This is a genomic window from Micromonospora sp. NPDC047762 (genome assembly GCF_043204655.1).
Classification (GTDB): domain Bacteria; phylum Actinomycetota; class Actinomycetes; order Mycobacteriales; family Micromonosporaceae; genus Micromonospora.
In genome coordinates this window covers 285,820-343,490 of sequence record NZ_JBIDCQ010000009.1, presented here as the reverse complement: position 1 = coordinate 343,490, position 57,671 = coordinate 285,820, and the positions used below count along the sequence as shown (strand labels likewise).

Sequence of the window (57,671 nt, the reverse complement as noted above, 5' to 3'; positions counted from 1 at the left end):
CCCCTCGTCGCAGGTGGTGCTGGAGGCCAACCCGAAGTACTGGGGCACGAAGCCGCAGTTCTCCCGGGTGGTGCTGCGCAACATGGATGTGCAGACCCAGAAGCTGACCATGCAACGCGCCGAGGCCGCCGAGATATCACTGGATATCTCCGGCAAGCTCCTCGACGGCCTGCCGGGCAGCCTGCAGACCTCCGGCGTGCAGGACACCGTCTACTTCCTCTTCCTCAACGCCGACCCGGCCGTCTCGGCGGTCACCTCGAACCCGAAGTTCAACCAGGCCCTGCGCGCCGCCATCGACTACCAGGGGATCGCCGCCCTGTACGGCAAGGGCGCCGCCCCCGGCGCCGGGCTGGTCGCGCCCGCCTTCCCGGGCGCGCTGCCGGCCGGCGAGGAGTCCAAGCGGGACGTGGCCAAGGCCAAGGCCCTGCTCACCGAGGCCGGCCTGACGAATCCGACGGTCAAGTTCACCTACCCGGCCATCACCTACAAGGGCGTGGACCTCGGCACGGTGGCCACAAAGGTGCAGGGCGACGCCGCCGAGGCCGGCATCAAGCTGGAGCTGAACCCGCAGCCGCTGACCACGTTCCTCGACGAGATGCGCGGCGGGAAGTCTCCGCTCGGGTTCACCCCGCAGAGCCTGAACTACCCGGTCGCCGACTCACTGATCAACAACATGGCACCGGGTCAGGCGACCGCGCTGCGCTCCGGCTGGACGGTCGAGCGGGCCGACCCGGCCGTGGTGGCCGCCGGCAGGAAGGTCACCGAGACCCTCGACCTGGCCGGCCGGGCCACCGCCATGCAGGAGTGGCAGCGGCTGATGAACGCGTCCTCGCCGTACCTCGTACTGGCCAGCAACTCCTCCATCGTCGTGGCGACCACGGATCTGACCGGGGCGGACTACACCGCCGCCGGTTGGCAGGTGGACGTCGCCGCGGTCGGGCGCAAGTAGTCCCGACGACATGACGACAGTCCACGACGGTGAGCCGGGCGCGGTCGCCACGACCGCGTCCCGGCCCCGGGGTGCCCACCCGCTGCTGACCTTCCTGGCCAAGCGGGTGGCGGTCACCGCCGGCCTGCTGCTCGGCGTCACCGTGGTGACGTTCGGTCTGGTCAACGTGGTCCCCGGTGACCCGGTCACCGCCAACCTCTCCGACCAGGCCCTCAACGACCCCGCCGCGGTGGCCGCCTTCCGCGAGAAGTGGGGTCTGGACCAGCCGCTCTGGGCCCAGTACCTGCACTACCTGGGCAACCTGCTGCACGGCGACCTGGGCCACTCCCAGCAGACCGGGCGGGCCGTCCTGGACGACCTGCTGCACTACGTGCCGGCGACCCTGGAGCTGGCCCTCCCGAGCATGGTGCTGGCGCTGCTCATCGGCACCGGGGTCGGCATGCTCGCGGCGGTCCGCAACGGCCGGCTCACCGACCAGCTCGTTCGGGTCGGCGCCCTGCTCGGGCTCTCCACCCCGCCGTTCTGGCTGTCCCTGGTCGTGCTGTACGTCTTCTTCTACCAACTCGGCCTGGCCCCCAGCGGCGGGCGACTGTCCACCGACTTCAGCCCACCTCCCACGGTCACCGGCATGTACACGGTCGACGGGGCGCTCGCCGGGCAGTGGGACGTCGCCTGGGACGCCGCCCAGCACCTGTCCCTGCCGGTGCTCGTGCTGACCTCGCTGACGGTGGCGATGCTGGTCCGCTTCGTCCGCTCGGCGATGCTGGAGGTGCTCCAGCAGGACTACATCCGGGCCGCGTACGCCAAGGGCCTGCCGACCCGGGTGGTGCTGCGCCGGCATCTGCTGCGCGCCGGCCTCGTCCCGGTGGTCACCGTCTCCGGCCTCGCGTTCGCCTCGCTGCTCTCCGGGACGGTGCTTGTCGAGAGCATCTTCGGCTGGCCCGGCGTCGGCCAGTACGCGTACCGCAGCGCCACGGCGCTGGACCTGCCCGCGATCCTCGGCGTCAGCCTCTTCGTGGCGCTGGTCTACACGCTTGTCAACCTGACCGTCGACCTGCTGTACGGGCTCATCGATCCGAGGATCCGGTTGTCATGACGACACTTGCAGACCCGAAGGCGGAGCGGGCCCTGGGCCGACGCCGCTGGCTCGGCCGACTGCGGGGCGGCTCGACCAGCCGACCGGTCTGGCGTCAACCGATCACCGTGGCGGCGTTGACCATCCTCGGCGGATGGTTGCTGCTGGCGTTGCTCGCCGACGTCCTCGCACCGTACGACCCGCTGGCACAGAGCCCCGACACGTACGCGTCGCCGTCCGGGGCGCACTGGTTCGGCACCGACTCGCTCGGCCGCGACATCCTCAGCCGGGTCATCCACGGCGCCCGCCTGTCCATCCCGCTGGCCCTGGCCATCGTCTCGCTGGCCCTGCTGGTCGGCGGGCTGCTCGGGCTGGTCGCCGGATACGTCGGCCGGTTCGTCGACGAGGCGCTGATGCGCCTGACCGACCTGGTGTTCGCGTTCCCGCAGATCATCCTGGCCATGGCGGTGACGGCGGCGTTCGGCCCGAACACCCGCAACGCCGTACTGGCCCTGGTCATCGTCTCCTGGCCGGTCTACGCCCGGGTCATCCGCAGCGCCGTGCTGAGCATGCGCGGCGACGACTATCTCAACGCCGCCCGCCTGCTCGGCGTCGGGCCGATCCGGGCGTTGCGCCGCGACGTGCTGCCCAACAGCATCGGCCCGGCGATCGTGCTGGCCACCCTGGAGCTGGGCAACGCGGTGCTGCTGCTCGCCGCCCTGTCGTTCCTCGGTCTGGGCCCGCGCCCACCGGCCGCCGAGTGGGGCTCGATGGTGGCCCTCGGCGCGCAGGACCTGTCGATGTGGTGGGTCAGCGTGTTTCCCGGCCTCGCCATCCTCACCGTGGTGATGGCCTTCAACGTGCTCGGCGACGCGCTGCGCGACCGGCTGGACCCCCGCTACACGAAGGGACGCTGAGGTGGCACCGCTGCTCGACGTCGACTCCCTGGCCGTCACCCTGCCCTCACCGCGTGGCCCGCTGCCGATCCTGCACGACGTGTCGTTGACCGTCGACGAGGGTGAGCTGGTGGGCATCGCGGGGGAGAGCGGCTGCGGCAAGAGCCTCACCGCGCAGACCCTGCTCGGGCTGCTGCCCCCGGGGGCGGCGGTCACCGGCTCGGCCCGGTACGCCGGAACCGAACTGCTCGGCCTGGACACCCGGGGCTGGCAGCGGGTCCGTGGCGCGGGCATCGCCATGGTGTTCCAGGACCCGAGCGCGGCCCTGCACCCGATGCTCACGGTCGGCCGGCAGCTCACCGAGCACATGCGGGTGCACCTGCGAATGGACCGTCGAGCTGCCGGTCGCCGCGCGGTGGAGCTGCTCGACCAGGTCCGCATCCCGGACCCGGAGCGGGCGCTGCGCGCGTACCCGCACCAGTTCTCCGGCGGCATGCGTCAGCGGGTGGCCATCGCCATCGCGCTGGCCGCCCGGCCCCGACTGCTGATCGCCGACGAACCGACGACCGCCCTCGACGTCACGGTGCAGGCCGGCATCCTCGCCCTGCTGGAACGGCTGCGCGCCGAGACCGGGCTGGCCGTCGCGTTCATCACCCACGACCTCGGGGTGCTCAGCGCCCTCACCACCCGTGGCTACATCTTCTACGCCGGGCGGGTCGTCGAGACCGGCCCGACGGGCAGCCTGCTCACCGCCCCCACCCACCCGTACACTGCCGCGCTGCTCGGCGCCCGACCGCACGGCACCCAGAACGGCGGGACGTTGCGGCCCATCCCGGGTGCCCCGCCGGCACCCGGCGAGGCGCCGCCGGGGTGCCCGTTCCAACCCCGCTGCGGGTACGCCGAACCGTCCTGCGGTGAGGTCCCGCCTCCGCTCACCCCCGCCGGAGTCGACCGGTCGGTGGCCTGCGTGGTCCGTCCGCACCTGGAGGTGGCCGCGTGAACACCACAGGGCCCGCGCGACTGTCCTTCACCGACCTGGAGGTCGAGTACCGCTCCCGAGGGCGGGGCCGTGTGCGTGCCGTCGCCGGGGTCAGCCTGGAGGTGTCGCCCGGCCAGATCGTCGGCCTGGTCGGCGAGTCCGGGTGCGGAAAGTCCACACTCGCCCGCGTCGCGGTCGGGCTCAGCGCGCCGAGCGCCGGCACCGTCGAGTACGCCGGCCGACCGGTCACCCCGCTGGGCTGGCGGCCCCGCTCCGGTGCCGAGGTCGGCCTGCAGATGGTCTTCCAGAACCCGTACGCCTCGCTGAACCCCCGGCGCACCATCGGCTCTCAACTCCTCGACGGCGTGCCGGCCACGGTCACCGGGTCGGCCCGCCGAGCCCGGGTGCACGAGCTGCTCCAACGGGTGGCCATGCCGACCAGCGCCGCCCAGCGGTATCCGCACCAGTTCTCCGGCGGTCAACGGCAGCGCCTGGCGATCGCCCGCGCGCTCGCCCCGGAACCTCGCATGATCATCGCGGACGAGCCGGTCACCGCGTTGGACGCCTCGTCCCAGGCGCAGGTGGTCAACCTGCTCGTCAGGCTGGTCCGCGACCTCGACATGGGCATGCTCTTCATCTCCCACGACCTGGCACTGGTGCACGAGATCGCCGACGTGACCGCCGTGATGTACCTGGGCCGGATCGTCGAGGCCGCACCCACCCGTGAGCTGTGGCGCGAGCCCCGACACCCGTACACCCGGGCGTTGATCGACGCGGTGCCGCAGATCGGGCCTACCCCGCGCCTGCCCGCCATCCTCGCCGGGGAGGTGCCCGACCCGGCCAACGCGCCCACCGGGTGCCGTTTCCGGCCACGCTGCCCGCACGCGTTCGCTCCCTGCGGCGAGCAGCCGCCCACCGTCGACCTGGGCGGCCGCAGCGTCGCCTGCTGGCTCACCGACCCTGCCACGGCCCCGACCGTCGCGCGCTCACTCTGAGGACGCCCCATGCGCATGCCCACCGAACAGGTACTGGTCAACCTCGCCCTCTACGACGGTGTCCAGGACGCCCTCCAACCGGATCGCGGCATCTGGATCGACGCCGACGGCGTGATCCGTGCCGTCGGTCAGGTCGACGACGTCCTCGCCGAGGCCGGCGCGGCCCGGGTGATCGACCTGGGCGGCGAGCACGTCATGCCGGGTCTGACCAACATGCACGTCCACCTCTCGCTGGGGTTGCCCGGCCACCTCGCCGACACGGTGCACGGCGCGAACCTGGCCGAGCTGGTGCTGCTGATGGCCGACTCGGCCCGGCGCACCCTGCACTCCGGTGTCACCACCGCCCGCCTGGTCGGGGAGAGCCGGTACGCCGACTTCGCCCTGCGCAGGGGGATCGAGGCCGGCGCGGTCGACGGCCCGCGCATCTTCACCGCGGGGCACGCGCTCTGCTGCACGGGCGGGCACGGCTGGGACGCCGACGCCCTGGAGGCCGACGGCGCGGACGGGTTCCGGCGGGCCACCCGCGAACAGCTCCGCGCCGGCGCCGATCTGATCAAGGTCTGCATCTCCGGCGGGATCGCCGGGCAGCACGAGGCGATCGACACCCCGCAGCTGCTCGACGACGAGATGGCCGCGGTCATCCGCGTCGCACACGACTGGGGGCGCAAGGTCACCGCGCACGCCGGCCCGGCAGACTCGGTCCGCCGCGCCGTCGAGCTGGGCCTCGACTGCGTCGAGCACGGGTACGAGCTGACCGACGACGTCACCCGGCTGATGGCCGAGCGGGGTGTCTGGTACGTGCCGACGATCGTGGTGAGCCGCTGCGAGCAGTTCTTCCGCGACTCGGGGGTGCCCGGCTGGCTGATGGACCGTGCCCTCGCGGCCGGCCCACGACACTGGGAGAGCCTCCAGCACGCCATCCGCAACGGTGTGCCGATCGCGCTGGGCAGCGACATGCCCCCGCACGCCGGCTACGACGAGACCACCGCGACCGTCCGTGAACTGGAGTTCATGGTGGACGCGGGGATGCCGGTCGCGGACGCGCTCAAGGCCGCCACCACCCGCCCCGCGCAGTGGCTGGGTCGTGCCGACACCCTCGGCACCGTCGAGGCGGGCAGGCACGCCGACCTGCTGGTGCTGCGCGACGACCCGACCCGCTCGGTCTCCGCGTTGCGCACCCTGCACGCGGTGATGAAGGGCGGGGTGGCGTACCGCGACGACAACGGCCGGTTCGGCGTGCCGCGATGAGCAGCATCACCCAGGTCGCCGACGGGTACCTCGACGCGCTCGCCGAGCTGGACCCGCAGGCGGCCGAGGCGGTGGGGCGTACCCCCGGGTCGCATGTCCCGGATCTCTCCCCGGAGGGGTTCGACGCCCGCGCCGAGCTGGCCCGACGTACCGCGACGGCCGCCGCCGCGGCGACCACGCACGACCCCGGTGAGCGGTCCCTGGCCGACGCTCTGCTGGACCGGCTGGCCAGTGAGGTCGACCTGTACGACGCGGGCTTCACCACCCGACTGCTCGCCCCACTGGCCACGCCGGTGCACCTGCTCCGGCAGCTCTTCGACAATCTGCCCCGGCACACCGAGGACGACTGGGCGGTGGTCGCCGACCACCTGCACCAGGTGCCCGACGCCCTCGACCGGTACGCCGCGACGCTGCGCCGGTCGGCGCGGCAGGGGCAACTGGTCGCCCGCCGCCAGGTGCTCGTGGTCGCCGACCAGTGCGCCTCCTGGGCCACCGCCGACTTCTACGGGCGGTTGGTCGACGGCTGCCCCGACGGCCCGGTCGCCGCTCGGCTGCACCGGGGCGCGCGGCTGGCGACCGCCGCCACCGCCGGTTTCGCCGCATTCCTCCGTGCCGAGCTGGCACCCGCCGCGTCCGAGGTGGACGGTGTGGGCGGCGACCTGTACCGGGTCACCGCCCGCAGTTTCCTCGGCGCGACTGTCGACCTCGACGAGGTGTACGAGTACGGCTGGGCGGAGTTGGCAGGCACCGCCGCCGAGCTGCGGACCGTCGCGGGCGAGCTGGGCCATTCGCGGGTGGCTGCCGCGCGGGCGGCCCTGGACGCCGACCCGTCCGGTCGGGTGGCGGCCGGGCCAGCCCTGGAGGAGTGGTTGCGCCAGCGCACCGAGCAGCTGACCGACGCGCTCGACGGCACCCACTTCGACATCCCGTCCGCCACCCGCCGGGTGGTGTGCCGGATCAGCCCCGCCACCTCCGGGGTCATGTACTACACGCCCCCCGATCCGGCGTTGACGCGTCCCGGCGCGATCTGGTGGTCGGTGCCCACCGGCGAGTCGACGGTGCCGGTGTGGCGGCACGTCGGGACGCTCTGCCACGAGGGGCTGCCCGGCCACCACCTCCAGCACGCCGTCACCCTCACCACCGGCGCCCTGCACCCGTGGCAGCGCACCCTCTGCCAGGTGCACGGGTACGCCGAGGGGTGGGCGCACTACGCCGAGCGTCTCGCCGACGAGATCGGCCTGTACGCCGACCCGGCCGAGCGGCTCGGCATGCTCGACGGTCAGCTGTGGCGGGCCGCCCGCGTGGTCATCGACCTGGGTCTGCACCTCGGGCTGCCGATCCCGGCCGGCAACGGGTTCACCGAGGAACGCCGTTGGACGCCTTCTCTCGCGGTGGACGTCCTCACCCGTGTCGTCGGTCTGGACGCCGAGACCGCGCGCTTCGAGGTCGACAGGTATCTCGGCTGGCCGGCGCAGGCCCTGGCCTTCAAGGTCGGCGCGCGGCTGTGGCAGCAGGCCCGCCGGGACGCCGAGCGGCGCGAGGGTACGGCCTTCGACCGGAAACGCTTCCACCACACCGCGTTGGCGCTCGGACCCATGGGACTGGACCCGCTCCGCGCCCGCCTGGCCGACCTGCCCTGACCCCCCCGCAGCGCCGTACCCGATCGGAAGTGACAGCCGATGAGCGATGAGCTCACCACCACCATCACCGACCTGTACCGGTCCCTCGGCGACCGGCCGGCCTTCGACGCGCACCTGCATCCCGACCTGACGTTCTGGGAGTCCGACGCCGACGGCCTGCTGTCCGGCCTGCCCGCGCTGGACGACCTGCGGGACCGGCGGGCGACCCGGGCGACGGGGTCGGCGCCGGTCTCGGTCGCGCCGGAACACCTGCGTGCCGACGCCTGGGGCGACACCGGTCTGGTCCGGTACGTGCTGCGGGCCCGCTTCGCCGACAGCCGGCCGGACGAGTGTTTCCGGGTCACCGACGTCCTGCGCCGCGAGGACGGCTGCTGGCGCATCGTGCACCACCACGCGGAGGCCGTCCGATGAGCGCCGAGGAACCCACCACCGACCTGTACGACCTGCGGGTCGTGGTGGAGCGGATCGAGGGCCGCTCGGTGTGCGGCCTCAAGCCGGGCGACCATTTCGACGTGACGGAGTCGAATCGGGTGACCATCCCGGCCGGGGGGCACTTCTGCCTCTACGCCCTGGCGGCGTGTCTGCCGTTGCTGCCGGCGAAGCAGCGGGCGCTGGCCGAGGGCGACTGGATGGCCCGGGACAGCCACGTCGCCTGTCCGGACCCGGACGAGCGGCTCATCATGCGCATCGAACGGACCGGCCTTCAGCGCATCCCCACCGAGGAGCTGACGTGAGCGCTGGGCTGGTCGGCATCGGCCTTCAGTCCGACAAGTCCGCCGACGAGTACGCGGAGCTTGCCGAGTTGACCGAGCGGCACGGCTTCGACGTGCTGTCGGTCTTCGGTGACCTGATGTACCAACCGCCGATCTTCCCGTTGCTGGTGGCGGCCCGGCACACCCGGCGGATCCGCCTGGGCGCGGCGTGCCTCAACCCGTTCACCATGCACCCGGTCGAGGTCGCCGGTCAGGTGGCCGCGCTGGACCTGGCCTCGCGGGGTCGGGCCTACCTGGGCCTGGCCCGGGGCACCTGGCTCAACGAGATCGGTGTGCCGCAGGTCCGTCCGATCCGGCGCATCGTCGAGACGGTCGCCGTCGTGCGGCTGCTGCTCGCCGGCGACGACAGCGGTTTCCAGGGTGGGGAGTTCACCGTCGCGGCGGGCACGTCGCTGCGGTACACGCCGGCCCGTGCCGACGTACCGGTCCTCGTCGGCACCTGGGGGCGGCAGACCGCGCGGGCGGCGGCCGGGTTCGCCGGCGAGGTCAAGGTCGGCGGGTCGGCCAACCCGGCGATGGCCCGGATGATGCGCGCCTGGCTGGATGACGCGGCGGTCGCGGACCGGGACGGCACGGGTGTCGTGCTCGGCGCGGTCACCGTCGTCGACGAGGACGGTGCGCTGGCACGGCGGGTTGCCCGCCGGGAGGTGGCCATGTACCTGGCGGTGGTCGCCGCCCTCGACCCGACGATCGAGGTGGACCCGGAGCTGCTGGCCCGGATCCAGCAGCACGTCGGCCGTCGGGAGGACGACCTCGCCGGCGCGCTGATCGGCGACGACCTGCTCGATCTGTTCGCTTTCTCCGGCACGCCCGAGCACGTCGCGGGGCAGGCGGCGGCGGTGTTCGACGCCGGGGCGGGTCGGGTGGAGTTCGGCACCCCGCACGGGTTGACGCCGCACGGCGGCATCGACCTGCTCGGCCGGCGGGTGCTCCCACTGTTAAGAGCGTGAAAACCTCCTCGTCGAGGGCTCCCCGAAGATCGTTGACCTGCATATGATCTTGCGGGAAGTTGCCCGAAGAGGCACTTTCGTCCACATTAGACGAGGAGCACCATGCTCAGGAAAACGCGGTGGCTGTTGGCGGTTGCCGTCACGGCCACGACGCTGACCGCCCTACCGGGCGGCGCAGCCACAGCCGGCGGCATCGACCGACCCGGCGCACCCGCCGCCTCGGTCGACGGCAGGACCCACACCGTCACCCTGCTGACCGGCGACGTGGTGACCGTCCGCAGCAACGGCCCGGGATGCCCGCAGGCCACGATCCGGCCGGTCGACGAGAACGCGGTGATCCACCAGAGCTGCGGCCCCGACGGTCACCTGCACGTCATCCCCGCCCGCGTCGCGTCCCAGGTCGGCCCGGTCCTCGACCCCGACCTGTTCGACGTCACCACCCTGATCACCGACGGCTACGACGACGACAACTCCGCCGAGCTGCCGCTGATCGTGCAGCCCGCCACCGCGTCCGCCCGGGTGGCCGCGCTCGGTGACGTGCTCCCGCTGCCCAGCATCGGCGCGGTAGCCGGCCGCGTACCCAAGAAGAGCCCCGCCACCGCGAAGCTCGCCACCAACTCGCTGCTCGCCGGCGCGAAGAAGGTCTGGCTCGACCGCAAGGTGCACGCCACCGCCCTGACCGGCGGTGGGCGACCCGCCGGCCTGGACCGCAACCTCGGCCAGATCGCCGCGCCGGACGCCTGGAAGGCCGGCTACACCGGCAAGGGCGTCCGGGTCGCGGTGCTCGACACCGGCGCCGACTTCACCCACCCGGACCTGGTCGGCCGGGTCGCCGAGCGGGCCGACTTCACCGCCGAGGGTGGTGACGCCGTCGACCACAACGGGCACGGTACGCACGTCGCCTCGACAATCGCCGGCACCGGCGCTGCCGCACACGGTCAGCGTCGCGGCGTGGCACCGGACGCCAAGCTGGTGATCGGCAAGGTTCTCGACGACCACGGCTCCGGCGAGGACTCCGGCATCATCGCCGGCATGGAGTGGGCCGCCACCCGGGCCGACGTCATCAACATGAGCCTCGGTGGCAGCGCAGCGGACGACGGCACCGACCCGCTCTCGCTCGCCGTCGACGGTCTGAGCAGGTCCACCGGCGCCCTGTTCGTCATCGCCGCGGGCAACAGCGGCGCGCAGATCTCCTCGCCCGGGTCGGCCGCCACCGCGCTCACCGTCGGGGCCGTCGACCGCGACGACAAGCTCGCCGACTTCTCCAGCCGGGGACCGCTCGTCACCAGCAATGTGGCCAAGCCGGAGCTCGTCGCACCCGGTGTCGACATCGTCGCCGCCCGGGCCGCCGGCACCAACCTCCAGGACCCGATCGACAGGTACTACGAGGCGATCAGCGGCACCTCGATGGCGAGCCCGCACGTGGCGGGCGCCGCCGCGCTGCTCGCCCAGCGCCACCCGGACTGGACCGGAGAACGGCTCAAGGCCGCCCTCGTCGGTGCCGCCGACCCGCTCACCGGCATCGACCCGTACGCCGTCGGCGCCGGCCGGCTCAACGCGGCCCGGGCCCTCGGCGGCCCGACCAGCGACCAGCCGGTGGTCAACCTCGGCACGTTCGCGTACCCGCAGTCCGGGACCAACGAGACGAAGCTGAGCTGGACCGGCGAGTCGACTGCCGTTCTCGACCTCGACGTGTCGATCATCAACCACGACGGTCAGCCGGTGCCGCGCGGCGCGGCGTCGCTGTCGACGAGCCGGGTGACCCTCAAGCGCGGCGTCACCGCCGCGGCGACTCTGCGGATCAACCGCGCGGCGCTGGGCAGCCGGCCGGGCTTCTACCTGGCCACCGTCACCGCCCGCACCGGCCGCAAGCTGGTCGCGACGACCCCGGTGAGTTTCTACGTCGAGCCGCCCAGCTACGACCTGACGATCCACACCAAGCCGATGCCCGGTCTGCGGGACGGCGCGGACACCTGGATCAACCTCATGGTCGCCAACCTCACCGACCCCCTGCTGTTCTACGGCGGGGGCGGCGGCACGCCCGGGGAGACCTTCACCCTGCGGGTGCCGGCAGGCCGGTACTCGGTGCTCGGCGCGTCGATCGCCTACTACGTCGACAGCGACGTGCAGGAGAGCACCCTCACCGCGGCGGGTGACCTGGACGTGCACGCCGCTCGGAGCGTGACCCTCGACCCGGCGCAGGCCCGGCCGGTCACGGCGACCGTCGACGGGGCGGCCACCACGACCACCCGGACCGACGTCACCACCTTCCAGACCGCGGTGAACGGCCTGCCGTGGTGGCACCAGATCAGCGGTTTCGGCGTGGCCACGGCGGTCCGCAGCGTGGCGATCCCGAAGCCCACCATCGGATCGCGGCGCACCTGGGCGGCCGTCAACATGGACTCGCCGGCCGGCACCGCGCAGCCGTACCGCTACAACATCGTGCACGAGTACGCCAACGGCGTGCCGGCCGACCCGTCGTTCCGGGTGACCAGGGCCGAACAGGCCCGACTGGCCCGCATCGACGAGCGGTTCCACCAGACCGACTCACCGGAGATGTACACCACGTTTGTCCGCACGGGCTCCACTCCTGACGGGGTGGCGGTGACCCAGACCTACGAGGGCATCATGCCGCCGAGCCGGACGTCGTACCTCTCGCCGGAGATCGTCTGGGCCGACGAGGGCGTCTACGGCGGGCTGGCGGCCCTGGAAGCGCCGCGCCGGTACCTGCCGGGCAGCCGGCAGTCCAAGGTCTGGGCGCGGCAGCCGCTGCACTCCGACTGGTACGACGACCCGGCCGGCGCCGACTGGAGTTGCGCCACCCCGCCGTCGCGGTCCCGGGGCAACCTGCACCTGGACATGGTGACGCTGACCGACCAGCACCAGCGGGCCGACTGCCTCCAGGGCGAGGCGGTCGGTGTGAAGCGCAAGCTGTCGCTGTACCGCGACGGCAAGCTGGTCGACCAGCGGTCCGGCCCGTACGGCGACTTCAGCGTTCCGCAGTCGATGGCCGACTACCGGGTGACCCTCGACGTCGACACGAGCCTGATCCTGCCGATCTCCACCAAGGTCAACACGTCGTGGACGTTCCGGTCGGCCGGACCGGACGGCACCGGGAGCGTGCCGTTGCCGCTGCTCGCGGTCGACTACGCCCTGCCGATGGACCACAACAACCACCCGGTCGACGGAACGGCCGAGCTGGCCGTCCGGCAGGCGCACGGTGTGAAGACGCAGAAGGTGACGTCGTTCCAGGTCTGGACGTCGACCGACGACGGGGCCACCTGGAAGTCGGCCCGGGTCACCGGCAGCGGTGACAGTTACCGGGTCGAGCTGCCGAAGGCCACCTCCGGGCAGGCGGTCTCGCTGCGGGTGAAGGCCGCCGCCAACGGCGGTAGCGGAATCGACCAGACCATCATCCGGGCGTACCACGCCGGCTGATGGTCACCCCGCTGGTGCGGCCCGGGCCCCCAACCGGGCCGCACCAGCACCCCGCCGGTCTGTGCGACAACGAGAGGCACACCCATGACACGCGACGAGGTCGCCTGACCGTCACTGGCCCTCCCAGACCGCCTTCGCCCCGGAGTCGCCGGTGCGAACCACGTAATACACGGTGACGGCGGCGGCCACCAGCGACAACACCTGCAACGCCAGGGTCAGCGGTCGAGCGGGTCGCCCGTCCGCGCTGGCGTCGGTGGCCCTCGGCGGGACGAGCCGGACCAGCGCCAGGGCCACCACCCCCAACCCGATGCTGGCGTAGAGCGTGATGTCACCGAACTCCTGGTGCGCCTCCAGCTTCGGGAGGAACTCAGGCGTGACCCGGTTGGCGGCGCGCATCCGCTCGAGGAAGGCGTCGCCGGAGAGCTTGGTCAGCAGGGCGGCGACCGGCGCACCCACCGCCAGCAGACCCAGCACCCACCGGGTGTGCGGCCGGATCGGCGGGACGAACGCGTAACCGACAGTCAGCAGGGCCAGCAGCGGCACGAACACGACAGCGGCGTGCAGCAGCAGAGGGTGGGCCGGGATGCCCATGATCTCCTCGAACATCGGCGTCTCCTCCGGTGGCATCGGCCTGGACGGTGATCGTCCACACCGGGACGCTATCGGTACCGAGCGGGCGTGTCATCCTCGCCGATCGATCACCTGTCGCGACGTGACTCAGGTCGTCGCCGCGCGGACGCCGAGGCCGACCAGGATCACGCCGGTCAGCCGATCGAGCATTCGTCGCACCGATGCCGTGCGGAGCAACCGGGCGGCGGCACCGGAGACGACGGTCCACCCGGCGAGCCAACAGGTGTGCAGCGCGGCGTGCGCCGTGGCGAGCAGCACCATCGGCAGCAGCACCGGTCGGCCCGGTTCGAGGAACTGCGGCGCCAAGGTGAGGTAGATGGCGGCGGCCTTGGGGTTCAGCACGTTGCCGAGCAACCCTTGCAGGTACGGGTGGTCCACGCGCCAGGGCAACCTCCGGGCGGAAACCGTGGGTCGCCGTCCCGCCTCCGGGCGACGGCGCGACGCGGACCAGAGCATCCAGAGCCCGAGCCCGACCAGATAACCGGCCCCGACCAGCTTGACCACCCAGAACGCCTGCGACGAGCGGAGCACCAGCGCGGCCAGGCCGACAGCGGCCAGCGTGGCGTGCACGTAGAGCCCGGTCACCGTACCCAGGATCACCCACCAGCCCTGCCGCCGCCCGCCGGTGGCGACCCGCGAGACGACCAGGGTCAGGCTCGCGCCCGGCGTGGCGGTGATCGGCGCGACGGCGACCAGGAAGCCGAGCACCGCGACCCCGTGCATCCTCAGACCACCACCCGGTAGTGGGTGGTGAGCAGGCCCGCGTCGTCGTAGACGTGGAACGCGACGCCGGGCGGCTGGGTCTGGGTGGTCAACGGGCCGTCGCCCTCCCAGGGCATCCGCAGCGTGGAGACCACACCCGGGGCGATCCGCAGTGGACGGCCCGCGAAGGTGCTCGCGGCAGCGGTGTGGAAATGCCCGGTCAGTACGGCGACGACCTGCGGGTGGGCGGCGACGAGCTCGGCCAGGGGGTCGGCCGGCAGCAGCCGCATCGGGTCGATGACCGGGTGGTGCAACACGACCGGCGGGTGATGCAGGGCGATGAACGTGGGTGTCCCGGCCGGCACCGAACCCAACTCGTCGGCGAGCCAGGCCATCGTCTCCTCGTCCAGGTGGCCGTCGTCGGCACCGGGCACGGAGGAGTCGGCCAGGAGGAAGACCGCCCCGGCCACGTCGTGACGGGCGTTGATCGGGCCGGTGCCGCCGTCGTCGTCACCGAGCAGACCCTTGCGGTACGCGTCGCGTACATCGTGGTTGCCGGGGCAGACCATGACCGGCAGCGGGGATTCGAAGAGCTTCGCGGCGGTCTCGTACTCGGCCACCTCGCCGTGGTCGGCGATGTCCCCGGTGATCAGGATCGCGTCGACCTGTCGCGGCAGGCCGTGCAGGTAGTCCATGACCCGGGCGGTCCGCTCGGCCGACCGGGGATGGCTGTCGAGGTGGGTGTCACTGAGGTGCGCGATGACCAGCACGAGGCTCTCCTAACGGCTATCAACGTGAAAGCCGTCAGTGACGCTACTCCGGGCCAGGTCGGCCAGGGCAGCGCGATGACCGCCGCGGTCAGCTCCGCGAGCGCGGGAGGCAGTCCTTCTTGTACTTGAGGCCCGACCCGCACCAGCAGGCGTCGTTGCGCTCCGGCGGCCAGGCGATCCGCGCGCTGGGCCGCGCCGACACCTCGGCCGCGTAGCCCGCGCGGACCGCCGCGTCGGCCGGATCGCCGTCACGTCGACCGGCGAACGCGGTCAACCCGGCCACTGTCGCGCCGAACACGCCCAAACCGGCCTGACCGGCGCTCCTAAGCCGAACCAGCTCCGTTTCCAGCCGGCCCCGGTGCGCGTCCCAGTCCGGCCCGTAGACCTCGGCGAGGGCGGGATGCTCGGCGAGCAGGCGATCGAACTCGGCCCGCGGCCAGAAGAGCAGATCCGACTCGGCGTCCCTGCGCTCACCGGCCCGACGGACGAGCTGGGTCTCCAGCCGGTCCGCCAGGTCGTCCTGCCGGTCGTGCGGCAGGTTCAGGTTGCGTCGTACCCGATGGCGCTGTTGCAACAGGAAGAAGGCGACACCTGGCGCGTCCGGCGGACCGAGATCGACCACCGGGTCGATGGCGGTGCTGGCCGGCCCGGACGCGGCTGTCGCATGCTCCTTGAGGAGCGTGTCGACCGCCTCGCTCAGCCACGTCTCGGCGGTCGCCGAACGCCCACCGGCGTCCAGCGCGGCACTGACGTAGGCGGGGGCGTCGGGCTGCACGAGCAGCAACGGGCGCAACGCGGTCAACTCCGCCATCGCCTCGTCGTCGTGACCGCCGGCCCGGAACAGCGCGCGGGCCCGCAGCGCGCGGGCGAACCCGGCCCGAGGATCATCGCCGGACGGGTACGCCGCCAGGGCCTGCTCCGCGTACCGCAGCGCGGCCTCGGGCCTGGCCCGGATCTCCGCGATCTCGGCGGCCAGTGTCAGCGCGTCCCCGGCGTCGTCCGGGTCCTCCAACCGGCCCTGCTCGACGGCCTCCGCGAGGTCGGCGGCGACACCGAGCGGATTCGCCGTCCCGAGCGCCGAGCGGCGAAGTTCGGCGAGGTCAGCCTTGGTGAGTGTCTCTCTCGTCGGCACGATCTCACGGTACTTCGGGGTGCTCGCGGTACGCGGGCAGATCACCTGTTACCCCGCTCTCATGCCGCCCGCCGGGCGGACTACGACCACGCGCCGGCCGCAGCGGCCCGCGTGGCGTAGGTGTCGAAGTCGAGCGGGTCCCGTCCGAGAACCCGACGTACCCCGTCGGTCGGTTCGGCGAGGTGGCCCGCCCGCATCCCGGCGAACAGGGCGTTCAGCGCCGTGGCCGCCTCCGCCGGAAAGCCCTCGGCGAGCAGTTCGGCGTGGTACTGCTCCGGGCTGAGCTCCACATAGCGGATCGAGCGGCCGGTCACCCGCGCGATCGTCGCCACCGCTGCGGCGAAGGTGAGCGCACGGGGGCCGGACAGGTCGTACACCTGTTCGTGGTGACCTGGCGAGGTGAGCAGCGTCGCCGCCACGTCGGCGACGTCCTGGGCGTCGACGAACGGCTCGGGCGTGGCGCCCATCGGCAGAGCCAGCCGACCGTCGAGCAGTGGCTGGCGAAACAGGTCCTCGCTGAAGTTCTGACTGAAGTTGTTCGCCCGGATGATCGTCCACTCGATGCCGGACTTCCGCACTGCCTCTTCCGCGGCGAGCATGCCGGGGGAGAAGTCACTGACCCGGTCGATCCCACGCCCGGAGAGCGCCACGATCCGGCCGACGCCGGAGTCGACTGCCTGCGTCACGAAGTCGCTGGCCAGCGCCGGGTCCTCCGGAGCGAGCAGATAGACAGCAGAGGCGCCCGCCACGGCCGGCCGCCAGGTGTCCCGCCGCGACCAGTCGAAGCGCACCTCACCGGAGCGAGAGGCGGCCCGGGCGTGGTGACCCGCCGCCCGCAACGTCTGGACCAGCCGGCGACCGGTCTTGCCGGTGCCGGCCATCACGAGTGTCGAAGGTGCGTTCGTCGTCATGACCACGAGTCAACGCGCCCGGTCGTGGGCGGGACATGTCCTGTCGTACGCCGGGCATGTCCGATCGTCCGCGGTTCATCCTCCGCGATCTATCGTCGGTGACATGGACCCGTTCGACAATCTGCTGCGCGGTCTGCACGCCGACGGCGCGGCCTTCGGCCGGTCGGTGCTGACCCCGCCGTGGGCGCTGCGGTTCACCGACGGTGCCCCGCTGACGCTCTGCGTCCCGATGCGGGGCGAGGGCTGGATCTCGCATCCGGACAGCGACAAGCCACGTCTGGTCCGGGTCGGCGAGGCGGCCATCGTGCGCGGACCGGCGCCGTTCGTCTTCTCCGCCGAGCCCCGGTCGAGCTTCGAGCCCGGGGAACTGCGCGACGTCCGGCGCGGCCAGACCGGGGTCCTCGACCCGGCGGGCGCGGATCACACCGACCGACCCGTGCTGCTGGTCGGGGTGTACCACGTCCGGGGTCGGGTGCCTCAGCGGTTGCTGGGCGCGCTGCCGCCGGTCCTCGTCGTGCCGGAAGACCAGGACTGCGCCGCGCTGCGCGACTACCTGGACGCCCAGCTCGACGCGGGTCGGCCCGGACGGCAGGTCGTGCTGGACCGCCTGCTGGACTGGCTGTTGGTGTGCACGGTTCGGGACTGGTTCGACCAGCCGGAGGCCGAGGCGCCCGGCTGGTACCGCGCGCTGAGCGACGACACTGTCGGTCCGGTGCTGCGCGCCATGCACGACGCCCCGGGCCGGCCGTGGACCCTGGCCAGCCTGGCCGCCCATGCCGGGGTCTCCCGGTCCACACTGGCGAAACGGTTCACCGCGTTGGTGGGTGAACCGCCGCTCACCTACCTGACCGACTGGCGCATGGCGGTGGCCGCCGACCTGCTCTCCGAATCGACAGCGACGGTCGCCGCCGTGGCGCGTCGCCTCGGGTACGCGGACGCGTTCGGCTTCAGCGCGGCCTTCAAACGCGTGCACGGCCTGAGCCCGAGCGGGCATCGACGGCTCACCCGGGTCGACGCCACGGCGGCGTGAGCAGCACTCACCGAGGCCCAGAGCCGGTCGACGAGTGCTCGCAGAACCCAACGAACTACGGTCATCTGCCGTCAGCCCGTCGCCGGCGGACCAGTGGCTGCCCAAGCAGGAGCACGGCGCACGCCCGGCGCGGCCGATCCCGTACACCCTGAGCGACACCTGGTCGGTCCCACCTCGACGTCACCCCCGCCTACGACGAGCACGGCTATAAACTCGCCCTCACGCTCACCAACCGCAGGTCGAAGCGGGTCGAGGTACCGTCCGCGACGGGTACCACGCCCGACCGGTCACGCTGTCGCGTACCGCTGCGCGGGTCATGTCGAGAACGGCAAGGACAGCATCAGCGACCCGGCCCTCGGCGGGCTCGTCTGAGCGACACCGCGTCACCCGGGCCGCCGCCGGCCCGGGTGACGCGGCTCGGCACCGCGATCGGCGGCGGATTTGCGGATGAGCGTGATGACTCACAGGCATATTGATGCCGCACAGTCATCACGCTCGTCACGGCGCTCGCACGTCGGCTCGGTCAGAACTCCTCGTACACCGCCGGGTCCTGGTCCGAGAGCCGCCCGTCCGGGCGGCCCAGCGCGGTGATGGCCTCGACCTGCGCGTCGGTGAGCGTGATACCGAAGACGTCCAGGTTCTCGGCCTGCCGCTGCGGGGACGCGGCCTTGGGCAGCGGAATTACCTGACGGGCCACGTGCCAGGCGAGGATCGTCTGCGCCGGGCTGACGCCGTGCGCGGTCGCGATCTCCACGACGACGGGGTGCTGCTGAAGGTCGTTGCCGTGGCCGAGCGGGCTCCACCCCTGCACCAGGATGCCGTGCTCCCGGTGGTAGTCGAGCGCCTCCTGCTGCGGAAAGTACGGGTGCACCTCGATCTGGTTGACGACCGGGGCGACCCCGGTCTCGGCCACCAGCCGCTCGATGTGCTCGGGCAGGAAGTTGGAGAGCCCGATGTGCCGCACCAGGCCACGCTCACGCGCCTCGATCAGCGCCCGCCACGCCTGCACGTACAGGTTTTCCTTGGGGTTCGGCCAGTGGATCAGGTACAGGTCGACCCGGTCGAGGCCGGTGCGGAACACACTCTCCTCGATGGTGGTCAGCGCCTCGTCGTAGCGGTGGTGCCGACCCGGCAGCTTCGAGGTGACGACCAGCTCGTCCCGCACGTCACCGGCCGACCGGGCGGCCCGGCCGACAGCGCCCTCGTTCTCGTAGTTCACCGCCGAGTCGATCAACCGGTAGCCCGTCCGGATCGCCTGACCGATCGCGTCGACACCCGCCGAGCCGTTCAGCTTGTACGTACCCAGCCCGATCGCCGGCAGAGTCGTGCCGTCAGCGGCCGTCAGGTGCGGAATCGTCATGATCGGAACCCTACCCGCGTGGGGGCGTCCCGGATGGCGAGTGCGGCCTGGATGAGCGCGGCGTGGGTCAGCGTCTGGGGATAGTTGCCGAGGTGGGCATCCGTCGCCGGGTCCACCTCTTCCGGGTAGAGGCCGAGTGGGCTGGCGTGAGCGAGCATGGCCTCGAACAGCTCGACGGCCTCGCGGCGACGCCCGGTGCGGGCGAGGGCCTGAACGAGCCAGAACGAGCAGGGCAGGAACGCGCCCTCGGTGCCGGGCAGGCCGTCCCGCCCGGGCGGGTAGCGGTAGAGCAGCGGACCGCCGGCGGAGAGCCTGTTCCGGATGGCGTCGATGGTGCCCTGGACCCGAGGTGACCCGGTCCGGTCCATGTCGAGCAGCGGCAGGACGAGCAGGGCCGCGTCGAGATCCCGGGAGTCGTAATTGCGGACGTAGCTGCCCGCTGTCGGGTCGAAGCCGCGCGTGCGGACTTCGGCGGCGATGGCGTCCCGGGCCTCCTGCCAGCGTCGACGTTGCCGCTCCGGCAGGGGATGTGTGCCGGCGATGGCCAGGGCACGGTCCAGCGCGAGCCAGCCCATGAGCTTGGAATGGACATGGTGGGCCGCCTCCCGTACCTCCCAGATACCGGCATCGGGCTCCCGCCAGCGACCGGCGACCACGTCGGCGAAACCGCGAACCGCCCGCCACGTCTCGGCGGGGAGGCGGTGCCCGGCCTGAGCGAACACCCAGGCGGCGTCGATCACCCACCCGTAGCCGTCGAGCTGGTGTTGACCTGCGGCGCCGTTGCCCATCCGTACCGGAACGCTGTTGAGGTAGCCGGGCCAACCGGCCAGTTCACGTTCCGCGGGAACGCGCCGGCCGTGCAGGGTGAGCAGCGCCGGCAGGCGTGGCCGTTGCAACCGGGTGGCGTGCAACAGCCAGGCGAGGAAACCGCGCGCCTCGTCGGTCTTGCCGACGCTGAGGAAGGCGCCGACACCGATGCTCGCGTCACGGGGCCAGACATAGCGGTAGTCCCAGTTCCGTACACCGCCGGGATCCTCGGGCAGTGACGTGGTGGGTGCGGCCACCGGCGCTCCCGAGGGCGAGTAGGTCAGCAGCCGCAAGGTGAGCAGACTGCGTACGACGTGTTCCCGGAACGGCAACCGCTCATCGATCTCCGCGGTCCAGGCCCGCCATCGGCCCTCGTCCTCGACAAGCAGCTCCCAGGCGGCCGTCGGATCGACGTGGATCATCGGTTCGCGGTGGGCCACGGCCAGCACGACTGTGACCGGATGTCCCGGCGTGACCGTGATCAAGGTGGGCCGACCCGGTTCGATTCTGAACGTGGGTGTGCTGTCCAGCGCGACCGCCAACGACCCCCACTCACAGACGAGCCCTTGGCGCCGGTGCTGTGCTCGGGGCCGGTGGTGCCGCGCGCCAAGGCGGGGGTCGAACTCCACCACCGCCTCGACCGCCGCCTGCTCGGCCGACAGCCGTCGCACGATCAGTGTCGTGGGCAGCAGGCGACCGCTGACCTCGGCCACCATCGCCTCCGTGAGGCGGAGCCGCCCGCTGCCCGCCGCCCAGGTTGTCTCCAGGGTGGCGGTGTGCTGCCGGTAACGGCGTTCAACGACGGTGGCCGGCCGGGCCGGGCCCACCCGGAACGTTCCGGCGTCCGGGCCCCCGACCAGTCGGCCGAACAGGGGATCACCGTCGAAGCGTGGAACGCAGAACCAGTCCATCGCGCCGTCACTCGCGACCAGGGCGGCGGCGCGCGTGTCGCCCAGCAGACCGTAGTCGCTGATCGGTGGCCCACCGGTCATGGAGATCGCTCCTCGATGCGCCACGCCGGGGAGCAGCCCGTGTCAAGCTGGCACGGCAGTCGGGCGCCGGTCACCTGGCCTGCAGGAGCAGCCCGAGACAAACCCCGTAGACGACGTGGACGACAGCCGTGACCAGCGGGGTCTGGATGCCGTAGTTGAGGGCGAACAGTCCGGGCGGCTCCAACACCGCCGTGCTGGCCGGCCCCGCCCGTTGCGAGGCCATGCGCGGATGGACACCAGGAAGCAGCGGCAGGATCACCGTCAGCGCGATCCCGACGTGCACAATCCCCAGCAGCGCCCCGATCCACCAGTCCGCCCGGTGCAACAGCGCGAACGTGGCCGCATAACCCAGGGCGAAACCCTGACCGGTGCAGAGATGAAGGAAGAACCCGACGACCCGGGCCCGGTCGGGGTCCTCGGTGACGAAGGCCCCGAGCACCAGGGGGATGTCGAGCCGGGTGAGACCGGCCAGTTGAGCGGTGATCATCGCCGCGGTGAGCGCCGCGGTGGCGACCAACCCGAACAACGCCCATCCGGCCCAGTCCATCTCAGCAGTCGTCGACGTCGCGGGCGTTCGCGGTCATCGGTCACCCTCCGGCTGAACAGCGTGAATCCCACGGCCCGGACCGGACGCCCGCCCACCGGGTGTCCGGTTTCTCACCATAAGCCACCGGAGCTGTCGCGCTGACCTGCTCGCCCAGACGTCCCGCGACGAGTTGGCAGCAGGTGGCGAGCGGTAGCCGGCCGCCGAGCTCAACCCGTCGTCAGCCGAGGTGGCCTGAGATGGCCCTCTCGTAGACCGTCTCGACCGGCCGGATCACCTTGACCATCGAGGCGAGGTACTCCCGCGTCTCAGCATCAGTCGAGTAGGCGATCGTGCCCTTCATCCCGCGGGTCAGCAGGACCTTGTAGGTGTTACGAATCAGCAGATCCGCTTCCGCGTCGCTGACCGACTTGCGACTGCGGAACGCCGGATCCTTCGACTCCTCGCGCCGCGTCACCAGCCGGCCGTCCCGGGCGACCAGGTCTGGCCCGACGATGACGCCCGACCAGTCGTACTCGAAGCCCTGTGCCGTGTAGACGCAGCCCACCTGGCCGAAACCGTTCGGGTCAGTGGCCCAGAACGCGCTGCCTGGTGCGTCTCCGACGCTGCGGTCGCTCTTGACGTTCCAGGGTCGCGACCACCCGCCGACCTGCACGTCCGACACCAGACTGTCATCCGGACGCGGATCGCTCCACGGCCAGCAGTACCCGGCGGACATTCTGGCGTTCACGTCAGGCGCCTGCTTGTTGGCGAGGAACGCTTCCATCTCCTCTGGCGACTCCGCGAGACGTAGGTCGACCCTGCCGTCGCCGGTCCAGACCGACGGCTCACCCCCGTCGAGATTGAGCAGTTCCACGACCCATTGCTCGTACGTCTCACTGCCTCCGCAGCGGAACTGGCTGTGCAGTGAGACGACCTCGATCTCCAGGTTGAGCTGCCTCGCGTGAGACGAGATGACCTCGACATTGCCCAACTCTCCCGGCTTGACCACCTGGTGCTCGTCGAGCAGGAAAACCGGCACCCGGGCCGCGGCGATAAGTTCGTCGATCTGGCGACGAGACTTCTCCCGCTTGGCTTTCGGCGTGAACCGGTTGACGGAGGTCTCCCGGATGCGGTGGGCCTCGTCGCAGATCAGGACGTCTAGCCCGTTGCGTTCGGCGGACATGAAGCTGTTGAAGTAACCAAAGAGATTCTTCAGCCGGGTCGACCCCTTGCCGGCGTACCGACGCAACGTCTGGGTGAACGACCGCGAGCCCGTCGCGTGCATGACGGAGCGGTTCTGGCGCGCCAACTCACCGAGCACCGACAGCGCGATCACGCTCTTGCCACTGCCAGGTCCACCGGAAACGACCACGACAGACTTACGATCGGCCAATCGCGCCCGCTCGACGGCGTGTAGCACCAACTCGTACGCCACACGCTGCTGGTCCAGCAGCGTGAAGTGCGAACGGTCCTTCAGTTCCTGTGCGGCGTACCTGAGTAGATGGCGGCTGGGCCGGACAGAGCTGGTCAGGAAACGGTCGGCGGCGCCTGCTCCTGAGGCCGGGGCTAGGTGGCTGCGAAGGTAGTCGAGGAACTGGCCACGCCGCTGCTTCGTGAAGATCCGGCTCTGCTCGGTTGCCGGGCGCTCGAACAGGTCACTGATGTCGCGGTCGACCGCGTTGTGCAGGTACGCGACCCCACGCACAGGGTGCTGATGCCCGGCGAGGACGCCGAGGAAGTCTGTCATGTACTCGCAGTACTGCTCGACCTGGACGCCGGGATGCAGCCGCGGGCCACTCGTGTGCTCGATCGCCACGAGCGTGTCAGAGCCCTCGTAGGACTCGGCGTAGGACCACTGCTTCAGCTCTACGACCACGTAGGAGTCGTCAAACGTCCTCGGGTGCAGACCGGCTAGCACCACGTCGACCCGCTTGCTGGTCAGCGGTAGCTGGTACTCGACAAGCATCTCGATTTGGTCCAGCCCTGCGTCGGCGAGATCCTGCCCCAGCACCTCAAGGCTCCGCGACCAGGCACGGCGTTCGGCCGGGCTCACGTTGCGGCCAATTTGCTCCACGATCCGGTCTGCGAGCGTGCCGCTGGCAACCAGACGCAGCAGACCGTTGGCGGACGTACGGAACGCTGACAACACTTGCCCCCGGGCAGCACGAAGTGATCGTGCGCATGGGGGGCGTGTCCGGCAGCCGCCGGAAGCCCGTCGTGACGCGCTCCTACGTGATGGACTGTAGCGAAGAGATCAACTCAGCGCCATGTTGACGCTGCCACCGGCTATCGCTTGGCCGCCGACCCGCGAGCCTGGTCGACCGGGTAGCGACGAGCCACCTCCTCGAGTTTGGTCGATGCTGCTTCGGCCAAATCGATGCCGAGGACATCAGCGAGCCGGGTGAGATAGATCATCACGTCGCCGATCTCGGCCTTGACCCGGTCGCCGGCCTCTCGGTCGGACATGACGGCTGTGGCCTGCTCAGGTGTGAGCCACTGGAATTCGGCGATCAGCTCGCCGACCTCACCGGCGAGAGCCATGGCCAGGTTTTTTGGCGTGTGGAACTGCTGCCAGTCCCGCTCCTCGGCAAACGCCCGTACGCGGCCCGTCAGGTCATCCATGGGTGGGAGCATCCCAGATCTCAGTTAGCAACCTGCGCTGCTCTTACTTGTCGGAGAGGTCGACCGAGTTCACGGCGGCTATGAACGTGAGCCAGGCACGGTGCTCGAAGCAAAGAGTTGGCCCGTCAATATGCTTGGAATCGCGTACGGCGACAACGCCGGGGACGTTGGTGGCGACCTCGACGCAGTTGCCGCCGTTGTCGCCGCTGCGGGTGCTTTTGCGCCAGACGGCGCCGGTCAGGTCAGTCATGCCGCATCTCCCCGGCGATTCGCTTGATCATGTCTCTTGAGTCTGCCTGATCGAGTGCGAGGGCATCCAGACCCTTCCAGACGTCTTCATAGGCCCGAATCTCGTCCGGCTTGTCGAGGTAGAGCGCCCCGGTCAGCGACTCGCTGTAGACGACCGACGGTTCCGGGACGGCCCGGCCGCCCTTCGTGGCCGGGAAGTCCAGAAGAACAAAGGAGCCTGCGACCGCACCGGGATGTGGCCCTGCCGCGAGTGGCGCAATGCGAACCGAGACGTTCGGCAGCTCCGATGCTTTGAGCAGACGAGCAAGCTGCCCAGTCATCACCGTAGGGCCGGCCACAACACGGCGCAGCACCGCTTCGGAGAGGATGGCGTCCAGGTGCGGCGGCTGTGGAAGCCGACGAGTGAGCAGACTCTGACGCTTCAGCCGCACCTCGACAGCCCGCTCGCGCTCCTCGATGCTCAGCCGGCTTGTGGGTCGGAACAAACCCAATGCGTAGGCGCGGGTCTGTAGCAGCCCGGGGATGAGGTTCTCGCCGTACTCGCGCAAGTGGGCGGCGGCGGATTCCAGGCCGACGTACAGCTCGAACCAGCTCGGCACCGCGTCGCCGTACGCGTGCCACCAGCCCTTCGACTTCGTCTCCACGGCCAGCCCGCGCATCGCCTCGGTCATCTCGGGCGACACCCCGTACAGCTCGCACATCGCCTTGACGTCGAGCACCCGGACCGAGCCCTGGCCGCATTCGAGGCGCCAGATCTTCTGCCGGCTGTACTCCAGGGCCTCGGCGGCGGCGTCGAGCGTCACCCCGGCCTCGTTGCGGAACTGTCGCAGCAGCCGGCCGAGTTGCCGGCGCGGCACTGTCGATCCGATGTCTTCGGGCATCCGCACACTCCCTGGCTCCAACACGCAACACTGCGTGACCTGCTCCTGCAACTCCTACGGGTTTCAGCAAAGAAAGTCAATGCACAACAGCGAAATTGCGGTTTAGAACGTTGCGTTTCCACTCCGGACTGTCGCAGGCTGATCACAGCACGGCGGCCGTCCGGTCCCCCCGAACGGCCGCCGTGCTTCCCCGAACACCCCTCGCCCCTCCGCATCAGGAAGGCAGGCAGACATGAACGCCAGACACCAGCGGCCAGGGCCGGCGAGCGGTGGTGCGACCTACCGCTCCGCCGCGTACACCAGTCTGTTGCCGTGGCAGGTCCGTGAGCGCCGCTTCCCGCCGGTCGGGTTCGGACGTCGCGGTCTGAACCCCGACGACGTGTACGCCTTCCTCGACCGGGTCGCCGTCGACATGGCCGCCGTCTACGCCGCTCTCGCCGAGAGCCGCCGCGAGACCGCCCGGATCAAGGCCGGGCTGCGTCGCTGGCAGACCGATCAGGCCCGCGCCCGCAATGAGCGCGGCGACGCCCGATGAGCCAGCGGTACGTCATCCACCTGCCCGTCGTCGCCAACGACCTGCCCGCCGCGCAACGTCTGGCGCGGGTCATCGGCCGGTGGATGCTGGTGCTGCCGACGACGGACCCGGGGGAGACCACTGTCTCCGAAGAGGACCGGCAGTTTCTCCGGCACCGGGTCTTCTGCGACCTGAGGATGCCAGGCGGCCGGCGCTGCCTCCTGCGGGACGGCCACGACGGCGACTGCACCCGTCGCTTACGCCGCTACCGATAGAAGCGATTCATCGGACACGTTCGGCGAGCCTCAGCTCAGTCAGGTAGCGCTTGACGACCTGGCCCCGTGGTCGACGTCAATGAGCCGCGCGATGGAGGTCAGCAATCCGCTCTGCTGCGCGTCCGGCAAGGTACGGTGGCCGGAGTAGGTCAACAGCAGATCCAGGTAATCCGCTGTCGAGTACGGCAATTCCCACTCGTATCGGTAGAAGCTCGCAGGCCCGAACCGCTCCGACGCGGTCAGCTCCCGATCGTCCTCCGGAATATCTTGAGCACCCTCAAGACGCAGGCCCGGTGGGGTCGACGGATCGAAGCGCTCGTAGAGCTTCTGAATCTCGACGAAGAACGCGTCGGTCCAGGTGCCACCAGCGATGTGGTGGGTTCCCACGGTGGCCAGCAGACCACCGAGACGCAAGGCGTCAGCAGACTTCGACACCCGCACGGCCGGATCGATCCAGTGAAACGCCGTCGCGGAGAAGACCACGTCGAACAGTTCCGCAGGCAGGGGCCACTCCTCGAACGCTGCCGTCACGACTTCCACCGAGTCGGAGCCGGCAAGGTTTCGCCGAGCTACAGCAGCCATGTCTGCGCCCAATTCGACGGCCACGATCTGGTAGCCCCGTTGGGCCAGCGGCACGGTCGCCTGCCCAGTGCCACAGCCGATTTCCAACACCCTTGCACCGGGCGCTACTCCGGCCGCAGCGAGATCATCGAACATCTGTGCCGGGTACCGAGGCCGCGCACGGTCATACCGTTCAGCGTCCTCGTTGAAGGTTTCTCGCAGCCTCACGTAGTCATTGCTGTCGCTCATCCAGGGAGAGTATGGGTGCCGCTCCTACGGCAGGCACTCAACGCCGGGGCCCTTTCCACCGGTCGGTTGACCGCTAGGCTGGCCCCCCACGGTCTTCCCACCTGGAGAAACGCCATGTCCGACAGCGTCTTCGCGCAGTTCACCGCCGACGACGAGCAGCTCGAAGTTGGGCTGATCGTGCAGCCGGCGATCAACGCCGCCCTGGTGCACAACCGGGTGCCGCTGGTCCGTCACCTCACCCTCGTGAACCGGGGAGCGGTGCCGCTGACCGAGGTCACGTTGACGCTGGAACTGCGCGGTCCGGACGGGGCGCTGACCGAGCCGTGGACGCGTACCCTCGCCACGCCGTTGCGGCCCGGGGCCAGCACGAGTTGGGACGACTTCCGCGACCTCACGCCCGACCGCGTGCTGCTGTACCGCACCGACGAGGCGTTCCCTGTCGACTACATCCTCCGGGTGCAGGCAGGGGACGAGACACTGCGGCTGGTCGCGCCGTCACGAGTTTTGGCGCACAACGAGTGGTTCAACAGCCCCGCCCTGTACGACAGCCTGGCGGCCTTCGTGCAGCCGAACACCCGGGCGGTGGAGGCAGTCCTGCGCGCGGCCGCCCAGCTCCTGCTCGCGCGGACGGGTTCCGGCTCGCTGCAGGGCTATCAGGAGGGTTCGGAGCGGGCGGCGCTGATCGCCGGCGCGGTGTACGAGGCGTTGCGCCAACTCGAGATCACCTACCAGACCCTGCCGGCGTCGTTCGAGAACACCGGCCAGAAGGTACGGACGACAGCGGCGGTGCTCGACGGGCGACTGGGCAACTGCCTCGACCTGTCCGTCACGTACGCCGCGTGTCTGGAGGCGGCGGGGCTGCACCCGCTCGTCTTCATCAGCGCGGGGCACGCCTTCGGTGGCTTCCTGTTGGAGGAGGAACGGCTGGGCTCGGCCGCGGTGACCGAGACCAACCTGCTGATCTCGATGGTGGACTCCGGCCGGGCCGTGCCGGTCGAGCTGACCCGCATCGGGCCGGGCGCGCAGTCGGCGACCTTCACCGAGGCGGTACGCGTCGGGCTCGGCCACTTCCGCGGTGATGGTGATCGGATGCAGGGCGTCGTCGATGTCCACCTGGCCCATCGCTCCGGCATTCAGCCGCTTCCGTCGCCCGACGAACTGATCACGCCCGCCGCGGTCGACGCCGAGGCGACGCCGGAGACAACAGCGTCCCTGGACCTTCCGCCCGGCGTCGCCGCCGCGAAGCTGCGCCAGTTCGCCGACGAGGGCGAGGAGGCGCCGCAGCAGTCGGACGGGTCACCGGCGCGCGTTCAGCAGTGGAAGAAGTCGCTGCTCGATCTGAGCCTGCGTAACCCGCTGCTCAACCTGCCCAAGCGTGGCCGTGGGCTGGATCTGCACGTGCCGGCGGGTGCGCTGGCCCTGCTCGACGACCTCATTCACGACGGTCGTCAGGTGCAGGTCATTCCGCAGGACGACATCAGCCAGGTCCACGAGCTGGCCGGGTCACGTCGGGCGCAGGACCTTGACGCCGAGATCCTGACCCGGGAGCTGCGTACCGACCGGCGGGTCTACGGCGCGGTCACCGACGCCCGCTACAAGACGGCGATGCGCGCCTTGCAGCGTGAGGCGCGCACGATGGAGCAGGAGACCGGCAGCAACTACCTCTACCTGACCATCGGCACCCTGGTCCACACGAAGGTGACCGGGGGAGAGGCGTACGCGCCGCTGTTCCTCCTACCGGTGCGCATCGAGGGTGGCAGCGGCCGTCGCCCGTACGCGATGGTCATCGACGGCGCCGAGGTCGCCAGCCCGAACTACTGCCTGATCGAGTGGTTGCGGGTGAAGCACAGTGTGCGGATCCCGGAGCTGGAGCGACCGGTCCTCGACGAGCACGGCATCGACATCGCCAAGACCCTCGCGGCGATCAACACGGGGTTGCTCGACAACCGGCTCAACTACCGCATCGACGAGACCGCCAGTCTTCGACTGTTGCAGTTCTCCACCTTCCAGATGTGGCGTGACCTCACCGACCACTGGCCCCGGTTCATGGAGAACCCGGTCGTCCGGCACCTGGTCGAGTCGTCCGGCGCCACGTTCGACGATCCGGCCCGCCCCGACGACGCCGAGGTCATGGTCGACGAGGCGGACCTGCACCTGCCGATCCCCGCCGACGGGTCGCAGATGCAGGCCATCGTGCGCGCCGAGCGCGGACACTCCTTCGTCCTGGAAGGCCCGCCGGGCACCGGCAAGTCCCAGACCATCACCAACATGATCGCCCGCGCGGTCAGCTCGGGCCGGTCGGTGCTGTTCGTCGCCGAGAAGCAGGCCGCCCTGGAGGTGGTCAAGCGCCGCCTCAAGCAGATCGGCCTCGGGCCGTTCGCGCTGGACCTGCACGGCCGTAAGCAGTCCCTCAACGCGATCCGCCAGCAGCTGCGGGACGCACTCGACCAGTACGACCAGGGCGGCGACGGCACCTGGACGGCTGTCGAGACGGCCTACCGGACGCGGCTCGCCCCACTGATGGAGTACCCGGCCCAGGTGCACACCACCAACCCCGTCGGGATGTCACTCTGGTCGGCCTACGAGCAGACCCTGGCGTACTCCGACGGCCCGGTCGCCCCCATCCCGGTGGCCTACCTGCACGCACCCGCCCCGGCACGCGCGCAGGTCGAGACGACACTGCGGGAGTTCCCGGCCGCCGCACGATCGGCCCGACTCCGGGCCGCGCATCCGTGGGCGCTCAGCGGCTGTCGCACCCTCGACGGGCTGCACGGCGACGCGGTCACCGAGATCGCCGGTGAGCTCGAACGACTCCGCGCCGACCTCGCCGCGTACCCGCGCCTGGTCGAGTTGCTGCGAAGGCTGCCCGCCCCGGAGACCGTCAGCGAGCTGCAGGCGGGCGCCTGGCTCGCCGTACGCGGACTGCTGCCGGACCGGCAGACCACAGTGCACGCCAGCGACCGGCGGTGGGACGAGGCGGTGGCCCGGTTCCAGGCGAACCTGGCGGCCTTCCGGCAGGGCTTCGCCGGTGAGCTGGCCACCTTCCGGCCGGACGTGTTCGCTCGACCGGAGCTGACCGCCTGGCACGGTGAGGCCCAGGAGGCGGCGAAGCGGTTGTTCGGCAAGGGCAAGCGCCGCCAGGCCATCGCGGACCGGTTGGCGGTGCATCTGGTCGCCGGTGCCACGCTCGACGTGGAACAGGTCGAGGTGCTCACCGGTCGGTTGGTCGCCGCCCGGGCGCAGGCCGCCGCGCTCCACCAACACCTGCTGGGGCTCGGCGGGCTGCGGCTGTCGCAGTGGTTGCCCACGGACCCGAACGCGCAGGAGCGGCTGACGGAAGCCGTCGAGGCGACCCGGGTCGGCCGGACGCTGCTGAGCCAGCACCCGCAGGCCTGGGAGTTGTTCCAGAGCGGGTTCACCGATGCCGACGCGGCAATGCTCGACCGATGTGCCTCGCGATGGCGGGCCTGGCGTGGGGTGTTGCGCTCGGGCGGACCGGAGCTGGCCCTGTGGGCGGGAGGTTCGCACTGGATCGACGCCTGGCAGCGCGACGGCGCGGCCTGGCTGCACGAGCTGCAGAGCGAGGAGTTGTTCCCGCTGCGCCGATGGGCGACCGTCCTGGCCCACGCCGACGTGCTCGCCTCGGCCGGCCTCACCGACTACCGTGACCAACTGCTGCGCGCCGAGGTGCCCGCGCATCTCGCCGAGGAGGTCTACCGGCGGGGAGTCGCGACGGCGTCCCTCGCCGAGCGGGTACGGGCCGGCGGCCTGCAGTACTTCGACCCGGAACTGCACGACGACGAGATCAGCCAGTTCGAGGCAGCCGCCGGTGAGCTGCGGTCCGCGCTGCCGACGCAGCTGCCGTCGGTGCTGGTCCGGCGCCGCCCCTTCAGCCCGGCCGACCGGCGTGGCCGCTTCGCCGACTTCGCGGCGGAGCTGCGCCGTAAGCGGGGCGGGCGGTCCTTCCGGGAGCTGTTCGAGCAGTACCCGGACGCCGTGCTGGCGTTGACCCCGTGCGTGCTGGTCAGCCCCGCGTCCGCGGCGAACTTCCTGGCGCCGGGGAGCCAACGATTCGACCTGGTCATCTTCGACGAGGCCTCACAGATCCGCGTCGCGGAAGCGATCGGCGCGATGGGCCGGGGCAGCGCCGTGGTGGTCGTCGGCGACTCCCGGCAGATGCCGCCGAGCAGCATCATGCAGGCCAGCCACAGCGTGGACGACGTCGACGAGGGCAACGGCCCGGTGCCGGAGGACCTGGAGAGCATCCTCAGCGAGGCCGTCGAGTCGGGACTGCCGCAACGATGGTTGTCCTGGCACTACCGCAGCCACGACGAGTCCCTCATCGCCTTCTCCAACCGCTACTACTACGACAACAAGCTCTCCAGCCTCCCGTCGCCCGGTGCCGCCAGCTCGGCGGGCGTCAGCTGGCGGCGCGTCGAGGGCCGGTACGACCGGGGCGGCTCCCGCACCAACGAGGTCGAGGCACGGGCGATCCTCGCGGACATCACCAGGCGGTTGCACGACCCGGCGACCGCCACCCAGTCCGTCGGCGTGGTCACCTTCAACATCCAGCAGCGGGACCTCATCCTCAACCTGCTGGAGGAGAGCACCGACCCGATCATCCGCGAGCACCTCTCCGGCGCGGTCGCGGAGCCGATCTTCGTGAAGAACCTGGAGAACGTGCAGGGCGACGAGCGGGACGTCGTCCTGTTCTCCCTGGCCTTCTCCACCAACCTGGAAACAGGTCAGCTCCCGCTGAACTTCGGCCCGCTCAGCCAAGCCGGCGGCGAGCGGCGGCTCAACGTCGCCATCACCCGCGCCCGCCGCCAGGTCGCCCTCTACTCGTCCTTCGACCCGTCCGACATCGACCTGTCCCGTACGTCAGCGCTGGGCACACAGCACCTGCGGGCGTACTGCGAGATGGCCGCCGCCGGCGCGGAGCGCCTGGGCGACCTTGCCACCGACCGCACCGAGCGGCGCAGCCGGATCCGCGAAGAGGTGGCCGCGGCGCTGCGCGACCGCGGTCACGAGGTCCGTACCTCACACGGCCTCTCCGACTTCACAGTCGACATCGCCGTACGCAGACCAGGCTCACCACGGTGGCAGGTGGCCGTCATGCTCGACGGCCCGGACTGGAGCGCCCGCCCGACCGTGGCCGACCGGGACTCCGCACCCGCGCTTCTCCGCTCGATCATGGGCTGGCCGGAGGTCGTGCGGTTCTGGCTGCCGGCGTGGATCCACGACCGGTCGGCGCTGCTCGACCGGGTCGACGAAGCGGTCACCCGAGCCGAGACCCCCACGACCGCCGAACCCGAATCCGAGTTGTCGGCGGTCGCAGAGAGCGTCGAGTTGCCGCAGCCGCGCCCCGCAACGGACGTGGAGCAGCCACGCCCGGCACCGGCCGCCGAGTTGCCGCAGCCGCGTCTCGCGCTGGACGAAGAGCCCCTTCGGAGTGCGTCGGCACCACCCGACTCCGCACTCGCCGCCGTGCCGGTCACGGTGGCGTCGGCCGCCGACACCATCACGGCGAGCCCCTTCATCCCGTACGCCCCAACCTCACTCGGAGACCAGGCCGACCTCGACCTCCTGGCCACTGACCAGCGGATACGTGATCTGATGCGGAACGCGCTCCGCGACATCATCGAGGCGGAAGGGCCCATCGAGCAGCACCGGCTGGCACGCCTCGCTCTCGCTCGGTTCGGCTTCCTCCGGACCCGGGAAGACCGTCGCACTGCCGTACTTTCCCTCGTCGACTCCCGCCGCCTCTACACGCACCCGACCGTGAGCCGGTACGCCTGGCCCGACGGCGTCGACCCGCAGACCTACCGCGGGTTCCGGGTCACGCAGGCGAGCAACGACCGCGCGTTCGAGGAGGTGCCACCCGAGGAGGTGGCCAACGCCCTCGTGCACGCGCTGCAGGGCGTAGCGAGCATGGACGAGGAGCGGCTGTTGCGCGCCGGCCTGGAGCGGCTCGGCTACCGCCGACGAACCGAAAAGATCGACAAACTGCTCCGGTACGGGCTGCACGTCGCCCTGACCAGCGGTCGTCTCCGGTACGACCAGGAGGGCCGCCTCACCAGCGGCTGACGACATCCTGCCTCGGATCGGCAACAGGACCGCGGTGAGTACCGGGTTGGTCGTGGCGGATGCCGTTGACCTTCTGCCGATCTCCTTCGAGTGTCGGCGTCCTTAGTCAGCCCCGGCCGGGAATCGCTGGCTCCCCGCCCTCAATCCGTCGTCACGTCACGAGGCGGTAGTTAGGAACGCGAGGGTTGCGTTCCTCAGGCGGCTTGTCCATTGGTCGGACGTCGACTCCGTCCGGAATAGGCGCCCGACACACGTGGATCCCTTCCATGCAGGTGTCGCACCAGAACGAGACGTACCCGGCATTGGCTGCGGGCCGTGCTGTGAAGACGATCCGTAGGGTCCGCCGCCCGCAGTTCGGGCAGGCAAGACCTGACGCCGCCGGCAGCGCACGGTAGACGACTTCGTACGCCGTCTGCCACTCGTCAAAGGTGGCCATCGCGCCGCGACACCTGGTCGGCCCGGAGCGTGACCATGGCGACGGTGCGGCCATCGGTGTCGGTGAACTCGACTTCGTACATAGGCGGGGGGCCGTCGAAGACATCGATGATAGCTCCCACTGCCCCCGCGGGCAGGTCTTCTCCGGGTATGGCTTCTCGGAGCTCAACCACGTCGTACAGCTCTAGCATGTCATCCTCCCTTGGGCGGGAACGAGATCGTCACCATCCGGGGTGCAGATGCCTCATTCTTCAATATCCAGGCTGTGCGCACGATGATCGTGCCATCCGGCCCGGAGAGAGGTAGGTCCACGTTCCACCGCTGGCCGAATTCGTCGGTCTTGCCGAGCAGAGGTTTGCCGGCGAGTACGCCTTCGCGGATCTGCTGCAAGACCGCGTCGGCGTCATCCGGGCCGAGGCCGGTGGCGGAGTTGATGACGCGATACTTGTGCCCCCCGACAGGGTGGTCCGGGTTCATGGCGTAGGCGGCGATCTTCCGCGAGTCGATCTCGGCCATGGTGAAGTCTGGTCCGGTGGGATCACCCGGAATCTTTGTCGGCTCCGGTCCGTCGGGTCTCTGCGGTTCCGGCGGCTGTTTCGTGAGTCGCCCCAGTGACTGCTTGAGTTTTTCGATGAGGTCGCCGAGCCGGCGCATCTCCGGAATCAGCCGTCGCAGGCTGGCCAGCAACCCGCGCAACAACCGCGCTATCCGCGCACCCCACGACGCCACCAAGGTCGTGACCTGCTCCACGACCAGTGGCGCGGCCAGTCCGCCGGTGATGAGGAGTTCGCCCGCGTACACGATGATGCGGGACACGCAGGCGGCGATGGCGTCGCGGACGAGGAGTCGGACGGCGGCCACCAGGCCGGCGGCGCCTTCGGTGATCGCGGCCATGGTGTCGGCGCCCTGGGCGAGGCCGGTGATGGCCTGTTGCTGTTCGGCGGTCCAGGCCCGGTAGGCGGGGCCGGCGCTGCCGCCCCAGCCGGCGACGTCGGTGCGTACGGCGCGTGCCAGTTCGGCGGCGTCGTCGCGGAGTGACCCGGCGACGTTGCGCCAGGTCTGCGCGTGTGCGGTGATCTGCGCCGGGTCGCCGGCGAGCCAGTCCAGTGCCTCGCGGAGTGGCTTGACGTGTTCGATGAGCCAGGCGACCCCGTACTGGAGCAGAGCGCCGACCGGGTCGGAGACGAGGGCGAGGGCGTCCAGGCCGGCGCTCACGACGCCGAGGCTGCCGTCGATCCAACTGCCGGTGCGGACGCCCTGGGCGATGAGTTCGATGTCCTCGCAGATCCACACGCCCGCCCAGGCGCTGGGTGGGGTGTCCGCAGCGGCGGCGACGAGCGGGTTCGACGTCACCTGTGTCGCCGCACCCCGTCGAGTAGCTGCTTGGCGTGGGCGTCGGAGCTTCGGTAGCGGTCGGCTCCGACGCGCAGCTTGCCGGCGGTGTCCCGTACCGATGCTGCGGCGGCGCCGATGCTGTCGAGCAGGGTGCGTTGGAGGCCGTCGAGCAGCACCGGCATCATCGCGCAGAGCTGCCCGTAGGCGTCGGCGCCCAATCGGACGTGCTGGCCTGCCTGCTGGGCGGTGTCGAGGCTGCTGGCGCAGCGGTCGAGGCGGGCCGCGTGGGCGGTCAGGTCGTCCGGGTCGACCTGGATGCCGTCACCGGCGGGCATCGTTCGATCCCTGGTCGGGGAGGAGCCGGCTGCGGTACGAGTCGATGATGGCCTGGGCGCTCGCGTCGTCGCCAAATGACTCCGTGGCTGCGTCGCTGACCTGTCGAAGCAGGTCGGCGCGGGCGGCAGCGGTGGTGTCCAGGATCTGCCGAGCGGTGTGCGCCGCGGGGTGTTGCCGGACGCGTTCGTCGAGCCGTAGGTCGATCAGCAGGCCGACTGAGTCGACTGTGACGTCGACAGTCCGGTCGGTGTTGTGGGCGGTGCCGGTCAGATCCCGCATCGTCGCCGACATCGTCTTGGCCCGTGCCGCCCGCTCGGCGAGCGACGTCTCCCACTCGTCGAGCCGGCGCTCCGCCGCGTCGAGCGCAGCGTCATCCGCCCACACGTCGACCCTCCCCAGGGGACCGCTGCCGGCGACAACCGGCGACATCACCGGCACGCTACCAACCAGTGGCGCTGCGTGCATGCCCACCGGATCGAACGCCAAGGACGTCACGCTAGGCGAGCGCACCACAACTCCATGATCGACCGAGCCGGGGCGCGATCTTGCAGTTTCTGTCGCGACAAATGGTGCAGAAGTCCGCATCTCGACGACCGAAACTGCAAGATCGACGCAGCAGGGGGTGCCGTCGGGCTGACGTGTTCGCGGAGGAGGAGTGGCAATCCGGACCACGTGACGGTCAGGGCGACGAAGATTGTTTCCGTGACGAGCGACAACACGCAGCGGGGGTGGTCCGCCCGAACGATCTGGGACCGGCGGTTCGACGCGCCGCTGCGCTCGTTCCTGCGTACCGAGACCGGCGGCGCGCGGGTGGTGTTGATCGCCGCAGTGGCGGCTCTCGTCTGGGCGAATCTCAGCGCATCGTCGTACGAGTCGGTCTGGAACACCCCCTTCTCGGTCCGGCTCGGCGACTGGCAGGTGGCGCATGACATGCGCACCTGGATCAACAGCGGCCTGATGACGTTCTTCTTCCTGGTCGCGGGGTTGGAGCTGCGCCGCGAGTTCGACATCGGTGAGCTGCGGGAACGGCGTCGCCTGGCGTTGCCGATTCTGGCCGGGGTCGGCGGCATGCTCGTGCCGATCGCCATCTACCTCGCCATCAACGCCGGGCACACCACCGCGGCGGGCTGGGGTGCGGTGATGGCCACCGACACGGCGCTCGCGCTCGGCGCCCTGGCCGTCTTCGGGCCACGCTTCTCGGAACGGCTGCGAGGTTTCCTGCTGACCGTCGCCGTCGTCGACGATGTGGTGGCGATCGCGGTGCTGGCCATCGCGTACCCGCATCACCCCTCGCTGACGGCGCTCATCGTCGCGGCGGCGATCTTCGGCGTGGTGCTGCTCGTCCGGGGCTGCGGGGTGCGGTTCGGGCCGGTCTACGCGCTGCTCGGGGTGGCGGCCTGGCTCGCCGTCTCGATGTCCGGTGTCGACCCGGTCGCTGTGGGCCTGGTGATGGGGCTGCTGACCTACGCCTACGATCCCGGCCGCGGCGACCTGCAGCGGGCCAGCGACCAGTTCCGCCTTTTCCGGGAACAGCCCACCCCGCAACTGGCCCGGATGGCTCGGGCCGGGCTCATCTCGGCGCTGTCGCCAAACGAGCGGTTGCAGACGCTCTACCACCCGTTGGCGAGCTACCTGGTGGTGCCACTGTTCGCGCTGGCCAACGCCGGCATCGTGATCGACGGCGACCTGCTGGCCAGGGCGGTGATCTCCCCTGTCACGCTGGGGGTCGTGGTCGCGTACGTCGTCGGCAAGCCGGCCGGGATCGTGACCACCGCGTGGTTGGTGACCCGGCTCAGCGGCAACCGGTTCCGGCCACCCGTCGGGTGGGTCGCGGTCGCGGGGGTCGGCACGATCTCCGGCATCGGGTTCACCGTCGCCCTCCTGATCGCCACCCATGCCCTGAGCGGCCCGGCCCTGGACGAGGCGAAGTTCGGCATCCTCGTGGCGACGCTCGGCGCGTCAGTCGTCACCTGGCTGGTGTTCCGGTCCGTCGGTCGACTCTCGCCGGCGCGGCGGACCCGCGCGCTGCTGGGCGTCACCGAGGGGATCATCGACCTGATGCTGCCGGTCGATGAGGACCGCGACCACATGCGGGGGGCGCTCGACGCGCCGGTGACGGTGGTGGAGTACGGCGACTTCGAGTGCCCCTACTGCGGGCAGGCCGAGCCGGTGGTCCGGGAACTGTTGGCGGACTTCGCCAACGTCCGGTACGTCTGGCGGCACCTGCCGCTCACCGACGTCCACCCGCATGCCCAACTCGCCGCCGAGGCCGCCGAGGCGGCGGGGGAGCAGGGCGCGTTCTGGGAGATGCACGATCTGCTGCTCGCCCACCAGGACGCTCTCGATCCTGTAAAGGTGCTCGGTTACGCCGAACAGCTCGGTCTGGACCTGGACGGGTTCCGGGAGCACATGGTGAAGCGGATGGGCGTGGACCGGATCGCCGAGGACGTCGACTCGGCCGATCTCAGCGGTGTCACCGGCACCCCGACCTTCTTCATCAACGGCCGGCGGCACCACGGCGCGTACGACATGGCCGCGCTCTCGGCGGCGGTGAAGTCGGCGTTCGCGAGCGCGAAGCTCCGCCCCGAGTACCACCCTCGGGACCCCGACCGCCGGGAGACCGGCCCGGCGAGCTGACCGTCGGGCGCGCGGTCGTCCCGGGCCAGGTGGTCGACGGGTGCCGTGGTCACCTCCCGGCCGTCGGCGGTGCCGCAACGATCCCGGGTACGGGTGACGCCTCGCTGAACTTCCGGGAGTCGCGGCGTCGCCGCATCAATGGGATCTGTCGCCGTGACCTCCGATCCGCCCCCGCCCTGCGGGGAGCGTCGCGGGGTGGGGAGGGGTTGGTCGGCGCCTTTCGAGCTGAATCGTTTGTGGCATCACCGTGGCACCCAGGGGTCTGATCGTTTGCGACATCACCGTGGGGACACAGGATCTGAATCGTTTACGGCATCAGCTCCAAAGGCAGCACCGATAGCCCGCACCCCCGTGCCGAGTTGTGGGGCGACGTTGACGAGACCGGACGCGACGCCGTTCCGGGTCGTCAGGATGATGGCGACCGCCTGGCCGATTCTGATCACCAGGAGGGTCAGCAGCCACCTGTCGATGTCCGAAGTGGAACGGCTGCGGAACGTGTTCGGGGAATCACGATCGACTCGAACCCTTGACTCCGGGGAAACATCGGGCCACCATCTGACAACGTTGTCACAGACCCCCCGCTACCTGACAACGTTGTCATGTCTGGAGGCAAGATGTCCGAGCCATCGCCGATTTCCCGGCGTACCTTCCTCTCCGCCGGCGCGACGCTGCTGGCGTCGGTCGGGGTGACCGCGGCACTCCCGAACGCCCCCGCGTCCGCCGCCGCCGTGCCGCCGCCGACCGCCACCCCCGCTGCCACCGACCTGGCCCGGTACCGCCCGGTGGCGGTCTCCTCGACCGACTACGCGCCGACGCCGGCCACCTTCGCGGTGGACGGCCTGCCGCAGGTCGGCGTCCGGGGGAGTGGATGGCGCGCCGCCAACGGCGATCCACAGTGGATCTCGGTGGACCTCCAGGCGCTGTGCCGGATCGAGGCGGTCGCCCTGGTCTTCGAGGCCACGCTCGACGACGGGCCGTTCGACGGCAACTACACCGACACCGACGGTGACGAGATCCTCTCCAGCGCCGCGACCGCGTACCGGATCGAGGTCTCCACCGACGGCCGTGCCTGGCGGTCGGTGTACGAGACCAGCGAGGGCCGGGGCGGCGCGCAGACCATCAAGCTGCCCGAGCCGGTCACCGCCAGGTGGATCCGGATGACCGCCACGAAGCGCTCGAACAGCAACCCGGTCGGCCTCAACGGCTTCCAGGTCTACGGCGTCCCGCTGGCCGGCCGGCCGAAGGCCGAGGGCTGGACCAGTTGGGAGGGCGGCAACACCGGCCCGGCACCCGAGTTGACGGTCGCCGCCGACGGCACGGTGCCGTTGGAGTCGGGCTGGTCGTTGACGATGGACGACTTCGCCGGCACCGCCGACGGCGCCGAGCTCTCCCGCGTCGGCGTCGACGTCCGGTCCTGGCTGCCGGCGACGGTGCCCGGCACCGTGCTGGGCACCCTGGTCGAGCAGGGCCACCTGCCCGACCCGGTGTCCGGCTTCAACAACATGCGCATCCCGGAGGCGCTGTCCCGGCACACGTGGTGGTACCGGCGCGCGCTGCGGCTGCCGCGCGACCTGGACACCTCGGCCGGCCGACGGATCTGGCTGGAGTTCGACGGGATCAACCACGAGGCGACCGCCTGGGTCAACGGCGTGCAGGTCGGCAGCGTCAAGCACCCGTTCGCGCGGGCCGCCTCCGACATCACCGACGCGTTGGCCGGTCACCGCGGCGAGCACGTCCTCGCCGTCCGGGTCACCCCGATGCCGCACCCGGGCACCCCCGGCGACAAGGGCCCCGACGGTCGTACCTTCCTCCAGTCGGCCCACCACTACCTTGACGCGCCGACCTACCTGGCGGTGTCCGGGTGGGACTGGATGCCGGCCGTGCGCGACCGGGTCACCGGCCTCTGGGACCACGTCCGCCTGCGCAGCACCGGCGCGGTGCTCATCGGTGACCCACACGTGCAGACCACGCTGCCGGACCTGCCGAAGACCGACACCGCCGAGGTCACCATCCGGGTGCCGGTCCGCAACGCGGCGACCAGCGCCACCACCGTCACCGTCCGCGCCGAGTTCGACAAGGTACGCGTCGAGTCCACGGTGACCGTCCCCGCCGGCGGGAGCACCACAGTCACCTTCGCGCCGGAGCGCTTCCGCGCGCTGCGGCTGCGCAACCCCCGACTCTGGTGGCCCAACGGCTACGGCGACCCCCACCTGTACGACCTCACGCTCACCGCCACCGTAAAGCGCTCGGTCAGCGACCGGCGTGCGCTCCGCTTCGGTGTCCGCGAGTTCGCCTACGACTGGCACCAGCCGATCGTCATCTCGCCGCCCGGCAAGCCCGCCCTGGAGTTCGTCGACGGCGCGGCGACCCAGACGGTCACGTTCGACCGGCAGCACGCTCGGCACGTGCGTATCCAGGCCGGCCAGCGCGCCACCGGCTGGGGCATCTCGATGTTCTCGCTGTCGGTGGCCGACGGCACCGGCCCGGATCTCGCCCTGCGCCGCGACGCCAGCGCGTCGTCCTCGGAGAACGACGGCAACGGTCCCGGCAAGGCCGTCGACGGCGACGCGGCGACCCGCTGGGCCTCGCAGGCCGAGGACGACCAGTGGATCCAGGTCGACCTCGGCGCGGCGGTCGACTTCGACCGGGTCACCATCGTGTGGGAGCAGGCGTACGCGCTGGACTACCGCGTCCAGGTCTCCTCCGACGGGGACGCCTGGAGCGACGTGGCGTCGGTCAGCAACGACACCCCGCTGGGCAGCCGCGCCACCCAGGTCGAGACCTTCGCCGGCCAGACCGCGCAGCACCTGCGCATCCAGACCGGCGCGCGGGTCACCTCGTGGGGTGTGTCCATGTGGGCGCTGTCGGTTCAGCGGCAGGCCGAGCCGGACGTCGACCTGGCGCTGAACCGGACCGCCACCGCGTCGTCGTCCGACGGCGACTCCAACGGCCCGGACCGGGCCGTCGACGGCAACCCCCGGACCCGCTGGTCGTCACAGTTCGAGGACAACCAGTGGATCCAGGTCGACCTCGGCGCTCCGGTCAGCTTCGACCAGGTCACCATCGTCTGGGAGCAGGCGTACGCCCGCGACTTCGTCATCCAGGTCTCCGACGACGGGCAGCGCTGGACCGACGTCAAGGCGGTCAGCAACAAGATCACCGAGCTGAAGATCACGGTGAACGGCGTGCCGGTGTTCGCCCGGGGCGGCAACTGGGGCTGGGACGAGCTGCTGCGGCGGGTGCTGCCCGACCGGCTGGCCGACACGGTCGAGATGCACCGCGACATGAACTTCACGATGATCCGCAACTGGCTCGGCAGCAGCAACCGTGAGGAGCTGTACCAGGCCTGCGACGAGCAGGGCATCCTGGTGTGGAACGACTTCTGGCAGGCCGGGGCCTTCCTGCCCAACCCGCCCGGCTACGTGGACATCGCCGCCGACACCATCCGGCGGTTCCGCCACCACCCGAGCATCGTCGTCTGGTGCGGTGCGAACGAGGGAGACCCGCCGCCGATCGTCGACGCCGGGCTCAAGCAGGCCGTCGCCACCGAGCACCCCGAGATCCTCTACATTCCCAACTCCGCCAGCGGCATCGTGAGCGGGCGTGGGCCGTACGGCTGGGTCGACCCGACGACATACACCGACAAGACGATCTACGAGGCGGACTCGTTCGGCTTCCACACCGAGATCGGCATGCCGGTGGTGTCGGTGGTCGAGAGCATGCGCAACCTCGTCGGGGACGCGCCGGAGTGGCCGATCGGCGAGGTGTGGAACTACCACGACTGGTCGACCATCGGTAACCAGCGTGTCGGCACGTACCAGGCGGCGATCGACGCGCGGCTCGGTGAGTCCGCCTCGCTCGACGAGTTCGCCAGCCGGGCGCAGTTCGTCAACTACGAGAGCCACCGCGCCATGTTCGAGGCGTGGAACGCCAACCTGTGGCAGGACGCCACCGGTCTGCTGCTGTGGATGTCGCACCCGGCGTGGCACAGCACGGTCTGGCAGACCTACGACTACGACCTCGACGTGAACGGCGCCTACTACGGCGCCCGCAAGGGGTGCGAGCCGGTGCACGTCCAGGCCGACCCGGGCACCTGGCAGGTCCGGGTGGTCAACCACACCGCCGCCCCGCTGAGCGGGGTCACGGTGAGCGCCCGACGCTACGACCTGGGCGGCCGTTCGTTGGGTTCGCCCCAACGTCAGCGGGTGGACGTGGCCCGCTCGGACACCACGGCGGCCTTCGCGCTCGCCGCGCCGAACGGCGGCGGGCTGCACCTGGTGCGACTGGAGCTGCGGGACAGCCGAGACCGGCTGCTCGCGGAGAACACCTACTGGCGCTACGACAGGGCCGAGCAGTTGCGGGCGCTCAACGACCTGCCGAGCACCCACCTGTCGACGTCGTCGAGCACCGTACGCGTCGTGGACGGGCGCAACACCGTCACCACGACGGTCCGCAACCAGGGTCGTACGGTCGCCGCCCTGGTGCGGCTCGCCGTGCGCGACAAGAGCGGTGAGCGGGTCCTGCCGGCCCGCTACGACGACAACTACTTCTGGCTCCTGCCGGGGGAGACCCGTGAGGTGCGGATCTCCTGGCCGGCCCGGTCGGGCCTCGCCCGCCAGGTCACGGTGACCGCGCAGGCCTACAACTCCTAGGGGTAGGCGGTGGGAAGCGGTGCCGTGCGGCTCCGCTTCCCACCGTCGGCCCGTGCGCCGCCACCTGATGCGGGTGTTTAGGTCCGTTGCCGCACCTCGACTCGGGGCCGAGATTCATGCTGGACGGGTGACACGGTCCGGTTCCACGTCCGGCGCGGTACGGGTCGCGTTCGCGTTCTGGATCACGCTCGTGGGCACCACGGTGCCGACGCCGCTCTACCCGCTCTACGAGTTGGAGTTCGGGTTCTCGTCGTTGACAGTGACAGTGGTCTACGCGCTGTACGCGCTCGGAGTCGTGGTCGGGCTGCTGGTCTTCGGTCGGCTCTCCGACCAGATCGGCCGACGCCCGGTCATCCTCATCGCACTGCTGCTCTCGGTCGCCGCCGATGCCATCTTCCTCGCCGCCGTGGACCTGGCGATGATCATCGTGGGCCGGATCCTCGCCGGGTTGTCCGCCGCGCTGATCATCGGTACGGCGACAGCGGCGTTGGCTGAGCTGATCGACCCTCGGCACCCGAAGCGTGCCGCCACCGTGTCGATCTTCGCTAACCTGGGTGGCCTGGCCACCGGCACCCTGCTGTCCGGGATCGTGTCGGACGTGGCACCCGAACCGCTCCGGCTGCCCTGGGTGATCGTGCTGGTCCTGGCGGTGGTCGCGATCATCGCGCTGCGCGGGGTGCCGGAGACGGTCCGGGAACGTTCGCCGGTGACCCTGCGGGTGCAGCGGTTGCACGTGCCGGCCGCCATCCGCGGTGCCTTCATCCGCTCGGCGATCACCGCCGGCGCGGGCTTCGCCGCCCTCGGGGTGCTCACGTCGGTGAGCGGGCTGTTCCTCGGCATGGTCCTGCACGAGACCTCACACACAGTGGCCGCGCTGGTGGTCTTCGTGGCGTTCACCGGTGCGGCGTTCGGCCAACTGCTGACCCGCGTGCTGTCCTCGCGTGCCGCACTGGCCAGCGCCTGCGCCGGCCTGGTGGTGGGGTCGGGCCTGCTGGCGTTCAGCATGTGGATGGCGTTGCTGACGACGCTGCTCATCTGCGCGGCGATCATCGGGGTCGCGTCCGGGGTGGCGGTCGGCGACGGCATCGCGACGATCACGATGAAGACCGAGCCGCAGCACCGGGCCGAGGCGGTGTCGACCTTCTTCGCCATCCTGTTCGCCATGCTCGGTGTGCCGGCGGTCGCGGTCGGTCTGCTGATCCAGACGATCGGCCTGCGCCCGGCCGGCGAGGTCTTCAGCGCGGTGGTGGCGGTGCTCGCGCTGGTCGTCCTGCTCAGCCTGGTCAGGGGCGGCCGGACCCGGCCCGCGAGCTGATCGCCCGGCCGGCTTGTTCCGGGTGCCAGGGGTGCCTCGTCAGCCATTCACCGAGGTCTTGCGGCGGTCATCGTATACAACAGACGCTCCCCGAATCGCCCACTTGAGGAGCTCTCCATGACGAACCTCTCCGTCCGCGAAACCAGCCGGGTACTCCGGGCCGCCGTGGCGGCGGCCGCCGTCGTCTGCACCGTCGTCGCCTGCTCGCCGGTGTCGAACAACGAAGGCGAGACGTCCGGCGGCGACCAGTCGGCAGGCCAGGATTCCTTCGGTACGCCCGCCGACCCCGCCGCCGTGAAGCAGGGCGGCAAGCTGGTCATCGCCCTCTCCGCCGAGCCCGACGCGCTGGACCCGACGCTGTCGAGAAGCCTCTACTCCCGCTACGTCTTCCAAGCCATGTGCCAGAAGCTCTACGACGTCAACGAGCAGGCGCAGGTCGTACCGCAGCTCGCGACGGCCCTGCCCACCACGAGCGGCGACGGCCGGACGGTGACAATTCCGCTGCGGCCCGGCGTGCGCTTCGCGGACGGCACGGCGTTCGACTCGGCCGCGGTGAAGGCCACCCTGCAACGCCACCTCACCAACGCCCGGTCGGCGCGCAAGAGCGAACTCGGCCCCATCGACGGCGTCGACACCCCGGACGCGCAGACCGTCGTCCTGCGGCTGAAGCAGCCGTTCGCACCGCTGCTCGGGGCCCTCGCCGACCGAGCCGGCATGATCATGAGTGCCCAGGCGCTGCGGACCAAGGGCGACGACTTCGCCTCGGCGCCCGTCTGCGTCGGCCCCTTCAAGTTCGCCAAGCGGGTGCCGCAGAACTCCATCGAGGTGGTGCGGGACCCGAACTACTACGACGCGAGCAAGGTGCACCTGGACGCCATCTCGTGGCGGATCCTCACCGACGCCAGCATCCGCGCCGCCAACCTGCGCTCCGGCGACGCGCAGGTCGCCGACTCGGTCTCCACCCAGGACGTCGCCTCGCTCCGGCAGGACGCGGCGGTCTCCGTCCTCCAGTCGCAGTCCCTCGGCTACCAGGGCCTGACCATCAACGTCGGCAACGTCGACGGCGTCGGCACCGCGGCGAAGCCCATCAACCGCCCCCTCGCCCAGAACGCCAAGGTGCGGCAGGCCTTCGAGCACGCCATCGACCGCAAGGCCCTGGTCGACGCCGTCTTCAACGGTCTGCACGCCGCCGCCTGCTCCCCGATCTCGCCCGCGAGCACGTTCTCGTCACCCGAGGCGCAGACCTGCCCGGCGCACGACCCCGCCAAGGCCAAGCAGTTGCTGGCCGAGGCCGGCGTGCAGACGCCGTACACGGTCACGATGCTCGCCTCGAACACGCCCGACACGCTGCGTCTCGCGCAGGCGTTGCAGTCCATGGTCAAGGACGGCGGATTCGACCTGAAGATCAACCCGGTGGAGTACTCGTCGCTCCTCGACGAGCAGGACCGCGGCAACTTCGAGCTGCTGCAACTGGGGTGGAGCGGCCGGATCGACCCGGACGCCAATATCACGAACTTCGTCGGCACCGCCGCCAGCCAGAACGTCGCCGGCTACAGCAACCCGCAGCTCGACACCCTGCTGACCCAGGCCCGTCAGGCCGGTGACGTCGAGGAACGCAGGAAGCTGTACGGGCAGGCGGTCACACTGCTCCAGCAGGACGACGCCCTGATCTACCTCTACCGGCAGCGCAACCTGACCGCCGTCAGCAAGCAGATCCAGGGCCTCCAGGTCTACCCCGACGGCGTGATCCGGGCGGCCTTCGCCGGCTTCGGCAAGTAGGCCGTCGTGGCCCGATATCTGCTCACCCGCGCCTGGCAGTCGGCGCTGACCCTGCTGTTGTCGACGATCGTGGTCTTCGTCGGCGTACGGGCGCTGCCCGGCGACCCGGCCCTCGCCCTGGCCGGCGAGGACCGGTCGCCGGAGGCCCTGGAGGCCATCCGTCGGCACTACGGGCTGGACCAGCCGCTGCCCGTGCAGTTCGCCCAGTACGTGGAGCGCATGGCGCAGGGCGACTTCGGGGTGTCGATCCGCACCGGCACGCCGGTCTCGTCGATGCTCACGACCGCCCTGCCGGTGACCGTCGAGCTGTCCGTCCTGGCGATCCTCATCGCGGCGGCGCTCGGCGTCGGCGCCGGGGTGCTCGCGGCGGTCCGGCGTGGACGTCCAGCGGAGTGGCTGGCCAACGGCCTGGCCCTGATCGGCCTGTCGGTGCCGCACTTCTGGCTGGGCCTGCTGGCGATCCTCTACCTGTCAGTGGCGACCGGGCTCTTCCCCGCCTCCGGCTTCGTGCCGATCCTGGAGGACCCCGTGGACAACCTGCACCACATCGTCCTGCCGGCCGTGATCCTCGGCACCGGCCTGGCCGCCATCATCATGCGACAGACCCGGTCGGCGATGCTCGACTCGCTCTCCTCCGACTACGTACGCACGGCCAAGGCGAAGGGCCTGCGACCTCGCGCCGTCATCACCCGGCACGCCCTGCGGAACAGCCTCATCGTGGTGGTGACGGTCGTGGGTCTCCAACTCGGCGGGCTGATCTCGGGCGCGGTCGTCACCGAACAGATCTTCGGGCTGCCGGGCTTCGGAAAGATGACCATCGACGCGGTGTTCCAACGGGACTACCCGGTGATCCAGGCCGTCGTCCTGCTCACCGCGGCGGCCTACATCGTGATCAACTTTTTCGTGGACCTGCTCTACTCGGTCATCGATCCACGCATCCGGGTGACGGGAGATCCGGCATGACCGTCCTCACCGTACCGATCGCGGAGACCGGCACCGCCAGCATCACCCGGCGTACGCGGGTGCTGCGGCGGCTGCGGCGCAACCCGCTCGCCGTGGTGAGCTTCGTCGTGCTCGCGCTGGCGGGCGTCATCGCGCTGCTCTCGCCCTGGCTCGCGCCCTACTCGGTCGACCAGACCGACTTCGCCCGTACGTTCGCGCCTCCCGGCACCGCCGGGCACCTGCTGGGCACCGACGACCTGGGTCGGGACGTCCTCTCCCGCATCATGCTCGGCGCGCGGGCGTCGTTGCAGGTCGGGCTCCTGGCGGTGGCCACGTCGCTGGTCATCGGGGTGCCGCTCGGGCTCGCCGCCGGCTACTTCCGGGCCTGGGACGCGGTCATCTCGCGCTTCACCGACCTGCTACTGGCGTTCCCGTTTCTGATCATGGCGGTGGGGTTGGCGGCCATCCGGGGCGCCAGCCTCGGCAATGCCGCGGTGGCCATCGGCATCGCCCAGATCCCCGGCGTGATCCGGGTCGTCCGCTCGGACACGCTGCGCCTCAAGTCGCTGGACTTCGTCGCGGCGGCCGTCGTGGACGGCGCGAGCGACCTGTGGGTGCTGGCCCGGCACATCCTGCCGAACGCGACCTCGGTGATCCTGGTGCAGGCCACCGTCGCCATCCCGGCCGCGATCCTCGGCGAGGCGGTGCTGTCCTTCCTCGGTCTCGGCATCCAACCCCCGGCGCCCAGCCTCGGCACCATGCTCGCCACCGCCCAGCAGTTCGCCGCCCGCGCACCGTGGGCCGCCGTCTTCCCCGGCGTGGTGATCATGGGTCTGGCGCTGGCGTTCAACGTCTTCGGTGACGCCCTGCGCGACGCCCTCGACCCGAAGGGAGACCGGCGATGACCACCGCCCCCGCGCCCGTGCTGGAGATCCGCGACCTGTCGGTGTCGTTCCCGACCGAGACCGGCACCGTCTCGGCGGTCGACGGGGTCAGCCTGGACCTCGCAGCCGGGGAGATCGTCGGGATGGTGGGCGAGTCGGGGTGCGGAAAGAGCGTCACCGCGATGAGCCTTGCCGGGCTGCTCCCGGGCAGTGCCCGGGTCACCGGGTCGGTGCGCCTGGACGGCACCCAGCTGGTCGGCGCCCGCGAGTCTGCCCTGCGTCGGGTCCGCGGCCGGGAGATCGCCTACATCTTCCAGGAACCGATGACGTCGTTGAACCCGGTGCTCACTGTCGGGCGGCAGATCGGGGAGGTGCTCCAGGTCCACGAGCGGATGTCCCGACGGACGGCGCGGGTCCGCGCCGTCGAGCTGTTGACGCTCGTCGGTATCCCGTCCGCCGCCCAGCGGGTCGACAGCTACCCGCACCAACTCTCCGGCGGCATGCGGCAGCGGGTGATGATCGCGATGGCGGTGGCCTGCGGCCCGAAGGTGTTGGTGGCCGACGAGCCGACCACAGCGCTGGACGTCACCGTCCAGGCCGGCATCCTCCAGGTGCTGCGGGACCTGCGCGACAGGCTCGGCACGAGCGTCCTCATCATCACCCACGACCTCGGCGTGATCGCCGACATCGCGGACCGCGTCGTCGTCATGTACGCGGGCCGGGTGGTGGAACGGGCGTCGGTGGACGACCTGTTCGCCCACCCCCGGCACCGGTACACGGCCGGGCTCCTGTCGGCGTCACCGCAGCCGGGCCGGCACGCCGGCACCGACCGGTTGACCGAGATCCCCGGGCTGGTGCCCGTGCTGGCCAGCCAACCCGACGCCTGTACCTTCGCGGATCGCTGCCCGGCCGCCGATGAGCGGTGCCGGGCGGCCGCCCCGCCGTTGCAGGATGTCGGTGACACCGACCATGTCGCGGCCTGCTGGCACCCGTGCGAGATGGCCCCTCAGGAGGCGAACCGATGACGCCGCAGCCGAACGCCCTGGAGATAGCGGACCTGGTGATGCACTTCGGCCCGGTGCGTGCCGTGGACGGGGTGTCCCTGACCATTCCGCGGGGCCGGGTCACGGCCCTGGTGGGGGAGAGCGGCTCCGGGAAGTCGACAGTGGGCCGATGCGTGGTGCGGCTCGTCGAACCGACAGCGGGAACGGTCCGGATCGCGGGCACCGACGTCACCCACCTGTCCCGACGGCGACTACGCCCCCATCGCGGTGCGGTGTCGATCGTCTTCCAGGACCCGGCCGCGTCACTGGACCCGCGCATGCTGGTGGGCGAGATCGTGGCCGAACCGCTGCGGCTGGCCGGCAAGCGGATCTCCCGGCGCGCCCGGGACGCCCGCGTCGCTCCCCAACTCGAACGGGTGGGCCTGCGCGCCGAGGTGGCCCGTCGCTATCCGCACGAACTGTCCGGCGGGCAACGCCAACGGGTCAGCATCGCGCGAGCCCTGATCTCCGAGCCCATGCTGCTCATCGCGGACGAACCCACCAGCGCGCTCGACGTGTCAGTGCAGGCGTCGGTGCTCAACCTCCTCGCCGACCTGCAACGCGACATCGGGTTCGCCTGCCTCTTCATCACCCACGACCTTTCCGCTGTCGAATACCTGGCCGACGACATCGCTGTCATGTACCTGGGGCAACTCGTCGAGACCGGCAGCCGCGAGCGGATCTTCGCCCGGCCCGCACACCCGTACACGCAGGCGCTGCTCTCCGCCGCGCCGGTGGCCGACCCGGTGCGTCAGCGCCACCGTCAGCCGGTGCTGCTCGGCGACGACCTGCCGTCCGCGCTCGACCCGCCGTCCGGCTGCCGGTTCCGGACCCGCTGCCCGCTCGCCTTCGACAGGTGCGCGACGGAGGTGCCGGCGCAGACCGCCATCGGCGACGGCATGGCCGCCTGCCACCTGGTCCGGCCGGACGGCACCGGTCCCGACGTTCGTACCGCAGATCCCAGTGAGGTGCTGTCATGACGTTCACCACCCGACCCACGTTGCAGGGCACCTTCGGCATGGTGTCCTCCACCCACTGGCTCGCCAGCCAGTCGGCGATGGGCATCCTGGAACGCGGGGGCAACGCCTTCGACGCGGCGGTCACCGCCGGGTTCGTCCTGCACGTGGTCGAGCCGCACCTGAACGGGCCCGGTGGCGAGGTGCCGGCCATCGTGGCCACCGCGAGGGACCCCCGACCGAAGGTGCTGTGCGGGCAGGGGCCAGCCCCGGCCGGCGCCACCATCGCGCACTTCCGGTCCCTCGGCATGGACCTCATCCCGGGTGCCGGGCCGCTCGCGGCGGCAGTACCCGGTGCGGTGGACGCCTGGCTCCTGCTGCTGCGCGAGCACGGCACGCTCACCCTCGCCGAGGTGCTGGAGCCGGCGATCGGCTACGCCGGCGCCGGGCACCCGCTGGTGGGCCGGGTCGGTGACACGGTGGCCGCCGTCCGGTCGTTGTTCGAGGAACACTGGCCCACCTCCGCCGCGCTCTGGCTGCGCGGCGGCCGACCACCCGCCGCGGGGGAGTTGGTCACCAACCCGGCGTACGCGGACACCCTGCGCCGACTCGTCGAGGCGGGACGGGCGGCCGGTGCCGACCGGGAGGCTCAGATCGAGGCCGCCCGCCGGGCCTGGAGCACGGGTTTCGTCGCCGAGGCGATCGACGCGTTCAGCCGGCGACCGTTCCAGGACTCCAGCGGACGCCCGCACGCCGGGCTGGTCACCGGCGACGACCTGGCCGCTTACTCGGCGAGCTGGGAGTCGCCCGCCACCCTCGACTGGCAGGGCTACCAGGTGGCGAAGACCGGTTTCTGGGGCCAGGGCCCGGTGCTGCTGGAGTCACTGGCCACCCTTGACGCGCTCGACGACCCGGGCGCGTACGACTCGGCGACCGCCGCGGGTGTGCACGCCCAGGTCGAGGCGCTCAAGCTCGCCTTCGCCGACCGGGAAGCCTGGTACGGCGACGGGGCCGACGTGCCCGCCAAGGCGCTGCTCTCACCGCAGTACGCGCGGGAGCGGGCCGCCCTGATCGGCGATCGCGCGTCGGCGGAGTTGCGGCCGGGCCGCCCGGACGGGGCGCAGCCGCGCCTGCCCGCCCACGTCCGACCGGGTGCCGCTCGACCTGCCGGGCCGACCGATGCCACAACGGGAGAGCCGACAGTGCAGTCGGACGGGGTGACCCGGGGCGACACCTGTCACGTGGACGTGGTCGACCGGTGGGGCAACATGATCTCCGCTACCCCCAGTGGCGGCTGGTTGCAGAGTTCCCCGACGATTCCGGAGCTGGGCTTTCCGTTGGGCAGCAGGTTGCAGATGTTCTGGCTGGAGGAGGGGCTCGCCTCCTCGCTGGCGCCGGGCCGCCGCCCGCGTACGACGTTGAGCCCGACGATGGTGCACCGCGACGGTGAGCCGGTGCTGGCCTGCGGCACCCCCGGTGGCGACCAGCAGGACCAGTGGCAGTTGCCGTTCCTGGTGCGGCACCTCGTCGGTGGGCAGAGCCTTCAGGAGGCCATCGACGCGCCGGCGTGGCACACGGTCAGCCTGCCCGGCTCGTTCTATCCCCGCGACATGGAGCCCGGTGTCCTGGTGGTGGAGGACCGGCTCGACGAGGGTGTGCTGGCGGCGCTGCGGGCGTACGGGCACGAGGTGCGGGTCACCGACGGGTGGAGCCTCGGTCGGCTCTGCGCGGTGACCCGTGACCCGGCGACGGGAGTGCTGGCGGCCGGTGCGAACCCGCGGGGGATGCAGGGCTACGCGTGCGGCCGGTAGCGGGTGCCGCAGCCGCGTGCCCGTCAGCGGGCGCCGTAGCCGCCTTCGGCGTTCTCGTACGCGGCGGCGGATGCCGCCTCGAGGTGGTCGAGCGCGGCCCGCTCGGCGCGGTCACCGTCGCCCGACTCGATGGCGTCGACGAGTTGGATGTGCTCGGCCCACGAGTGTGGCGCTCGTTCGGCCGCCCCGAGCCGGAAGACCCACTGGACATGGAGGTAGAGCGACTTGGCGATCGACGACAGCCAGGGGTTTCCGCTGATCTGGAGGATGCGCAGGTGCAGCGTGCTGTTCAGCTCGGCGACCCGGGCCAGGTCGTGGCGCTGCGTCGCCTCGCGGCCCTGGTCGAGCAGGGCGCGCAGGGACGCCACGTCGGCCGCTGTGGCCCGCTCGGCGGCCAGCCGTGCGGCCAGCGCTTCCAGTCGCTCGCGCACGGCGAACATGTCGGTGATGGTCCCGCTGCTCGGTGAGGCGACGACCGCTCCCCGGCGGGGGAGGATCACGACGAACCCCTCCGCCTCGGCGACGCGCAGCGCCTCCCGGACGGGGTTGCGGGAGACGCCGAAGTCCTCGGCGAGCCGGTCCTCGGTCAGCCGTTCCCCGGGCAGGTAGTCGCCGTCGATGATGGCGGTCCGCAGGGCGGCGAGGACCTGATCGCGGAGCGGCAGGTGTTGCGCGCCGAGCTTGTCCCGTAGGTCTTCAGCCACCTGGTCGCCTCTCCGTGAACGTGTCCGCACAAAGTGTATACGAAGAACAATTACCGGAAGGCGGCAGACAGTGTCGAGCACAGCGCCCCGCGTCACCCGCCCCCACGTCACCCCGCCCCGGGACGAGCGCCTGCTGCGGCGACGGCACGCGCTCGTCGTCGTCCTCACCTTCCTCACCGGGAGCGCCGACGCTCTCGGCTTCCTCGCCCTCGGCGGCGCCTTCGCCAGCGTGATGACAGGCAACATGGTCCTGCTCGGGCTCTCGGCCGGCCGAGGTGAAGCCGACCTGGCTCTGACGTCGGGCTGCGCCATCGTCAGCTTCATCGTCGGTGTCCTCGCCGGCGCCCGCGTCGTCGGCTCGGCGCAGCCCGATGATCCGGTCTGGCCCCGGCGGGTCACCTGGGCGCTGGTCCTGGAGCTGTCGGTGTTCGTGGTGTTCGCCGTCGTCTGGGAGGTCACCCTGCACACCCCCGACGCGGGTGTCCACCTGGCGCTGCTGATGCTGTCAGCTGTCGCGCTGGGCGTGCAGAGCAGTGCGATCCAGCGCTTCGGGGTGTCCGGCCTGTCCTCCACGTACCTGACCGGCACGCTCACCAGCCTGATCGCCGGGGTCGCCGCGCGCAGCCCGTGGACCAGCCTGCGTCCCAAGGCCCAGGTGCTGCTGGCCCTCATGGTCGGCGCGGCGGTCGGCGCCCTTGTCGCCCTGCACCTGCCGGTCGTCGCCCCGGCCCTGCTGATCGTGCCGCTGGTGCTCGTCATCGCCGTGTCCGCGCGGATGCGGGCCTGAGCGTCAGACGCCGCGAGCGAACAGGGCCAGGCGTACCCGGTTGGGGCTGTCGGTCTTGGTCATCAGGCTGGTGATGTGGGTCTTGACCGTGGTGACACCGATGTGGAGCTGGTCGGCGATCTCGGTGTTGGACAGTCCCTCGGCGACCAGGTCGAGCACGTCCCGTTCCCGGGCGGTCAGGCCCGGCAGAGCCGGTGGTGACCCCGGGCGGGCGTGCACCGCGCGCTGCACGAGGCGGCGCAGCACCTCAGGGCTGAACGGGCTGTCGCCGACGGCGGCCCGGCGGATGCCGTCCAGCAACTCGGTCGGGGGCGCGTCCTTGAGCAGGAACCCGCACGCTCCGGCGGTCAGCGCCGGGTAGAGGTGGTCGTCGTCGCCGAACGTGGTCAGCACCAGGACGCGGGTGGCGGGGCGTTCGGCGAGGATCCGGCTGGTCGCGGTGATCCCGTCGACACCGGGCATCCGCAGGTCCATCACGACGACGTCGGGAAGGAGCCGCCCGGCCAGCGGGATCGCCTCGCGGCCGTTGTCGGCCTCCCCCACGACCTCGATGTCGGGTTGAGCGTCGCAGAGCATGCGCAGCCCGGCCCGGATGAGGTGCTGGTCGTCGACCAGCAGCACCCGGATCACGCCGGCTCCGGCGCGGGCGACCCGGCCGGGGCCTCCCGCTCGCGGGGCACCGACCCGACCGGCGCGTCGGTGGACGCGGCGGCCACTGGCGGAAGGACGGTACGCACCCGCCACCCGGTGCCGGTCCGGCCCGCCTCCAACCGGCCACCGAGGACCTCGACACGTTCGCGCATCCCGGTAATGCCGTGCCCGCCACCGGCCGGCACGCCCGCCGGCCCCCCGCCGCGCCCGTTGTCGGTGACCTCCCAGTGCACGGAGCCGTCCCGGACGGCGACCACGAGATGCGCGATCGCTGACGCCCCCGCGTGTTTGGCCACGTTCGTCAGCGCCTCCTGCGTGAGTCGCAGCACCGCCATGCCGCGTACCGCGTCGAGTGAACCGATCGCCGGGTCGAGGTCGGCTTCCACAATGACACCCGCCTGCCGGGCCCGATCCATGGACGCGCCGATCGCCGCCGGCAGCGCGGACGGTTCGATAGCGGTCAGCGCCGCGTCGCCGCGTACCCCGTCGGGGTTGCGCAGTACCGCGACCAGCCGGCGCAGCTCCGCGAGGGCCGAGGTCCCGGTGCCGTGCACGTCGTCGAAGACCTCGCCCACCCGGGGGTCCAGGTCGGTGAGCACGTGCCGGGCCACGCCGACCCGCAGGACCATCGACGCCACATGGTGCGCCACGACGTCGTGCAGCTCGCGGGCGATGGCGCTGCGTTCGTCGGCGCGAGCCGCGCGGCTCTCCGACTCGTGCTGGCGTTGCTCGGCCAGGGCCCGCTCGACGGCCTGCCGACCCAACTCCCGGTTGGTGCGGATGACCAGGCCGAGCAGGACCGGCACGCCGACCTCCACGGCGAGCCCGACGACCCCGGAGGCGAACCGGCGCGGCGGGTCGCCGATCGAGTCGGTCAGGTCGACCACGGCAAGCAGCACGGCGGCCAGCCAGATGGGCCGCGCGTGGCGCGCACGCATGGTGACCTCGAGCAGCGCCCAGCTGGCACCAACCTGGTTGATGGTGAAGTCGTCGACCAGGCTGATCGCGACCGCCAGCAGGGCGGCCTGTGCCACCAGGTTCAGCACCGGCAACCGGTGCGCCACCAGCGCCACGGCGAACGCGAGCAGTGCGAGGATCCACTGTGTCGTGGTGGGCGTGCTGTTGGAGTGCGGGACGAAGAACAGGTAACACACTCCGGCGAGGTCGAGCAGCACCATTCGCACGAGCGCGTCCCGCATGTCGAACAGTCGCCCCGGCCAGCTCACGGTCGTCAGCCTAGGTGCTGTGAGCCGGTGGCGGCGGCCGCCGCCGCCACCGGGTCCGGACCGCTAGGTACGCGGCCAGGCCGAGCGGCCCGAGCAGGATGGTCAGCACCAGCACCGGAGCCATCACCAGCGCCGGCACCCCCCGTTCCCGGCTGTCCAACCACGCCCATCGCCCGACGAACAGATCGAACGCGATCATGTGCGCCCAGCCCGCCGCCGCACCGTCGGAGGTGCCGAGCAGGTCCCGCACCCCGGCCAGGGTCGGCGACGCCACGGCCGGCAGCACCTCGCCGAACGCCGGGAGCACCAGCAGCGCGTAGATCACCACGACCGGCAGCACGATCAGCGGCGAGGCGATGATCCGGGCGGTCCACGACCAGCGCGGCAACAGGATCATCAGCGCCCAGAACGGCGCGGCCACGGCGAACGTTAGGGAGAACAGCGTCGCGGTCACGCGGCCAGCGCCAGTTCCGGGCGACGCCGGCGGGCCAGCACCACGCCGGTCACGCTGGCCGCGGTCGCGACCACCAGTGCCGCGACCGCGGCGAGCGTGGCGGCGTCCGGCCGCAGCAGCGGCTGTCCGCGCAGCGCCTGCCACGTCAACAACACGGTGAGTACGCCGTACGCGGCACCCGCGACGGCAAGCAGCCGGACGCGGGTGCGCTCGTCCAATCGCGTCGCGAACCGGGTCAGCAGGATCGCCAGGATCGGCAACGCCTGGAGGGCGTGCAGCCCGACGAAGTGCCCGATCCGCAGGTCACCGCCGGTGGTGCTCCAGCCCACGATCGGCAACCCCGGCCCTCCGTCGGGCACGCCGACGCTGTGCGCCCCACCGATCCCCTCGATCCCCGGGTCCTGCATCGGCAGCGCCATCGGCACCGCCGCGAGCATGCCCAGCAGGGACAGGCCGAGCCCCCAGCCGACGGCGGTCGCGGCCACCCGATCGGGAATCCGCTGGATCAGGACCACGATCCCGATGACGAGGTGCGCGAAGAACAGCACCATGATGGCCGCGCCCATCACCGCGAACAGCGCGGTGTTCAGGGGGGTGCTGTCGTTGAAGTGGCTGGCCTGCCCGCGTATCACCTGACCGACTATCCACGCGTTTTCGACGACCGCCACCGCGACGATGATGACGACCGCCGTCTCGACGGCCCGGCTGCGTCGCGGCAGCAGGGAGAGCATCCAGGCGAGCGTCGCGCCGTACAGCACGAACGACACCGCGAACTTGAACGGCTTGAGCCAGATCGGCGCCCCGGTGAGGACGCGCGGGTCGACGAGGATGCCGACGACGGCGACGACGCCGAGCACCGCCATCACGGATACCAGGAACATCAGTGGGCGGTTCCAGCGCGTCGCCCGGCGCAGAACTGTTGTCATGTCTGTAGATGCTCGTGGCCGCGTACGCCGATCGCGTCCGACCTCGAGCCCCGGTTGCGGCCGGTGGTCGGAGCGGTCCTCCTCCCCTGGTAGGAGACGAAACCCGTCGAAGCCGCTCGGTGGTGCTGGCACAATGACCGGCCTGCCGACCGGACCGGGAGTGACGATGACGACCAACGAGGACCGTGTCCAACCGAACGAGACCACGGTGCCGCTGCTGCACTGCCCCGCCCCGGAGGAGACCCTGGCGTTCTGGCGGGCGCTCGGGTTCGAGGTGACCTACGAGCAGACCCGGCCGTACGTGTACCTGGCGTTTCGGTGGAGCGGGTTCGACCTGCACTACGGGCCGGCGCCAAAGGATCTCGACCCGGCCAAGGAGCAGTCCGGCGGCTGCCTGGTGATGGTGGACGCGGTAAGGCCGTACCACGCGGCGTTCGCCGAGGCGATGCGCCGCAGCTACGGCAAGGTGCTGGTCAAGGGCCTGCCTCGGATGACCCGCTACCGCGCCGGGTCGTTGCGGTTCAGCATCGTCGACCCGTCGGGCAACTCCATCGTCTTCATCCAGCGCGACGAACCGGACGACGTGGAGTACGGCGGGTCGAAGGAGCTCGACGGGCTGGCCCGGGTGCTCGACAACGCGCGGATCCTGCGCGAGTTCAAGATGGACGACCGGGCGGCCTATCGGGCCCTCGACTCGGGGATGCGCCGTCGCGCCGAGGACACCCCGGTGATCGAGCAGGCGATGGCGCTGGCCGGCCTGATCGAGTTGGCCACCGCGTTGGACAAGGCCGACCGGGTGCCCGAGTGGGGCGCCCGACTCCAGGCGCTGTCGCTGACTCCGGAGCAGCGGACACAGGCGGGGCAGTACGTCGCCGACCCCACTCTCCTCGAACCGTGGTGGCCCGACCCGCGCTGACCCCGGACCTCGCCGCGTCCGGCCTCAGCGATGGTGTTGTCGCCCGAATCAGTCAGGGCCGCACGTCGGTGTCGTCGTCGAGGACCTTCTCCGCCAGCCGCTCCGGGAACATGCGACGCACGCTCGCGGAGTATTCGCTCCCATCGCCGGGCTGCGTGACGCGATCGCCGTCCACCCGGACAGGTACGGAGACTCCGGAGACGATCCCGACCCCCGGTGCTGCTTCGCAGTGCGCCCAGGCGAACGACGAAGAACCATCTCGCCCCAGCAGCCGAACCTCGCAGGTGCCTGGTCCGCCCAGCAACTCTACGGGGAGGAGCGTCGTGAGACGCGCCTCCTCAGCCTGCACCTCAGCCGCGTCCCGGTCGGGGAGTGCGTACGGCGGCTCGGAACAGCCGGTGAGCAGCCCGATCGCCAGACCGACCCAGACGGCGTGGTGGCGAATCACCGGCGCAGCATCCCATCCGGTGGTTCTGACACGCCATCACCGTCGGTTTGCGGACCGAGCGCCCGGTGCGCTGTGGCGGAAGAGCGCCACAGTCGCCCGTTCGTCTCGTGTTTTCGCAAATCGACATGGAATTACCGCTTTAGGGTAACTACGACCAACCCGCCTAGCTGCTCCGATAGGTTTCCAAGGAGAG

49 protein-coding genes (1 of these 49 running past the window's edge) are annotated in these 57,671 nt (G+C 71.0%); 26 read left to right on the top strand and 23 right to left on the bottom strand.

Annotated elements, in window-relative coordinates; all coding sequences use genetic code 11:
- The 11 genes from ACGF3C_RS26835 to ACGF3C_RS26785 all read left to right on the top strand — a co-directional run.
- Positions 1-949 carry the 3' portion of an ABC transporter substrate-binding protein gene (locus ACGF3C_RS26835; RefSeq protein WP_393226320.1) on the top strand. 656 nt of this gene lie to the left of the window's left edge, so 949 of the gene's 1,605 nt are visible here — the last part of the coding sequence; the start codon falls outside the window, past its left edge; it ends in the stop codon at positions 947-949.
- A 10-nt stretch (positions 950-959) separates the two neighbouring features.
- Positions 960-2,045, top strand: a complete 1,086-nt coding sequence (locus ACGF3C_RS26830; RefSeq protein WP_196926229.1) for an ABC transporter permease — start codon at positions 960-962, stop codon at positions 2,043-2,045.
- A complete protein-coding gene (locus tag ACGF3C_RS26825; RefSeq protein WP_357221220.1) occupies positions 2,042-2,941 on the top strand; it encodes an ABC transporter permease in 900 nt (299 codons plus the stop codon). Before ACGF3C_RS26830 ends, ACGF3C_RS26825 begins: the two co-directional genes overlap by 4 nt.
- Position 2,942: 1 nt before the next feature.
- Positions 2,943-3,920: an ABC transporter ATP-binding protein gene (locus tag ACGF3C_RS26820; protein WP_393226317.1), complete on the top strand. Its 978-nt coding sequence runs from the start codon at positions 2,943-2,945 to the stop codon at positions 3,918-3,920.
- Positions 3,917-4,894, top strand: coding sequence for an ABC transporter ATP-binding protein (locus ACGF3C_RS26815; RefSeq protein WP_393226314.1), 978 nt, complete (start codon positions 3,917-3,919; stop codon positions 4,892-4,894). Before ACGF3C_RS26820 ends, ACGF3C_RS26815 begins: the two co-directional genes overlap by 4 nt.
- Positions 4,895-4,903: 9 nt before the next feature.
- Positions 4,904-6,142, top strand: a complete 1,239-nt coding sequence (locus tag ACGF3C_RS26810) for an amidohydrolase family protein (RefSeq protein WP_357221229.1) — start codon at positions 4,904-4,906, stop codon at positions 6,140-6,142.
- Entirely contained in the window at positions 6,139-7,782 is a 1,644-nt protein-coding gene (locus ACGF3C_RS26805) for a DUF885 domain-containing protein (RefSeq protein WP_357221232.1), read from the top strand. The genes ACGF3C_RS26810 and ACGF3C_RS26805 overlap by 4 nt, the downstream gene beginning before the upstream one ends.
- A gap of 39 nt (positions 7,783-7,821) precedes the next feature.
- A complete protein-coding gene (locus tag ACGF3C_RS26800) occupies positions 7,822-8,193 on the top strand; it encodes a nuclear transport factor 2 family protein (protein WP_357221235.1) in 372 nt (123 codons plus the stop codon).
- Entirely contained in the window at positions 8,190-8,516 is a 327-nt protein-coding gene (locus ACGF3C_RS26795; RefSeq protein WP_357205994.1) for a TIGR04076 family protein, read from the top strand. Before ACGF3C_RS26800 ends, ACGF3C_RS26795 begins: the two co-directional genes overlap by 4 nt.
- Positions 8,513-9,505, top strand: coding sequence for an LLM class flavin-dependent oxidoreductase (locus tag ACGF3C_RS26790; RefSeq protein ID WP_357221238.1), 993 nt, complete (start codon positions 8,513-8,515; stop codon positions 9,503-9,505). Before ACGF3C_RS26795 ends, ACGF3C_RS26790 begins: the two co-directional genes overlap by 4 nt.
- Positions 9,506-9,607: 102 nt before the next feature.
- Positions 9,608-12,943, top strand: a complete 3,336-nt coding sequence (locus tag ACGF3C_RS26785) for a S8 family peptidase (protein ID WP_393226310.1) — start codon at positions 9,608-9,610, stop codon at positions 12,941-12,943.
- A gap of 111 nt (positions 12,944-13,054) precedes the next feature.
- Here ACGF3C_RS26785 and ACGF3C_RS26780 read toward each other — a convergent pair whose 3' ends face one another.
- The 5 genes from ACGF3C_RS26780 to ACGF3C_RS26760 all read right to left on the bottom strand — a co-directional run bounded on the left by ACGF3C_RS26780 (position 13,055) and on the right by ACGF3C_RS26760 (position 17,088).
- Positions 13,055-13,570: a DUF2231 domain-containing protein gene (locus tag ACGF3C_RS26780; RefSeq protein WP_393226307.1), complete on the bottom strand. Its 516-nt coding sequence runs from the start codon at positions 13,568-13,570 to the stop codon at positions 13,055-13,057.
- Between the two features lie 90 nt (positions 13,571-13,660).
- Positions 13,661-14,296 carry a LysE family translocator gene (locus tag ACGF3C_RS26775; RefSeq protein ID WP_357221247.1) on the bottom strand — a complete coding sequence of 212 codons (636 nt, stop codon included), beginning with the start codon at positions 14,294-14,296 and terminating at the stop codon, positions 13,661-13,663.
- 2 nt (positions 14,297-14,298) lie between these two features.
- Positions 14,299-15,045 carry a metallophosphoesterase gene (locus ACGF3C_RS26770; RefSeq protein ID WP_393226304.1) on the bottom strand — a complete coding sequence of 249 codons (747 nt, stop codon included), beginning with the start codon at positions 15,043-15,045 and terminating at the stop codon, positions 14,299-14,301.
- 88 nt (positions 15,046-15,133) lie between these two features.
- The gene (locus ACGF3C_RS26765) at positions 15,134-16,177 is read right to left on the bottom strand and encodes an SEC-C metal-binding domain-containing protein (protein WP_357221253.1); all 1,044 of its coding nucleotides are present in this window, start codon (positions 16,175-16,177) and stop codon (positions 15,134-15,136) included.
- An 80-nt stretch (positions 16,178-16,257) separates the two neighbouring features.
- Entirely contained in the window at positions 16,258-17,088 is an 831-nt protein-coding gene (locus ACGF3C_RS26760; protein ID WP_393226301.1) for an NAD(P)H-binding protein, read from the bottom strand.
- Between the two features lie 103 nt (positions 17,089-17,191).
- Between ACGF3C_RS26760 and ACGF3C_RS26755 the strand changes: the two genes are divergently transcribed.
- Complete coding sequence (locus ACGF3C_RS26755) at positions 17,192-18,118, top strand: AraC family transcriptional regulator (RefSeq protein WP_393226298.1); 927 nt, start codon at positions 17,192-17,194, stop codon at positions 18,116-18,118.
- Between the two features lie 523 nt (positions 18,119-18,641).
- Here the strand turns inward: ACGF3C_RS26755 and ACGF3C_RS26750 are convergent.
- The 7 genes from ACGF3C_RS26750 to ACGF3C_RS26720 all read right to left on the bottom strand — a co-directional run bounded on the left by ACGF3C_RS26750 (position 18,642) and on the right by ACGF3C_RS26720 (position 25,555).
- A complete protein-coding gene (locus tag ACGF3C_RS26750; protein WP_357221261.1) occupies positions 18,642-19,478 on the bottom strand; it encodes an aldo/keto reductase in 837 nt (278 codons plus the stop codon).
- Complete coding sequence (locus tag ACGF3C_RS26745) at positions 19,475-21,277, bottom strand: glycoside hydrolase family 15 protein (protein ID WP_357221264.1); 1,803 nt, start codon at positions 21,275-21,277, stop codon at positions 19,475-19,477. The genes ACGF3C_RS26750 and ACGF3C_RS26745 overlap by 4 nt, the downstream gene beginning before the upstream one ends.
- Positions 21,278-21,347: 70 nt before the next feature.
- Positions 21,348-21,824 carry a hypothetical protein gene (locus tag ACGF3C_RS26740; RefSeq protein ID WP_357197147.1) on the bottom strand — a complete coding sequence of 159 codons (477 nt, stop codon included), beginning with the start codon at positions 21,822-21,824 and terminating at the stop codon, positions 21,348-21,350.
- A 217-nt stretch (positions 21,825-22,041) separates the two neighbouring features.
- A complete protein-coding gene (locus ACGF3C_RS26735; RefSeq protein ID WP_357221267.1) occupies positions 22,042-23,949 on the bottom strand; it encodes a DUF2075 domain-containing protein in 1,908 nt (635 codons plus the stop codon).
- 140 nt (positions 23,950-24,089) lie between these two features.
- Complete coding sequence (locus ACGF3C_RS26730; protein ID WP_357221270.1) at positions 24,090-24,425, bottom strand: nucleotide pyrophosphohydrolase; 336 nt, start codon at positions 24,423-24,425, stop codon at positions 24,090-24,092.
- Positions 24,426-24,468: 43 nt separating this feature from the next.
- Positions 24,469-24,675: a DUF397 domain-containing protein gene (locus ACGF3C_RS26725; RefSeq protein WP_357221273.1), complete on the bottom strand. Its 207-nt coding sequence runs from the start codon at positions 24,673-24,675 to the stop codon at positions 24,469-24,471.
- Positions 24,668-25,555 (bottom strand): helix-turn-helix domain-containing protein, encoded by an 888-nt coding sequence (locus ACGF3C_RS26720; RefSeq protein ID WP_393226292.1) that lies wholly within the window; start codon positions 25,553-25,555, stop codon positions 24,668-24,670. Before ACGF3C_RS26720 ends, ACGF3C_RS26725 begins: the two co-directional genes overlap by 8 nt.
- Positions 25,556-25,787: 232 nt before the next feature.
- Here ACGF3C_RS26720 and ACGF3C_RS26715 point away from each other — a divergent pair, with 232 nt between their 5' ends.
- Both ACGF3C_RS26715 and ACGF3C_RS26710 read left to right on the top strand, forming a co-directional pair.
- A complete protein-coding gene (locus ACGF3C_RS26715) occupies positions 25,788-26,090 on the top strand; it encodes a DivIVA domain-containing protein (protein WP_357221279.1) in 303 nt (100 codons plus the stop codon).
- The gene (locus ACGF3C_RS26710) at positions 26,087-26,344 is read left to right on the top strand and encodes a hypothetical protein (RefSeq protein ID WP_357221282.1); all 258 of its coding nucleotides are present in this window, start codon (positions 26,087-26,089) and stop codon (positions 26,342-26,344) included. Before ACGF3C_RS26715 ends, ACGF3C_RS26710 begins: the two co-directional genes overlap by 4 nt.
- A gap of 39 nt (positions 26,345-26,383) precedes the next feature.
- On the opposite strand, the gene ACGF3C_RS26705 is transcribed toward ACGF3C_RS26710, so the two are convergent.
- A complete protein-coding gene (locus tag ACGF3C_RS26705) occupies positions 26,384-27,154 on the bottom strand; it encodes a class I SAM-dependent methyltransferase (RefSeq protein ID WP_357221285.1) in 771 nt (256 codons plus the stop codon).
- Between the two features lie 114 nt (positions 27,155-27,268).
- Here ACGF3C_RS26705 and ACGF3C_RS26700 point away from each other — a divergent pair, with 114 nt between their 5' ends.
- On the top strand, positions 27,269-33,241 hold the full coding sequence (locus tag ACGF3C_RS26700) for a DUF4011 domain-containing protein (RefSeq protein ID WP_393226287.1): 5,973 nt from the start codon (positions 27,269-27,271) through the stop codon (positions 33,239-33,241).
- A gap of 422 nt (positions 33,242-33,663) precedes the next feature.
- Here the strand turns inward: ACGF3C_RS26700 and ACGF3C_RS26695 are convergent, their stop codons facing one another.
- From ACGF3C_RS26695 to ACGF3C_RS26680, 4 genes are read right to left on the bottom strand one after another with little or no spacing between them, the layout of a single operon-like run.
- Entirely contained in the window at positions 33,664-33,867 is a 204-nt protein-coding gene (locus ACGF3C_RS26695) for a DUF4926 domain-containing protein (protein ID WP_357221291.1), read from the bottom strand.
- Between the two features lies 1 nt (position 33,868).
- A complete protein-coding gene (locus tag ACGF3C_RS26690) occupies positions 33,869-35,029 on the bottom strand; it encodes a WXG100 family type VII secretion target (protein WP_393226284.1) in 1,161 nt (386 codons plus the stop codon).
- Complete coding sequence (locus ACGF3C_RS26685) at positions 35,026-35,346, bottom strand: type VII secretion target (protein WP_357221296.1); 321 nt, start codon at positions 35,344-35,346, stop codon at positions 35,026-35,028. The genes ACGF3C_RS26690 and ACGF3C_RS26685 overlap by 4 nt, the downstream gene beginning before the upstream one ends.
- On the bottom strand, positions 35,333-35,776 hold the full coding sequence (locus ACGF3C_RS26680; RefSeq protein ID WP_393226281.1) for a YbaB/EbfC family DNA-binding protein: 444 nt from the start codon (positions 35,774-35,776) through the stop codon (positions 35,333-35,335). Before ACGF3C_RS26680 ends, ACGF3C_RS26685 begins: the two co-directional genes overlap by 14 nt.
- Before the next feature lie 273 nt (positions 35,777-36,049).
- Between ACGF3C_RS26680 and nhaA the strand changes: the two genes are divergently transcribed.
- From nhaA to ACGF3C_RS26635, 9 genes are all read left to right on the top strand, one after another.
- Positions 36,050-37,984: a Na+/H+ antiporter NhaA gene (gene nhaA / locus ACGF3C_RS26675; protein ID WP_393226278.1), complete on the top strand. Its 1,935-nt coding sequence runs from the start codon at positions 36,050-36,052 to the stop codon at positions 37,982-37,984.
- Positions 37,985-38,598: 614 nt separating this feature from the next.
- Positions 38,599-42,636, top strand: a complete 4,038-nt coding sequence (locus tag ACGF3C_RS26670; RefSeq protein ID WP_393226275.1) for a discoidin domain-containing protein — start codon at positions 38,599-38,601, stop codon at positions 42,634-42,636.
- A gap of 127 nt (positions 42,637-42,763) precedes the next feature.
- Positions 42,764-43,951, top strand: a complete 1,188-nt coding sequence (locus ACGF3C_RS26665; protein WP_393226272.1) for an MFS transporter — start codon at positions 42,764-42,766, stop codon at positions 43,949-43,951.
- A gap of 117 nt (positions 43,952-44,068) precedes the next feature.
- On the top strand, positions 44,069-45,730 hold the full coding sequence (locus tag ACGF3C_RS26660; RefSeq protein WP_393226270.1) for an ABC transporter substrate-binding protein: 1,662 nt from the start codon (positions 44,069-44,071) through the stop codon (positions 45,728-45,730).
- 6 nt (positions 45,731-45,736) lie between these two features.
- A complete protein-coding gene (locus tag ACGF3C_RS26655) occupies positions 45,737-46,693 on the top strand; it encodes an ABC transporter permease (protein ID WP_091399352.1) in 957 nt (318 codons plus the stop codon).
- Positions 46,690-47,577 carry an ABC transporter permease gene (locus ACGF3C_RS26650; RefSeq protein ID WP_357231915.1) on the top strand — a complete coding sequence of 296 codons (888 nt, stop codon included), beginning with the start codon at positions 46,690-46,692 and terminating at the stop codon, positions 47,575-47,577. Before ACGF3C_RS26655 ends, ACGF3C_RS26650 begins: the two co-directional genes overlap by 4 nt.
- Positions 47,574-48,581 carry an ABC transporter ATP-binding protein gene (locus ACGF3C_RS26645; RefSeq protein WP_393226265.1) on the top strand — a complete coding sequence of 336 codons (1,008 nt, stop codon included), beginning with the start codon at positions 47,574-47,576 and terminating at the stop codon, positions 48,579-48,581. The genes ACGF3C_RS26650 and ACGF3C_RS26645 overlap by 4 nt, the downstream gene beginning before the upstream one ends.
- Positions 48,578-49,579, top strand: coding sequence for an ABC transporter ATP-binding protein (locus tag ACGF3C_RS26640; RefSeq protein ID WP_393226263.1), 1,002 nt, complete (start codon positions 48,578-48,580; stop codon positions 49,577-49,579). The genes ACGF3C_RS26645 and ACGF3C_RS26640 overlap by 4 nt, the downstream gene beginning before the upstream one ends.
- On the top strand, positions 49,576-51,366 hold the full coding sequence (locus tag ACGF3C_RS26635; RefSeq protein ID WP_393226260.1) for a gamma-glutamyltransferase family protein: 1,791 nt from the start codon (positions 49,576-49,578) through the stop codon (positions 51,364-51,366). The genes ACGF3C_RS26640 and ACGF3C_RS26635 overlap by 4 nt, the downstream gene beginning before the upstream one ends.
- 23 nt (positions 51,367-51,389) lie before the next feature.
- On the opposite strand, the gene ACGF3C_RS26630 is transcribed toward ACGF3C_RS26635, so the two are convergent.
- Positions 51,390-52,070: a GntR family transcriptional regulator gene (locus tag ACGF3C_RS26630; protein ID WP_357262368.1), complete on the bottom strand. Its 681-nt coding sequence runs from the start codon at positions 52,068-52,070 to the stop codon at positions 51,390-51,392.
- A 70-nt stretch (positions 52,071-52,140) separates the two neighbouring features.
- On the opposite strand from ACGF3C_RS26630, the gene ACGF3C_RS26625 reads away from it, so the two are divergent.
- Positions 52,141-52,857, top strand: a complete 717-nt coding sequence (locus ACGF3C_RS26625; RefSeq protein ID WP_357234521.1) for a YoaK family protein — start codon at positions 52,141-52,143, stop codon at positions 52,855-52,857.
- Positions 52,858-52,860: 3 nt separating this feature from the next.
- On the opposite strand, the gene ACGF3C_RS26620 is transcribed toward ACGF3C_RS26625, so the two are convergent.
- The 4 genes from ACGF3C_RS26620 to ACGF3C_RS26605 are packed head-to-tail and all read right to left on the bottom strand — an operon-like array spanning position 52,861 to position 56,114.
- Positions 52,861-53,487 (bottom strand): response regulator transcription factor, encoded by a 627-nt coding sequence (locus ACGF3C_RS26620; protein WP_357234524.1) that lies wholly within the window; start codon positions 53,485-53,487, stop codon positions 52,861-52,863.
- Complete coding sequence (locus tag ACGF3C_RS26615; protein ID WP_393226257.1) at positions 53,484-54,734, bottom strand: sensor histidine kinase; 1,251 nt, start codon at positions 54,732-54,734, stop codon at positions 53,484-53,486. Before ACGF3C_RS26615 ends, ACGF3C_RS26620 begins: the two co-directional genes overlap by 4 nt.
- A gap of 10 nt (positions 54,735-54,744) precedes the next feature.
- A complete protein-coding gene (locus ACGF3C_RS26610) occupies positions 54,745-55,188 on the bottom strand; it encodes an ABA4-like family protein (RefSeq protein WP_393226254.1) in 444 nt (147 codons plus the stop codon).
- Complete coding sequence (locus ACGF3C_RS26605; protein WP_393226251.1) at positions 55,185-56,114, bottom strand: hypothetical protein; 930 nt, start codon at positions 56,112-56,114, stop codon at positions 55,185-55,187. Before ACGF3C_RS26605 ends, ACGF3C_RS26610 begins: the two co-directional genes overlap by 4 nt.
- Before the next feature lie 166 nt (positions 56,115-56,280).
- On the opposite strand from ACGF3C_RS26605, the gene ACGF3C_RS26600 reads away from it, so the two are divergent.
- Entirely contained in the window at positions 56,281-57,030 is a 750-nt protein-coding gene (locus ACGF3C_RS26600) for a glyoxalase (protein WP_393226248.1), read from the top strand.
- Positions 57,031-57,082: 52 nt separating this feature from the next.
- On the opposite strand, the gene ACGF3C_RS26595 is transcribed toward ACGF3C_RS26600, so the two are convergent.
- Positions 57,083-57,478: a hypothetical protein gene (locus ACGF3C_RS26595; protein ID WP_393226245.1), complete on the bottom strand. Its 396-nt coding sequence runs from the start codon at positions 57,476-57,478 to the stop codon at positions 57,083-57,085.
- Positions 57,479-57,671 lie beyond the last annotated feature (193 nt).

What these genes read in the sequence shown, in the direction of transcription:
- ACGF3C_RS26795 (WP_357205994.1), top strand. Translation starts at nt 8,190, where the DNA reads ATGAGCGCCGAGGAACCCACCACCGACCTGTACGACCTGCGGGTCGTG.
- ACGF3C_RS26600 (WP_393226248.1), top strand. Translation starts at nt 56,281, where the DNA reads ATGACGACCAACGAGGACCGTGTCCAACCGAACGAGACCACGGTGCCG.
- ACGF3C_RS26825 (WP_357221220.1), top strand. Translation starts at nt 2,042, where the DNA reads ATGACGACACTTGCAGACCCGAAGGCGGAGCGGGCCCTGGGCCGACGC.
- ACGF3C_RS26645 (WP_393226265.1), top strand. Translation starts at nt 47,574, where the DNA reads ATGACCACCGCCCCCGCGCCCGTGCTGGAGATCCGCGACCTGTCGGTG.
- ACGF3C_RS26810 (WP_357221229.1), top strand. Translation starts at nt 4,904, where the DNA reads ATGCGCATGCCCACCGAACAGGTACTGGTCAACCTCGCCCTCTACGAC.
- ACGF3C_RS26805 (WP_357221232.1), top strand. Translation starts at nt 6,139, where the DNA reads ATGAGCAGCATCACCCAGGTCGCCGACGGGTACCTCGACGCGCTCGCC.
- ACGF3C_RS26740 (WP_357197147.1), bottom strand. Translation starts at nt 21,824, where the DNA reads ATGGACTGGGCCGGATGGGCGTTGTTCGGGTTGGTCGCCACCGCGGCG.
- ACGF3C_RS26800 (WP_357221235.1), top strand. Translation starts at nt 7,822, where the DNA reads ATGAGCGATGAGCTCACCACCACCATCACCGACCTGTACCGGTCCCTC.
- ACGF3C_RS26830 (WP_196926229.1), top strand. Translation starts at nt 960, where the DNA reads ATGACGACAGTCCACGACGGTGAGCCGGGCGCGGTCGCCACGACCGCG.
- ACGF3C_RS26715 (WP_357221279.1), top strand. Translation starts at nt 25,788, where the DNA reads ATGAACGCCAGACACCAGCGGCCAGGGCCGGCGAGCGGTGGTGCGACC.
- ACGF3C_RS26725 (WP_357221273.1), bottom strand. Translation starts at nt 24,675, where the DNA reads ATGACTGACCTGACCGGCGCCGTCTGGCGCAAAAGCACCCGCAGCGGC.
- ACGF3C_RS26720 (WP_393226292.1), bottom strand. Translation starts at nt 25,555, where the DNA reads ATGCCCGAAGACATCGGATCGACAGTGCCGCGCCGGCAACTCGGCCGG.
- ACGF3C_RS26710 (WP_357221282.1), top strand. Translation starts at nt 26,087, where the DNA reads ATGAGCCAGCGGTACGTCATCCACCTGCCCGTCGTCGCCAACGACCTG.
- ACGF3C_RS26640 (WP_393226263.1), top strand. Translation starts at nt 48,578, where the DNA reads ATGACGCCGCAGCCGAACGCCCTGGAGATAGCGGACCTGGTGATGCAC.
- ACGF3C_RS26775 (WP_357221247.1), bottom strand. Translation starts at nt 14,296, where the DNA reads ATGCACGGGGTCGCGGTGCTCGGCTTCCTGGTCGCCGTCGCGCCGATC.
- ACGF3C_RS26670 (WP_393226275.1), top strand. Translation starts at nt 38,599, where the DNA reads ATGTCCGAGCCATCGCCGATTTCCCGGCGTACCTTCCTCTCCGCCGGC.
- ACGF3C_RS26695 (WP_357221291.1), bottom strand. Translation starts at nt 33,867, where the DNA reads ATGCTAGAGCTGTACGACGTGGTTGAGCTCCGAGAAGCCATACCCGGA.
- ACGF3C_RS26750 (WP_357221261.1), bottom strand. Translation starts at nt 19,478, where the DNA reads ATGACGATTCCGCACCTGACGGCCGCTGACGGCACGACTCTGCCGGCG.
- ACGF3C_RS26780 (WP_393226307.1), bottom strand. Translation starts at nt 13,570, where the DNA reads ATGCCACCGGAGGAGACGCCGATGTTCGAGGAGATCATGGGCATCCCG.
- ACGF3C_RS26785 (WP_393226310.1), top strand. Translation starts at nt 9,608, where the DNA reads ATGCTCAGGAAAACGCGGTGGCTGTTGGCGGTTGCCGTCACGGCCACG.
- ACGF3C_RS26680 (WP_393226281.1), bottom strand. Translation starts at nt 35,776, where the DNA reads ATGTCGCCGGTTGTCGCCGGCAGCGGTCCCCTGGGGAGGGTCGACGTG.
- ACGF3C_RS26705 (WP_357221285.1), bottom strand. Translation starts at nt 27,154, where the DNA reads ATGAGCGACAGCAATGACTACGTGAGGCTGCGAGAAACCTTCAACGAG.
- ACGF3C_RS26650 (WP_357231915.1), top strand. Translation starts at nt 46,690, where the DNA reads ATGACCGTCCTCACCGTACCGATCGCGGAGACCGGCACCGCCAGCATC.
- ACGF3C_RS26660 (WP_393226270.1), top strand. Translation starts at nt 44,069, where the DNA reads ATGACGAACCTCTCCGTCCGCGAAACCAGCCGGGTACTCCGGGCCGCC.
- ACGF3C_RS26685 (WP_357221296.1), bottom strand. Translation starts at nt 35,346, where the DNA reads ATGCCCGCCGGTGACGGCATCCAGGTCGACCCGGACGACCTGACCGCC.
- ACGF3C_RS26755 (WP_393226298.1), top strand. Translation starts at nt 17,192, where the DNA reads ATGGACCCGTTCGACAATCTGCTGCGCGGTCTGCACGCCGACGGCGCG.
- ACGF3C_RS26605 (WP_393226251.1), bottom strand. Translation starts at nt 56,114, where the DNA reads ATGACAACAGTTCTGCGCCGGGCGACGCGCTGGAACCGCCCACTGATG.
- ACGF3C_RS26745 (WP_357221264.1), bottom strand. Translation starts at nt 21,277, where the DNA reads ATGACCGGTGGGCCACCGATCAGCGACTACGGTCTGCTGGGCGACACG.
- ACGF3C_RS26700 (WP_393226287.1), top strand. Translation starts at nt 27,269, where the DNA reads ATGTCCGACAGCGTCTTCGCGCAGTTCACCGCCGACGACGAGCAGCTC.
- ACGF3C_RS26760 (WP_393226301.1), bottom strand. Translation starts at nt 17,088, where the DNA reads ATGACGACGAACGCACCTTCGACACTCGTGATGGCCGGCACCGGCAAG.
- ACGF3C_RS26635 (WP_393226260.1), top strand. Translation starts at nt 49,576, where the DNA reads ATGACGTTCACCACCCGACCCACGTTGCAGGGCACCTTCGGCATGGTG.
- ACGF3C_RS26730 (WP_357221270.1), bottom strand. Translation starts at nt 24,425, where the DNA reads ATGGATGACCTGACGGGCCGCGTACGGGCGTTTGCCGAGGAGCGGGAC.